Origin of the sequence: Cryobacterium flavum, from assembly GCF_900103805.1 — a bacterium.
GTDB lineage: Bacteria > Actinomycetota > Actinomycetes > Actinomycetales > Microbacteriaceae > Cryobacterium > Cryobacterium flavum.
In genome coordinates this window covers 1-57,091 of sequence record NZ_FNIB01000017.1, presented here as the reverse complement: position 1 = coordinate 57,091, position 57,091 = coordinate 1, and the positions used below count along the sequence as shown (strand labels likewise).

The following is a 57,091-nucleotide window of genomic DNA, read 5'->3' as shown; positions in this document are numbered from 1 at the left end:
GGACGAACCGCGGTTCCTGGATGAGTATTTGAGTGTTTAGGGGCCACTGAATATTGCCTGCGGGGGCCGCAGGTATTGTCTTCGAGTGCCGGGCTGTCGCGTGGTCGGGGGCCAACGGCACCCGACCACGCGAGTCTTTATGCCTTGACCTGGCCGGCGGTGTGTTCTCTCATGTTGTGGCCGCCGGTCTCGACCCAGATGGTGTTGTGGACGATGCGGTCCATGATCGCGTCGGCGTGAACCCCGGAGCCGAGGAGCTGGTGCCAATCCATTTTTTGCGTATTGGGTGCAAAAGACCGTTGATGCTTGGTCGTAGCGTCGCTCGAGGAGTTCCAGCAGCATGCTTCTGGTGCTCTCGTCGGGCTCGTCCAGGAGTCATTCATCGATCACCAGGAGCGTGAACGCGGCGTACTTGTTCAAGAACTTCGTGGTCCCGGCGGGTTTATCGCGGGCCAGCTGCCAGGCCTCTTCAAGCTCTGGCATCCGAATGTAATGCGCCCGCACCCGGTGCAGGCAGGCTGCTTTCGCCAGGGCGCACCCCAGATACGACTTCCCCGACCCGGTGAAGCCCTGAAACACGACGTTCTGCTGCCGGTCGATGAACGAGCACGTGCCAAGTCCCGCGATCATTGACCGGTCAAGTCCACGTTCCTCGACGAGGTCCAGACGGCGCAGGTCAGCGTTCGGATAGCGCAGGTTCGCCCGGCGGATCAGCCCCTCGACCTTCGTTTGGGTGAAGACGGAATGGGCGTCATCGACGGCCAGCTTGATCTTCTCCTCAAACGCCAAACCCAGCGTCAGGGTATCGTCCTGGGCGTCGAAGGCATCCAACAATGTGGTGACACCCATCTCGCGGAGTTTGCGTTTGGTCTCGATATCGATCCGACTCATCGTGCACCGCCTCCGGCGTAGTAGTCGGCGCCGCGAACATAGCCGCCAGTTTCGGGTTCGGTGGGTTCGAACTGCGGCATCCTGCGGGTGCTCTTCTTGTCTTGCCCGGTCTCCAGGATCGGCTGCAGGTGCGCATATCGGGGCGAGCGGACGCGACCGTCGAGCGCGATCTGACATGTTTTCTCCACCCTCTCGCTGGAGTATCGGCGGCTCAGCCGCAGCACGGCGAGGGCCGCGTCAAAGCCTTGTTCCTCCACGGGGACAGAGTCGAAGATCCTGTTGACGACGGTCACCATGTGCGGGCCGACCCGGTCAGCCCAGGCCCGAATTCTGACGGTGTCCCATTCCCGATATTTCTCACCCTGAGGCTGGTCGGCATCGTTCGTGCGGTATTCGTTCACAACATGCTCACCGAACAAGAGGTGGCTGGTGAGACGCTCATGATTGCGATAAACCTCCAGCACCTGGCTGGTGATGCGCAGGTCGACGCCCTGGCCGATCTGCGCGTAGGGGACGGAGTAGAAGTTCTTCTCCCAGACCACATGCCCGTTCTTTTGCACCCGACGCCCCATAATCCACCGGCTGATCTCATACGGAGCCGACGGCAACGGCCGCAACAGCGCTTTGTCCTCGGTTTCAAACACACTGAGGCGGGAGCCGGCGCGTTTCTGGAACGGTTCCCGGTTATAGGCATCCATGCGTTCCCGGATCGCGCCCCGCAGATCGGGGAGCGTTCCGAAGCTCCGGTGACGCAATCCGGCGATCACCCACGTCGCAACATGGGCGACCGTATTTTCCACGGATGCCTTGTCTGTTGGTGCCCGAGGTCTGCCCGGCAGCACTGCGGCCGAGTAGTGCGCGGCCATCTGGCGGTAGGCGTCGTTCAACACGATCTCACCCTCGCGAGGGTGCTTGTTTGAATATTGGCTTCTGTGGGCTCCACCGGTGGTGCGGGTGAGCGCCACTGTTCAGATTCGTGATGCTCGCTGTTCAGCACCACTCCCGGCATGGTCGAGCACCACCTGAAAGGCTCCTTCCACCATGTGATGGCCACGTGGTGGAAGGAGTACCGGTAATGGTACGGAAGATCAAAGCGAAGCTGGTGTTGCAGCTACGTAATCAAAGTTTGTCGCGACGAGCGATTGAGTCTGCTCACGGGATATCCCGGCACAGCATTCAAGCGGTCCTTGATGCGGAGGACCGGCTGGGTCTCGGTTGGAACGATGTCGCGGAGATGTCCGAGGCGGAGGTCTATGCGGCGTTGTTTCCTGGCCGCGGGGTCCGGGAGAGTGTCTTTGTGCAGCCGGACTGGCCGCGGGTGCACACCGAGCTGGCCCGTGTGGGAGTGACGTTGAAGCTCTTGCACCAAGAGTATGTCGACGCGTCTTCTCGTGCCGGGCAGGCCGTGATGAGTTACGACCGGTTCTGCCGGCTCTATGGCGACTACGCCGCCGTGACTGGCGCGTCGTCCCGCGTTGGCCACAAGGCCGGCCGCAGCATCGAAGTCGACTGGTCGGGGCCCACGATGCAGCTGTTGGATCCGACCACGGGCGAGATCTCGAAGGTGTATTTGTTCGTCGCGTGTCTGCCGTTCAGCCGGTATGCGTTCGTGGAAGCCACGTTGGATATGCGGCAGGAGTCGTGGCTGCGCGCCCACACGGCGATGTTCGCTTTCTTTGGCGGGAGCGTGCCGCGTCTGGTGCCGGACAACTTGAAGACCGGGGTGATTTCCCACCCGCGCGAGGGCGAGATTGTTCTCAACGACGCCTACCGCGAGATGGCAGCGCACTATTCGGCAGCGGTGTTGCCGGGCCGCGTCCGGGCGCCTAAAGACAAGGCCAGCGTCGAGAACACCGTTTCCCATGTCGCGACCTGGGTCATCGCTGGCCTCAGGCACGAGCAGTTCACGTCCCTGCCGCAGTTGCGGATTCGGATCGCTGAGCAGATCGATGCTTATAACCGGCATTCGTTTCAGAAACGCGACGGGTCTCGGCTGAGCGTGTTCACCGCGGAGGAGAAGCCGCTGATGCAGCCGCTGCCAGCGGCCTCGTTCGAGATCAGCACGTGGTCCTACAAACGCAAGGTGAATAAGAACGCTCACCTGGTCTGGGCGAAGAACTTCTACTCCGTCCCCTTCGGCCACATCGGCGGCTCCGTGGACCTTCGCGTCACGGACACGATGCTGGAGGTCTATCGGAACTACGAGCGTCTCACTAGTCATCTGCTGCTGCCGGCCATCACGACGAATCAGTATCAGACCAACGATGCTGACCTGCCCGAGGGGCGCAGTTGGCAGGCCTGGGACCGGGTCCGGATCGACGACTGGGCCGCCCGGATGGGCCCGGCCACGGTGACGGTGATCGGCAAGATCTTCGAAGCCGCCTCGATCGAGGAGGCCGGCTACGACCCAGCGTTGGCGGTGCTGCGCCTGTCGCGCCGGTTCTCCCCGACCCGAGTGGAGGCGGCCTGCGAGCTGGCGTTGCGGGGGCCGATCCGCTCCCCGCGGTATGCGCACCTGCGGCCGATCCTCGACACCGGGCAAGACAAAACGGGGAACGTCCCCGATCGGTCTGAGGCTGACGACGGCGGATATGTCCGCGGCAGCGCCTATTACGCCGGCGGCACCGGATGAGTCGGCTGGACGGGGAGACCAAACGCAAGTTGCGCGAGATGAACGCCGGCGAGCTCCTGGAAGCGATCGACAGCCAGGACGAAACCCTCAGCATCGGCATGCCGTTCGAAGAGCGAGTGCGGCTGGTCGTCGACGACGCCTATTCCACCTTCACGCACTCCAAAGTCGAGGGTCTGATCCGGCGGGCGGGGCTGCGTTACCCGAACGCTGACCTGCGCCGCATCGATCTGCTCGACGAACGCAGCCTCAACCGCCAGCTACTGACCCAGCTCGGCACATGCTCCTTCGTGGCCCGACAGCAGAACGTCGTCTTCCAAGGATTCACCGGGTCGGGAAAGTCGTATCTGGGCTGCGCAATCGCTAAACGCGCCTGCGAGCATCGCATCCGCGCCCACTATGTCCGCATGCCCGACCTCGAAGAAGCCTGGGTCGCCGCGCAAGACAGCCCCGGCGGGTCCGGCAAGTTCCTCCGCAAATACGCCGCGTTCACGTTGCTCGTTGTTGACGAGTGGTTGCTGGACCGGCCGACGGAATCAATGCGCGGCATGTGGAATCAATGCGGTGTTCTGCACGCAGTATTCGCAGAAGGACTGGCACCAGCGCCTCGGCTCCGGCGTTCACGCGGACGCGATCATGGACCGGATCATCCACAACACGGTCTGGGTCGAGACCGGAACCTACAACATGAGGGAACACACCGCGCTGACCAGCGTCTAATCCAGTACGGAGGGCGTCAGTGGTTCCCAACCACACCACCACTGGCGCTCTCCCGCACGATCGGTGGTGCTGAACCGCACGATTGGGTGGTGCTCAAAGCCTCAAATACTCAGTTTGATCACTCCGGTCTTCAAATTGTCGGGCACGATCCGGGGAACCGTTCCGTCGAACCACTCGAACTTCGCGACGTTGGCCAGCAGCCAGGTGTCTTGCCGCATATCCAACGCCGGCTCGACGAACGCATACCGGGAAAACGGCAGGCACGCGACGAACAAATACACCCGCGACGTCTCTCCCGTGACCGGGTCGGTGAGATGCATCGTCGGTCCTGACCAGTCGACCTCGACCGTCCGCCCGGCCTTATGACCCACCCGGGACGCCGCCCCCGTGATCAGCGTATGCGTCGCATACGCCTTGCAGAATCGGTCGTAACCCATCGCCGGCTGCTCTTTCACCGCGCACCCGTCGACGTACTCGCTATGGAGCAATTTCAGCGTCACTCCGACCTTGGCGAGCTCCTTATGCACCGCGTCCCAATCCGGCTGCACGAACACACTTTCGTGCTCGCCGCGCCCCGGGAACAGCAACGAATACACCTCCGCATCGCTGCGATTCACGTGAACGTCACGGTCGATGCCCGCTTTGTCGGCGGCGTCGAACACCGCCAGCACACTCTTGCGCGACATGCCCTGCGACAAGGCGATCGCGCGCCCCGTCATGCCGTCAGCGCGGAGTTCCAGCACCCGCTTGGCTTGAATCCTTCGTACCATTATTGATTACTCCTTCTGCCGCGTGCCTATAAACGCGGCAGAAGGAGCTAAACAGATGGCCCCGAACGGAAATATTCGGTGGCCCCGAAACGCGCTACTCGCCACATCACCCCGTGGCCCCGAACGTCAATAACACTGGCCCCCACGAGCGCAAATACTCAGCCGAACTCTGCTCGCACTGCTCGTTGATTGAAACGTACCGGATCAACGCCGTAGCGAATCTTCCTGGTTGTCGGCGCGCGGCGCGCAACTCTCCTCATGGTATTCGTCCTTATGCAAAGCGAGTCGCATTATTCCTCCGAGATGGCGCGCGCTGCTGGATCGAAACAAGGGAAGGCGTGCCTTCTTGGTCGCACTCGCCTCGTTTTGATCCTCAACAGTGAGCCCTTGTTGTTCCGCAGCTAACACAAGTTCATGGATCCATAACTGGCCCGCTTCCCTCGATAAGCCAGCGAACGAGCGGCACCAGTCACCGTCAACCAAGAGCGTACGATGCCTGCCTGCGCCGCGAGATTTCACTAGCGCCTCGAACATGAACGTGGAAACACGAGATTGAGGGGAAACTTGCCGACTCGCGGGGGTAGGCGGATCCGTGTTGGCGCCGGCATTCAAAATGAAAACGGTGCTCTTAAGGTCAAAGTCTTCGTATGCGTCGGGGAGTTCTATCGGGAGAGCATTACCGACGAGCAACATCCTGCGGCCAGAGCTCAGCAGCACCCCGGTTCGAAGTGCGTTTCCCAACCCCGGTCGTGATTTCACGAGCACTATTCTGCAGGAGCGCGGCCAATCCTGCGACAACTGTTGCAGCTGTTCCGGAGTTGAATCGGCCGAGCTGGTATCGACAACTATGATTTGGTCCTGCGACGCCAGCTGGTCGCCAAGGCTTCGAACGGTGGCGACGACCGAATTTGTATCATCCACTAGGGGCACGATGGCGCTTGTCTCAACGTCCGCTATGGCGAGGCTCATTACTGTGGACTTCCTGTCTTGCAACCTTCGCCGTTCCTTGGCACGCACTCGGGATGGCAGCGTAGTCAGCGACCAGACAAGAACTCCGAGGGAGACGGCGGCCAATAGTCCCAGGACGGCGGACAATTCCGAGTAGTAGTACAGCATGGGCATCACCATGATCGGAGGCACCAGACCGAGAGCAAGAGTCGGCGCGCTGATTGCGGCGACGATACCGAGCGGTTGTCTCAGTCGTCCGATTCGAACAAATCCAATTGCGAATCCCGCAACGATGAAGGCGACCATGGCTCCAAAATGCTCAAGGAGATAAATTGCCTTGAGGACGTAGAGCTTGAGCGCCCCCACCGGGTCTGATGAGATCTTCTCGAGGTACAAGCCCTGCAAGACTTCGTCGTATTCAACACTTGCAACCAGCACCTCTGGATCAACTTCGCGGGCCTGTGCCCAGCCAAATTCATCGGACCAGATGACGCCAAATCGGGACTCCCCACCCGTTATCGGTTGCGGGTACGATAGCCCCAAATATAGGGAGTGCCACGCGGTGTGGGCGTCGGGGATCTCTTCGATCGATTGGCCCGTCGTCTCGACTCTGTCCGTGTTGACCATGGACATTACGCCACTTTGAATTGTCATCGCGAGAACAATGGCTGCGAAGCTTGCCAGGGCTGCGGCGGCCCAACGCCACCTTCCACGCACGTGCAGCCACCAGAGGATGCCGACCGTTGCAGCGACGCCCATCCCGGACAGGGATCGCGAAAGGTTTCCGAATCCTGCGATTACACCAATGATCAGCGTCGCGGTAATCAGCACGCTGGTCCGGAGCCTGTAGGTGCTTAAAAGAAGAATAAGCGAGATAGAGAAGAAGGCTAGCGAGGCGGCGATGCCATATAAAGCGTAGACCCGAAGCGTGCTCACTGAATCAGCCAAACCGTATTCGGTTCCCACGAGTACAGTGCCGTAATTCAACAGCCACACCACGGCCGGAAGGAGGATAAGGGCATAACCTGCCCGAGCACTCCTGAGCGTACGTGCGACGGCCAAGGGGAGCCACAGTAAGGGAATCGCGACCAAGAAGGCCTGTGCCAAAGCTAGCCCTGGGTATGGGGAATCGGAATTGGTGACCTGGCTCATCAGGCTCGCGATGAGATAGGAGCCCGGGTCATCATCCCAGGTCGCTGACGTAAGTGGGCCGGTTGCGGGAGCCTGGACACCATAGGAGCCGGAGCCAGTGGGTTTGATCAGCAGGGTGCCTGTGTCTTGATAGGCCTCATAGGTTGCCCTCAGCTCAGCATCCCGCGCTGGGTGCCAGGCGAGTTCGCCCATGTTTACAACGGCAGCAAACGATATCGCGCTCAATACGAAGCCCACAATAAGCAGGAGTAGGCTGGTGGATCGGGGCCAAAGTCGGTTTGAAGACTGTAGCGACTCTGGTTTAGTCATTGGTCCATTCGTTCTCTGTGGAAATAGGCACCGAGGGTCACGCGAAATATCGACAGAGGACGCGCCCGCGCTACTCCGGTTGGTTGCTTTCGGACGAGCGAAGTGTGCGTATCTCGAGTTCCATGATGGCAACGCGCTCGGCGAGCGTGCGTGTCTTGCTTTCGAGCTGAGTCAGCTCAGAACTGTACTGCAGGCTGACGAAAAACAGTACGGCAATGCTGGCAAAGAAAACTAAATTGATAGGGATTTCAACGCCGATCAAGGACGCAGACCATCTGAGGGTTTCAGGAAATATGCCGGCGATCAAGGCGAACAGTCCCGCGATGAGCCACCAAATTGCGTGACGTTCTCGCAAATGTCGTCGTCTCAACAACTCAATGACGACAAAGATCACGAGAAGCGCCGAGACTATTCCAAATATATATGTCGATAAGCTCATGGTCGGTTTCTCAATTGGTACATAGATGAGGGACGAACTAGTGCGAAAACCAGGGCGAGTGTGGCACGTCCAAGATAGCTGGCAGCCCGGAGGGGGTTGTGGGACGGGATACCGCCGGCGCGTGGGCGCATGGCCACTGGTACCTGACGTATCGTAAGGCCAGCCCTTGCCGCGATGACCAGTGTCTCAATAGTGTCTCCGAGATACTCTGCGGGATAGTGCTCCGCGAACAATCCGACCGCTCTGGGACCAGAGGCTCGGAATCCTGAAGTTGTGTCAGTCAGGGGTGTACCTGAGACCCGACTCAATATCGCCGCCAACACGACCATCGCCCATTGGCGTGGACCTCGCACAGAATAGTCACCCTCGCCCGCGAAGCGTGCGCCCAGCACGAGGTCGGCGCCTTGGAGAGCCGCCAGAAGGCTTCTGATACCGTCGGGGTCGTGCTGGCCATCAGAGTCGATCTGCACGACATTGAGAAAGCCATTTTCGAGTGCGTATCGAAATCCAACCCGCATAGCACCGCCGACACCCAGGTTAAACGGAAGCGTGGCGACACGAGCACCCGCGGTGCGTGCGGCGTTACTAGTTCCGTCGAGTGAACCGTCATCGACGACGAGCACGGTGACCCCGGGTGCCTTGGCGAACACTTCAAGTACGACATCTGCTACCGAGGCTTCTTCGTTAAAGGCAGGCATGACTATGAGAGTCTGCGCGAAGGCGAATTGCATTCGTTCATTCTAGCAAGGCAGCTATGGGTGATCGGGGCCGCGAAAGGTTCGGTCCGGTCGCTGTCGTCACCGTATTGGTGGGTTTTTTTCCAGTGCCCGCGCAACGGCAGCGCTCTCAGCCGACCTGGCCGTGAGGATGTGAATCGTAAACAACACCGCCAACGTCGCTGTGCCGACCAACCCGTTGAAGAACATCATCGCGAACACATCGGGAAGGAGTACCGATGCCCCGATCCACTGGGTGGCCGCTACGAGGAGGAGCACGACCAAACCGGATTTCGATGCGGCGGCGGTAATGCGCATAAGCAGAGCAAGGCTCATTGCCCATGGCAGCCACATGAGTGCCATTCCTGGAAGGTAAGTGACGGAAAGGTCGTACTCGGCGCCGAAAAGAACCGAGACCAGAAAATCACCCGCAAGGAGTACGAGAATGAACATCGTGACTCCGCTGAGGAAGGTGATACCTAGCGTGGCGTTTACGCCAAATTTGGTCATCTTGGCGTCATCGCGCCGGTTGACGAATTTGGGAAGGAGGTACAAGGATAGCGTCGCCGGCAAGATCAGCGTGGTTTTTACGAGAACGGCCGCTGCCGCGAACGACCCTGCTACCAATTCTGACGTCCCCGACCTCACGAGGATGACGTCAACGTTGGTGAGCCAGGCGAAGGTGATGGTGAGCATCAGCACAATAGAACTGTTCACGGAAAAGGGCTTGCGAGTTTTCGGAATGAAGAGGCTTTTAGCCTGGAAGGTCGAGCCGACTGTTCCGAGAACAACTGTCACTAAGTAGACGACCAAAATACCGGTAGCGCCGTAGCCGAGAGCTAGAGCTCCGGCGGCGAGGAGGAGCTGCGTCATTTGAGCGCTGGTGGACCACCACACCACTGATCGTGAATCCCCCTTACCCTGCAATAGTCCCTGTGCGCGGGCAAAAAGAAAATATGGCACGACAATCGCTGCCGTGAGGATGAGGGTGGTGAGGTTGGTCTCCAGAGATGACGCAAGAACGGGGGACACCAGCAGGATCCCGATGGTGCAGATTCCACCGAGCACTAAGGCCTCGATCATGGAAGTATCGATGAGCCTCCGTTGAGAAGCAAAGGTCGGCGGGGAAAGCAACGTTTCAGCCATGATTACTGCGACCGAATTGCGGAGTGCAGCGCTACCGACGGCGACTACATTTATTATGGCCAAGAAGGACGCAAGCAAACCGAATCCTTGGGGACCCAAACCGCGGCTGGCGACGATTTGAATTCCTGCTGAGGCGAGGATCCCGAGGACGCTAACGACCGCAATCACCAGGAATGGTCGGCCATGCTGGGACAGTAGCGCGCTAGATCGCTTCACGGTCGATGCTCTTCGAGAGGGGAGATACGAACGTGACTACGCGCCACGAGCGATTCCTTGAGCAAGAAGGTCGCCCACGATGATGTCTGACGGAGAGAACTCCGGACGGGAGGATGAACGGCGATATTCTTCGAAATTGAGCAGAAATGCCGAGAGAGCCCCGATGTCCCATTTCGACAGGGAAATATTCTCGCCCAGTCCCTCTCTTTGCTCCGTAGCCATTCTGTGAATCAGGGTCGGGGTTCCTAATAGGGCGGCCTCGGCTTGGATGCCTCCGGAATCGGTAACAATGAATTGAGAATTCTTGAGTAAGGAAATGAAATCCTCGTGCTTGAGTTTTTCTTGGATCCGAATCATGTCAGAATTGGCCGCTGGGAGGGTGTCGGAGAGAGTCTCTTTGGCGTACTCGTCCACAAAAAAGTGCAGTGGAAATGGCGTCTCGGCTGCGAGGGTTTCTAACGTCGACGCGACGAGTTCCTTATTTGCTAAGAACTCATAGCGATGGAGGAGTACGACTCCATACTTCTCAAATGCGGTCTCGTGCGATTCAGTCTGGTCTAGAACCGCGTCGATAGCCGTGTTGCCATGTGTCCAGATGACGTTTGGCCGAGAACGGAGATTGTTTGTCGCCTCCTCCGAAGGTGTGTAGTGGATTGCTGCCAGTTTTCCGACTATTCTGCGGTCGAGCTCCTCCGGGAATGGATGCCGCCAGTTTCCTGAGCGAAGTCCGGCCTCGACGTGCGCACACCGAAGTCCCAGCCTCTTGGCGATCAAGGCGCCGACGACGCTTGTCATTGTGTCGCCGTGCACAACCACGATGGAATTCTTGGGAAGTTCTTTGCGCAGACTCCTGGAACGCTTAAGGCTCCACATAACGATGGAAACAAGCCAGAAGGCGGCGTCCAGCGCGCTGCGCAGCGGCTCGCCATTCTTGCCGTTGGCAATTATTTCGTCTGGCTCATGGAAGCCCAGGCTGGGGAGAATTTTTCGCAGAGCAACAGTGTGCTGAAGAGTCAACCATATTTGATACGGAATGTTTTGCGCATCGAGGCGGCGGACTATCGGCGCGATCTTGATCGCTTCTGCAGTCGTACCGAGAATAAAGACAATCATTATTGGGCCGTTTCTATGTGACGCGTGCTATTTCGGAACGAGCGGCGATGGACGAAGAGACCTCGAGTTAGGCCCGCCCAGAAGGTCACACCAAACGGTAAAACGAAAGTGAGGTAGGACAGCTGAGCTCTTATGGGACACCCTCGCCGCGCCGCGATGAGAAGGGGAACCAGCAGGCCCAGAACGCCACCGCCTAGTAGGCCCCATACTGCTGGCCAAGCGCTCATCGCAATGGTTGTTGCCAGCAGAGCCAAGAGCACTGGGGGCAGGATCGATAGCGCCACGAGCACGAGATTGCGTACGCGGCTGGTTCCGGCATAACTATCTACGAAGAGTGTGCCTCGAGACCAGCTGTGGGCAAGAAATTGCTTGACGGTGGTACGAGGCCGGTAGATTGCGGAAAAGTCTGGATCCAGTCGAATTGGAGTCTGCGCTGCAATAAAACGGAGCAACTTCGTGTCATCTGAGGTCAGATGTGCGTTCTCTACTGGCCAGGCTTCGAGACAGGCGCGAGCAAAAAGTTCCTTCTCAAGAAAAAGAAAGCCGGTGCCCTTCGGGACGTGGTCGAAGTTCTCCAAGGTGATCATGGTGACGCGTGGTCGTTTGAGATAGCTGCCCCAGAACGTATAAGTCGGAACTTCCCAGAATCGTCCGACCAACGGGGCCGATGGGTCTGTCGCAACATGACCGTTCCATACCCGATCGGTCGCACCGGCCTTAAATGCAGCGTCCAGGTGGAGAAGAGAATTCACGTCGACGAGCAGGCGGGAGTCCATGATCAGCACTAATTCGTGGCGCGCGGCCTGGATCCCCTCCCACCGTGCAAAAAACCGGCCCTGATTGTCTTGCGTCACGATTCGAAGAGAATAAGGAACCAGAGAAGATTCGAGTCCAGACAATGTCGCGGTCGTTTCATCCGTGGAACCGTCATCGACAACGATTATTTCTGCGATCCAGCTTGTCTTGGATAGAGCGTTAACGAGTGACTTCAGCGTAGAAGGTAACCACACCGCCGAATTGTATGACGGAATAACGATGGAAACGCGTAGTTGACTCTCCGCGCTTTGTCCAGAAATCAAGAACTGCTCCTACTTCGCAATGGCATGTCTGTCGATAAGGGCGCTCAGCTGAGCAAGGTGCATCCGCTTCTCACGACCGCTGCGCCCATGCCTAGCGCCACAATGTCACTTTGACTCGCGACCACCTGGCGAACGCAGAAGGTAAGTCTAGCCGTCACGGGCTTGGCTCCACCATGAGCTCGCTACGTGGTCACCGGCCGTTTTGCGATTACCTCGGCGATGACTCGGTGTGACGGAAGGATGGAGGCTCGCTCAGCTGCGGAGTCCGCTTTGCCGTCGAGGAGGTCGACGAAGTGATCAAACTGCGCCGTGAGCGGTTCTTGGCTGGTCAGGAGCTCCGGAATCTCAATAACTGTCTGCTGTTTGTAACCACGGCCTTCGCCATCAGCCGAATTCTCCGAAATGTGGTGGTAAATAGTGACGTCCCTGCGCAGCAGGTCCAACTCGATCAATCGATCATTTTCGTAGACCGACAGCTGACGGATCTTGCGTTGGCCCACTCTGCTGGCTGAAACTTGCGCAATGGCACCCCCTTGGAATTCCAGAAGCGTTTCCACGACGTCTTCGGCACCGGCAACGGAACTGGGATGAAAGAACCCGAGCCGGGCATCCACTTGTGTCGGCGCCGAGCCCATGAGTGTGACAGCAAGGTCAATATCGTGCACGAGCAAGTCCCACGCCACACCGGTTTTGATGCGGTCCGCGTACGGGGAGTGACGCGCTGCGGTGATGTGGAAAGGCGATTCGATGAGCGGGCGCACCGTGACGATCGCCGGATTGAAGCGTTCCAGTAGCCCGCACATAAACGGTAGATCAAGCGCATCCGCAGCGGCCAGAATTTCTTCTGTACGCAGCAGGCTATCCGCAACGGGCTTCTCAACCAGAAGTGGCGTCTGCTCGGAGAGTATCCGCATCGCCAAGGGATAATGTGCTTCCGTCGCTGCTGCAACGACGACGGCATCGACGTTCGCGAGAGAAGGAAGTTCCGGCACCCAGGTGGCGCCAAATTTCGCGGCGACTGCGCGACCGACGGACTCGCGTGGGTCCACCAAAAACGCCAGTTCTGCGCGGGCCGACTGGCTGATGACACGAGCGTGATGGCTTCCCATCACTCCCGCGCCGACCAAGGCGATTTGAGCTACAGCCATTGTTTAAGCCCTCGCTAACGTGGTGACCGTATCAATGATGCGTTGAAGATCATCGTCGGAGAGAGCGGTATGAACCGGGAGAGAAAGAACCTGCTGAGCGACACGGGCTGCCACTGGAGTGTCGCTCAAGATCACACGTGGGTGATCGCGATAAGCATCATAGTCCCCGATGAGCTTGGGGTAGTAAATGCCTGCGCCGACGCCCGCCTCCTGCAATTTGGCGACGAATTCATCCCGGCTGAGCGCGGACGCCTCCGTGACGCGAATCGTGTACTGGTGCCAGACATGCGTGCGCTCAGGCATCTGGTGCGGCACAACAATCCCTGCAACGGTGCTCAGTCCAGTCGTGAGCCGCGCCGCATTGTGCCTCCGGCGTTCCAGAGTCGCGGGGTAGCGATCGAGTTGCGGAAGCACCACGGCAGCTTGGAGGTCGGTCAGGCGGTAGTTGTGTCCGGCGATTTCATAGACATATCGCTCCCGCATACCTTGATTGCGCAACACGCGAAGTCGGTCCGCGGTCAGATCATCGTTGGTTGTAATCATCCCACCTTCGCCGGTCGTGAGATTCTTGGTGGCATAGAAAGAGAACGTTCCGATGTCGTACGAACCGGCCGCTGCGCCTTGGTAGGTCGCGAGGTGAGACTGTGCCGAATCCTCAAGGATCCGCAGACCTCGAGACGTGGCCATCGCAGAGATCGCGCCCATGTCGGCCATCTGCCCGTACAGGTGAACAGGGGCCAGGACCTTCGTTTTGGGTGTAATGCGATCGGCAATGGAGGCGGGGTCGAGGTTGAAGTCATCCTCGTTGATGTCGGCGAAGGTGGCTGTAGCACCAGACTCCAAAATTGCGTTGACCGTCGCCACAAAAGTGAAGGGTGTGGTCATAACTTCGTCCCCGGCACGCAGGTCCATGACCTCAAGACCCGCCACCAAGGCCGTCGTTCCATTATTGACGGCTATTGCGTGCTTGACCCCGCACATCTGGGCGAACCGATCTTCAAACTTCTTGACCATCGGGCCTTGGGCGATTGAACCCGATCGAAGGACTTGTAGGACAAGTTCTTCCTCTTCGCTACCAAAACGTACCGATGTGATGGGAATCATGAAACCTCGCGGAGCGTATATATAGGGGTGGGGGCGCACAGAAGATGCTCTTGTAACCTACCGTAGATACGGGGGCCGTTCTGGGGTGCACCCCGCCAAACGAGCATCAGAGGTCCGCATGACGAATTCGATTCATCCCACTGCCATAATCTCCGGCGACGTGAAGCTCGGAGTGGGAAATACTGTTGGTGCATTTGTTGTCATCAGTGGTCCTGTATCGATTGGCGATAATAATTGGATAGGCACCGGGACCATGATCGGCCCGCCTCCCGAGGTTCGTTCATTTGCCCACCCGATCGCTTTGGCAGATGCGACGGGAAACGGGGTTGCCATTGGAAGCAGAAACGTTATTCGTGAAGGCGTCCAGATCCACCAGGGTTGGAAGGCACAGACGAGACTCGGTGACGATTCATTCGTCATGAACCAGGCCTACATCGCCCATGACTGCGTACTCGGTGATGGCGTGACTCTTGCCTCTAGTGTGCTTTTGGCTGGGCACGTCAAACTTGGCTCGGGGGCAAATCTCGGGCTCGGTACCGTTGTGCACCAGCGCGTGCAGATTGGTGCAGGTTCAATGGTGGGCATGGGATCTGTTGTTACCCATGATGTGCCGCCTTTCGCAAAGGCCTACGGGAGTCCGGCTCGTGTTCATGGGGCAAATATCGTGGCGATGGAACGTCAGGGGGTGTCCCGCGGGTCTATCGACCAGGTTGAAGGAGTCTATTCGGGCCAATCAGAACCCTGGGACTTCGCAGGGGTCGAACTCAACACTGAACTGTCCGTGATCTTTAGTACGTGGCAAGACCGGTAATCCTGGTTCACTGCCTTATATGAAGGACATGAACAACCGATGACTCTGAACATTTCCGTCGCGTTGTGCACCTACAACGGTGCCGCCTATATCGAAGAGCAGCTGCTCAGCATTTTGGGGCAGTGTCTGCGTCCGGACGAGATCGTGGTGTCCGACGACGGGTCGACGGACGGAACGCTGACCTTTCTGGAGCGAGTTTTGGCGGCCTGGCGGGCAGAGGATGCGGCACATGTTGTCGAACTTGTGGTCCTACGGAACGCTACCGCTCTCGGTGTGACCGCGAACTTCGAGCAGGCGGTCGCGGCCTGTACGGGCGACCTCATCGCGCTCTGCGATCAGGACGACGTTTGGTGGCCTGAGCGTCTAGAACGTATGGTGGCCGAGTTCACGCGTCGACCTGCGCTGCTGATGATGCACGCCGACGCGCGGCTGGTCGATGCTGCCGGCGCCCCCCTCGGCTTCACTCTGTTGCAAACTTTGGGCGTGTCCACTGCCGACCGGGCAGCCGTGCACGCGGGGCATGCCATCGACGCGTATCTGCGCCGCAACATCGTGACCGGCGCAACGATGATGGTTCGGCGCGAGCTCGTCGAACAGGCACTACCGTTTCCTGCGGCGTGGGTACATGACGAATGGATGGCCATGGTCGCCGCCGCGACCGGCCTCGTCGACCTCCTCGAAGATCAGCTCACCGACTATCGGCAGCACGGCGGCAATCAAATCGGTGTGACGAGCCTCGATGCCTCCGGCAAGCTCGGTCGGCTGCGGGCACCGCGCACAGCACGGAACGCGCGGCTATTGGCGCGAGCCGCAGCGCTGCAGGAACGGGCCTCGGGGTTTGAGCCGGCGGCATCGGCTTCGGTGTTGGCGCTGATCGATGCGAAGCTGGCGCACGAAGCGCGGCGGAGCGCGCTGCCGGCGGCGCGCCTATTACGTGTCGGGCCGATTGTGCGCGGCTGGCGCGCGGGGGACTACTGCCGGTTCGGGCTGGGTCTGCAGGACGTGCTACGCGACTTGGTGCAGCCGGTCTGACCTGAGCACCGTCAGCATGCACCTCGCTCGCTGAGAAGCTAGGCCCGTCCCGGGGTGCGTACGAGCAGCCCGACGGCCTCGGCTGCCTCCTGTTGGCGAGCATCGTACGTGATGAACTCGTTGGCTCCTGCATGGAGCGCTGCGGTGATGTGGAGAGCGTCCAGGCTGCGCAAGCTGGCGCTACTCAGGAGTCCGGCTTCCCGGAAGACGCTGCGGTCCATGTCCATCACGGCCAATCGTGAGAGCACGTCGGTGACGGCGGTCTGTGGTATTCCTGTTCGCGTAGCCATGCGCCGCAATTCGGTTTCCAGGAGAAAAGCCGAGACCAGATCGGCATCGCCGCCGGCGACCCTGGCGTCGAGGTACGCCCGGAGCGCGGAAGTCTCCGCTTCGTCAGCGAGGAGCTTTGCGACGGCTGAGGTGTCCAGGTAGGTGATCAACGCTCAGCGCGCAGCTCGTCTAAGGCGGACTCGGTGCTCACGCTAGCAGGGAAGAGCGGCAGTTTGGAGAACCCTCCGCGGAGCAGGGGCGGTCGGTGTTGAATGCTGCCGAGCGGTGCTGCGGGCGGCGGGGACAGCACGGCGACGACCTCGCCGTGATTGGTGACTTGGAGCGTCTCGCCATCTCGCACGGCGCGGAGCACCTCGGCACTGTTGTTGCGCAGATCGCGATGAGCGATTGTTCTCATGCCGCTAATGTAGCAGCCGTAGCAGTTGGGCGCCTAGGGGCGGTACGTGCCATTGGGAACCGCTCCTCCACAGATTCCAGTTCGATTTGTTATCCACAGATATTGAGGATAATTCGCGGTTTAGGTATGTTGCTGGGAGAATTGAGGTATGCACAACCTCGCTGATGAGCTTCGCCGGGCGGCCGATCGGGTCGCTTCTCTGGGCGATTGCAGCGCGGCATTCGACGCCCTGCCAGAGGTTGAGGTGCTGGCCGGCCAGCACTCGTTAGCCGAGGCTCGGCACCTGCTCGATGTATTCGCGGTATGGATGGCCGGCACCGTCGCCCGCCGGTCGCGGCCGGAGCTGGGCCGGGCGGGTTTGGCGGCACGGCAGGGGTTCGCCACACCGGAGGCGATGATTCAGCACGTGAACGGTTCCAGCCGCGGGGAGGCGGTGAAGCTGGTCACGTCGGGCATCTTGATAGGCGAAACGGATGCTGCAGAAAAGCTGGCGGCCGACCAAGCGGAGAAGCGAGCAGCGGAGTTACTGCTGAACCCTCCGAACAACTTTGACCTCGCCTAAGGGGAATCTGAGATGGTGGAGGTGCCGTGGCAGGCGCCGATCGTGCACGCCGTCGGAAATCTCACGGTCGACCAGGCTGACGCCCTGCGACGCGGCCTCGGCGAGATCGACCTGGCCGTGTCGGCCCAGATTCTTCGCGACGCGCTCACGGCACTGGTGCTGGAGGTCACTGGGCTTAATGTCGAGCTGGTGTACCGCCGGGCTCGCCGCTTACGGGACCAGCTGGACGAAGCCGGCATTCGCGCCAGAGAAAAGCAGGCCCGCGACGACACCAAGTTCAAACTCTTTCGCCGCCAAGACGGCATGGTCGTGCTCAGCGGGCTGCTCGCACCGGAGCAGGGCGAGTACTGGCTCAGCGCTTACGACTGCCTCACCAGCCCTCGCCGCCGCGGTGGCGTGCGCTTCGTCGACCCCGAGCAGGAAGCCTGGGCCGAACGGGTACGCAATGACCCGCGCACCGTGGATCAGATCGCCGCCGACTGCTTCACCGCGCTACTCAAGACCGGCACCGATGCAGATCCCACCAGAATGTATGGCGGACGCCAGCCGGCCGTGCGGATCGTCGTTACCCAGGCCGATCTTCAGCGAGCCGGACTCGTGCCAGCAGACACCGCTGAAACCCGGAACGAGGTCACCGGCAAGCCTCAGGCCGCGCAGAGTGGGTCTCAGCACGCTGAGGCCGCAGCCGGCCCGACGAGTGGCAACGGCGCGCAATCGCCTCCACCCGTTTCGACGCCGCCTGCGTCAGCGCCATTCGGCAAGGCAGGAGCCGGGAAGGAGCCGACTGCCCAGGTCGGCCATGGGTTTCTCGAGGGCAACCCCGCCCCGATCTCCCTCGAAACAGTGCAGCAGATTATCTGCAACACCGGCCAGTTGCGGCTGCTGATAGACGAGGCGGGGCATCCGCTGAAATTGGGCCGGACCGCACGCACCTTCAGTGAGGCGCAACGCGTGGCCATGGGCGTGCGCGACGGCGGCTGCATGTTTCCGGAGTGCGACATGCCACCCTCCCGAACGGAGGCGCACCACGCCGACCAATGGGCGCGTGACAAGGGCGCGACCGACATTGAACGTGGACTGTTGTTCTGCGGTCCCTGCCACCGCCGACTTCACCAGGAAGGCTGGCGAGTGATTGGCGAGCCTGGCCAGTTCTGGCTGCAACCACCCGCGACGATCGACCCGACGCAAACGCTCATTCCGCTCGCCAGCAAAAGCCCGCTCGTGCTCGAACTCAAACGGCAACGGGATGCCGAAGCCAGCTGACGCTCTCTTGGGCAGGCACAGGATAGGATCACACCGTTTGCGGTTTGGCGGTCACGGTGGGCTCGACCATCGGCATGGGGAGTTTCGAATCGGCCAGAGTCGTGCCGTGGGCAACCGCTACGGCGCGTCGGGGTGCTGCTTGTGAGGCAGTGCGCTGCGCCAGCTCAGGCCCTGCGCGGCCTTGACCGCACAGATCACGAGCAGCAGCCAGCCGAACTCGAACAGAATGGTGCTCTCGGCCGCGCTCGTCACGAGCAGGGTCACCAGAATGAGCGGAGCCCAGACATACGCCAGCGAGCGCTTGTTCGAAGCGAGCAGCCAGGAGCGCACGAAAGCCAGCAGCACCAGGGCGAGAAACGCCAGAAAGCCGATCAGTCCCACCTGAAAGTACACGTCGAGGTAGGCGTTCAGGCCGGTCACGTGCACGCGCCCGGTGGTGAATTCCAGCCAGCCATACGGCGTCACGTCTTGCGGCCAGAATCCGCCCCAGCCCCAGCCCTCGAGCGGATGCAGCTCCACCAGCCGCCACATCTCGGTCCAGAGTGAGTAGCGGGCTTCGAACTCGCTGCCGGCGTTGAGGGCGCTGATGATGGCGGCGCGGCCGAGCCAGGCCGCGCCGGCGGCCACGAGAGCCGCGCTCAGGAGGCCGAGCTGCAGCATCCACCTGCCGTCAACGGCAGTGCGGCGCAGCCGGTAGAGGGCGAGCGCGGCGACGGTCACGCAGAGTGCGACGACCACGATGACGGGGGAGCGGGTGAGCACGAGGCAGATGCCGGCCAGCCACATGGAGCCGATGCCGAGCCCGCGCGGAATGGAGCGGGCGCGCAGCTCCACGTAGAAGGTGACCGCGGCGATGAGGGCGATGAGGCCGAAGACGTTGCGGCTTCCGAAGATGCCCTGGATGGGGCCGAGCCGGTCGATGTCGCCGACGACGCCGAGAAAGGCGATCGGCAGGTCGAGCAGCAGGCCTGAGAGCACCTCGAGCACGATGGAGAGCCCGAGCAGCACGCGCAGCACATCGCCGGTGGCGCGCACGACTTGGAAGGTGTCGCGCACGAGGGCCACGTAGATCGCGAGGAACCCCACGGTGACCTGGTAGCTGACGCCGATGATGGTGTCGGAGACGTAGCCGCTCCACAGGCCGGAGAGCGCGCACCAGGCCACGAACACGATGATCGAGATGGGGAGCAGGCCGTGCCACTCCACGATGGGGCGGCGGGCTACGAGCGAGAAGATGGCGAGCACGACGAGGCCGCCGAGAATGCCGATGAGGCCGGCCCAGCCCATGACGCTGCGCAGCAGGTGGGTGCTGAACGCGGTGGCCAGAATGATGAGCGTGAGCGAAGCCGCGAATTTCGGCGACGCGAGTACGCGACGCAGGGCTTCGGGCAGGGTGGGCATCCTCTAATTTACCGCGCCGAGGTCAGGGCATTGGTCGTGGCGCGTGCTGCTGTCGTTTGGTGACGACGGCGAGCACGATGAGTATCACCCAGCCGCTCTCGATCAGCATCCGGCTTTCGGCGATGCTCTGCGCGATCAGCGCGGCGAGCAGCAGCAGCGGAAGCAGGGCGCTGGCGGCGAACGGTTCGGTGTCTTTCACGCCGAGCCGAGGCCGGTCGACGGCCAGAAACCAGGCCCGCCACAGGGTGGAGAAGACCAGGGCGGCGAACAGAATCACGCCGATGATGCCGAGCTGCAGCCATACGTCGAGCCAGGCGTTGTGCGCCTGCAGGTAGGTGACGCCCTTGCGCACGGCGAGGTCGTTGAACGGTTCCACCCACGGCACCCAGTAGCTCACCCAGCCCCAGCCGAACACCGGACGTTCCAGGGCGAGGTGAGTGACGCTGCCCCAGATGTCGAAGCGGCCGGTGAGGTCGTCGCTGCGGCCGAGCACGCCGAACAGCTGCCCGGAGAACAGCGCGAGCGCCGCTGCCACCGCCAGAACGGATGCCGCCGCCACGACATACAGCGGCCGGCGGTGCTGGTCGTGCACTCTGCGCGCCCAGAGGGCGAAGAGCAGGGCGGCGACGACCGCGACGAGCGACACGGTGACCGTGGCGGAGCGGGTGAGCAGCAGCATCCCGATGGCCAGCGCCAGCCAGACCAGGCCGGCGTTGCGCTTGACGGTGTGGGCTCGTAGCTGAACGGCGAAGACGATAATGGCGGTGAGTGCGATAAATCCGAGCAGGTTGCGGTTGGCGACGATGCCCTCGATGGGGCCGCCGGCTAGCAGCAGGCCGCGGCTCCAGTAAAAGGCGTTCGGTACGTCATTCGTGCCGTAGTCGACGAAGAACGGCAGCACTTCATGTTGTACGACGACGGCCACGAACAGCTCGAACACGAGGCTGAGTGCGAGCACCCAGCGCAGGGCGCCCCCCAGGGTGCGCAGCAGCTCCGGCCAGGTGAGGGTGACGGCCAGGAACAGCGCGGCGAGGGTGGTGATGAGCTGCAGGGCCACACCCAGAGCGGATGCCCCCGGGTAATACGACCACGCGATGGACAGGGTCGCCAGTAGCAGGAACGCGGTGATGGTCTTGGGAAACTTGCGCCAGTTCAGGGCGGGGGCGAGGGCGGCCTGGTAGGTGTTTCCGCGGGCGATGTCGCGGTCGGTGGGGGTGTCGTTTGCGGCGTTGCCTGCGTTGACGAGTTTTCGGGCGGCGGCGCGGTTGCGGGCGTTGGTGCGCTGGGTGCTGAGGCCGATCACGCTGCCGACCACCACGATGAGGGCGATGGCGCCGAAGCCCCACCAGCCGCCGAGGTTGCGCCAGAACTGGCCGGCCAGAACGGTGAACCAGACGAAGGTCGCGAAGAGTCGAATGACGAGGCGACTCTGCACGGCGGACATGGCTTCAGATTACCGGTGTTGTTGTATCGGCAGGCGCGACACCGATGCGCCAGGTCACGCGAGAGCGCAGAAAGTGCCCGATTGAGCCCTCCAATCGGGCACTTTTTGCGCTCTCGCAGAACGAGGAGGGACGAGGCGGGACGAGGGGACGCGGCTACTCGGCGTGGCCCTCGGATAGGTAGGCGAGGCGGCGCAGGGTCTCGGTGTTGCGGTAACCGATGGCCAGATTGCTCAGCGAGGTGGGAACCAGGCGGGCCGGGCCAGCGACGACGTCTTCGGTGATGCGCACGCGGCATCCGCTGTCGTGATTTTGGATGTCGATCGACACGTGCGCCTCACCCATTGGCCAGCCGCGGGCCTTGAGCATGACATGGCGGGGCGCGTTCCACTCGAGCACGGAGGTGGTGTCGTCGATGAGGGCGGGCCAGACTCCGACCGAGTGGTGGATGCGACTGCCGACCGCGGGCCAGCTCGCGTCGACGTCGCGCATGCGGCTCGCGCCGACGACCCAGGTGGGGTAGAGCCATCCGTTTTCGAGCACCGCGAAGACCTGCTCGGGGGTGCAGCTGAATTTTCGGTAGTTCACGGCCATCGGGGCTCCTTCGGGTGGTTGCGGCGAGCGGATGCTGCCAAGCGATTCGCGAGAGCGGGTGAAGTGTTGCTTCGGAGCGGCCGAAGTAACACTTCACCCGCTCTCGCGGACCTATTGGGCGGGGGGAGCGAGGTCGGGGGGCGTGAGGATGTTGTATTCGTGGGCCAGGGCGCTCAGAGCAGCTCGGTAGCCGCACATTCCGTGCACGCCGGGGCCGGGCGCGGTCGACGATGAGCACAGGTAGACGCCGTCGAGCGGGGTGCGCCACGGGTCGGGCGAGAGCACGGGACGGCGCACGAGTTGGGCCAGGCTGATGGCTCCGGCCGCGATGTCGCCGCCGATGTGATTGGGATTGTGGTTCTGCATCTGCGCGGCGGTTTGGCTGGCCGTGGTGAGAATGGTGTCGCGAAAGCCCGGGGCGAAGCGTTCGATCTGGCGGGTGATCTGCTCGGTCTGGTCGCGGGTGGAGCCCGCCGGCACGTGCGTGTAGGCCCAGAGCACGTGCTTGCCCTCCGGGGCGCGGCTGGGGTCGATGATGCTCGGCTGGCTCGCGAGCACGTAGGGGGAGTCGGAGTGCTGCCCGCGGGCGACGGCGTTTTCGGCGCGGGCCTGGTCGGCGCGGGTTCCGCCCACGTGTAGTGTCGGCGCTCGCCGCAGGTCGTCGGCGCTCCACGGCACCGGTTCATTCAGGGCGAAATCCACCTTGGCGACGGCGTTGCCATAACGAAACCGGCTGAGGGTCGTGGTGTACCGGTCGGGCAGGGCCCCGGCGGCCAGCTCGACGAGCGCCCGGGGCGTCACGTCGAGCAGCACGATTCGGGCCGGTGGCAGGTCTGTGAGCTTGTGGATGTCAGCATCCGTTATTATTTCGCCGCCGTGCGCGAGCAGGTCGTCGGCGAGGGCCTGAACGATGGCGCCGCTTCCGCCGGTGGGGATGGGCCAGCCCCCGGCGTGCGCGTGTGCGGCGAGAACGAGGCCGGCGCCGGCGGTTGACGGGCTCGGCAGCCGCCCGATCGAGTGGGCGAACGTTCCGGTGAGCAGCGCCGGGGCGGTGTCGCCGGTGAAGCGCCAGTTCCAGGCAGGGCCGCCCTGCTCAAGGGTGCGCAGCCCGAACCGGGCCAGCGTGAGCGGATGCCGCGGCACCCGCAGCAGCGAGTCCCCGGTGAGTTCGGCGACTTCTGAGATGTTATCGACGAGGGGATTCAGCAGCTGAAGCCAGGCCGGGCCGTCGCGGCCGAGGCCGGCCGCGGTGCGCTCGATGTCATGCCAGGCCACGCCGGCGCGGCCGCCGGGCAGCGGATGCCCGTAGGAGATCTCGGGCACAGTGAGTTCGATGCGGTCTTTGAGACCGAACTTCTGAAAGAACTCGGAGGCCAGCGCGAGTGGGTGCACGGCGCTGCCCACGTCGTGGTGGAACCCGGGCAGGGTGAGCTCGGCGGTTGCCGCCCCGCCGCCGATCTGCGCGTTGCGCTCGTAGACGCGCACCCTGAGGCCGGCGCGGGCGAGGGTGACGGCGGCGGCGAGGCCGTTCGGGCCGGATCCGACGACGATCGCGTCAAGCCCCTGGTCGGTCGTCACGCGCGGCCGTGCTCGTCAAGTCTCATTCCGACACCGTAGCCCGGGGGTGTGGTTGTCGCACAGTACACGGCCGGTTTTGGGGGCGGGTGCCTAAGAATCTGCAGCCCTACTCGAGGCGGTGTTCACAACTGCGGAGATGTTCCCGCGAATGCGTGAAATCCGGCTATGACGACCCGGTTCGTGCGAAATCTCCGCAGTTATGAACGGCACTCCGGGTAGAGATCGCGGGAGCGGGGTCGCAGGCCATCCGTTTGGGTACGTAACGCCGGGAATCTGCGACACGCCGCGCCAAACGGATCGCGGCAGAGCGTGCGGCCGGGGTCGTTCTTTCTGGGGGCACCCCGTCTGGGGCTGCCGTTACAGCACATGCCGCCGGTACATTTACACATCGACGTGTGGCCCGCCCCCGGGCCACACGTCACCCGCGCCGAAAGCTCAGACGAAGGCGGCCTGGCCGGTGATGGTGCGGCCCACGATGAGGGTGTTCATCTCTTGGGTGCCCTCGTAGGAGTAGATGGCCTCGGCGTCGGCGAAGTGCCGGGCCACGTTGTACTCGAGGGTGACGCCGTTGCCGCCGAACAGCTCGCGGCACCAGGCCACACTTTCGCGCATGCGGCTGGTCGTGTAGGCCTTGGTGAGTGCGGAGTGCTCGTCGCGCTGCACGCCCTCGTCTTGCAGCTGCGACACCCGCACGACCATGCCGAGGCTCGCGGTGATGTTGCCGAGGCTTTTGACCAGCAGGTCCTGCACGAGCTGGTGCCCGCCGATCGGCTTGCCGAACTGTTCGCGCTCGTGCGCGTAGGCGACGGCGGCGTCGTAAGCACCGATGGCGTTGCCGACGGCCGCCCAGGAGACCTCGGCGCGCGTGGCCCGCAACACCTTGGCGGTGTCCTTGAACGAGTTGGCATTCTGCAGGCGCAGGCGCTCGGGAACCACCACGTCGGTCAGGGTGATGTCCGCGTTCTGCACCGCGCGCAGGCTGATCTTGCCCTCGATCTTGGTGGCCGCATAGCCGGCGGTATCGGTGGGAACGATGAACCCCAACACCTGGTTGTCGGCGGTGTCCTTGGCCCAGATGATTGTTATGTCGCTGAACGTGGCGTTGCCGATCCAGCGCTTGGCGCCGTTCAGGGTCCAGTTGTCGCCGCTGCGAGTGGCCGTGGTGCGCAGGCCCCGTGCGCTGTCCGAACCGCTGAGCGGCTCGGTCAGCCCGAACGCTCCAACGATGTCGCCCGAGGCCAGCTGCGGAATCCACTCGGCCCGCTGCTCGTCCGACCCGCAGGCTTCGAGCGACCCGGCCGCCAGGCCGTTCTGCACGCCGACAAAGGTGGCGACGGATGCATCCACTCGCGCCAGTTCCAGCGCCACGAATCCCCGAAACACCGCCGAATTCGCAAACGGCTTCGTTGACTCCCAGCCGAAGGAGTACATGCCGAGCTCAGCGAGCGGCTTGATGATCTGGGTGGGGAATTCGGCGCGGTCCCAGCATCCGTTTGCGATCGGCCGTACCTCTTTTTCGAGGTAGGCGCGCAGTTTGACGATGGCCGTCTGTTCGGGCTCGGTGAGAAGGTTTTCGTAGCCGAAGAAGTCGCTGCCGAGTAGCTCAAAGGTCATGGATGCTCCGTTGCAAGATGGGCGGTCGACGCGCGACCGGTGCGGTTTGGTCAGCCTAGGGTCGTTGGCTGAATGCTCGAAGTCGGTTGGTAGTTTGGTCTAAACACTTTGAGAAGGAGCCGAACATGTTTGTGGGCATCACCAACGCGCCGCGCAATTACGCCTGGGGGTCCACGCATGCGATCGCCGATCTGCTGGGTCGCACGCCGTCGGGTTTGCCTGAGGCCGAGCTCTGGTTGGGGGCCCACGCCGGGTCACCGTCGGTAATCGAGGATCCGTCGCAGGTCGGCGGGTCTTCGAACCTCGCCGAGTGGATCGCTTCTGCGCCCGAGGTGGCACTCGGCGCTGGCTGGGCGACGCGGCAAGCGGATGCCCCGCGCCTCCCCTTTCTGCTGAAGATTCTGGCCGCCGGACGCCCGCTATCGCTGCAGGCGCACCCCACGACAGAGCAAGCCCGCGCCGGATTCGAGCTCGAAAACGAGGCCGGAATCGCCGTCGACGCCGGCAACCGCAACTACCGCGACCCGTTCCACAAGCCCGAACTCATTTTTGCCCTGAGCGACAGTTTCGAAGCGCTCTGCGGATTCCGCCCGCTGCCCGAGGTGCGCGGCATCATCGCCGAGCTGCGCCTGCTCGACCTCGCCACCGAGAACCCGCAGGCCGCGGCCATCGACTCGCTGGAGAATCACCTGGCCGGGGGGCTGCGCGACACCGTCGACTGGCTGCTGCGCGACGGTCGCGGCGGCGACTCCGGCGAGGTGGAATGGCTGGTCGAGCGGGTGGTCGCGCTCGCCGCGCACGCCGAGTTCCTGGCCGCGGGCGGAGCGGCCATCGGCTACGCGCGCGAGCTCGCGACGGTGCGCGCGCTCGCCGCCGAGTACCCGGGCGACCCCGGAATCGTGCTGGCCCTGCTCCTCAACCGGGTGTCTTTGAAACGCGGCGAGGTGTTATATTTGCCGGCCGGCAACATCCACGCGTATCTGTCGGGACTCGGCGTGGAGCTGATGGCCGCCTCCGACAACGTGCTGCGCGGCGGGCTGACGCCGAAGCACATCGATATCGAGGAGCTGCTCGCGGTGCTCGACTTCGAGGCGGTGACGGCGCCGTACCTCGCGCCGGTCGCGCTCGCGGAGGGCGTCTCGGTGTATCGCCCCGGGGTGCTTGATTTCGAGCTCGTGCACATTGAAGCGGATGCTGCCGCCGCATCGGCGACACCCGTCACCATGCGACAGATCACCCTCACCGGCCCGGCCATTGCGATCTGCACGGCCGGCGGGTTTCTGGTCGCGGGTTCCGGGTCGTCGCGGGCTCTGAAGCGCGGCCAGGCTGTGTACGTCACACCCGACGAGGGCACGCTGACCTTCGCGGGCACCGGCGAGGTCTTTCTGGCGATGTCCGGCGCCTAGCCGACCTTGCGGGGGCCGAAGGCCCGGCGGTAGGCGGTCGGGGTGGTCTGCAGAACCTGCAAAAAATGGTGGCGCATCACGGCGGCCGCGCCGAAGCCGGTGTCGGCGGCGATCTCTTCGAGGCTGCGGGAGCTGTCTTCGAGCAGTTCCTGTGCGCGCAACAGTCGCTGCCGGTTGAGCCAGCGAGTCGGCGTGGTGCCGAGCTCAGCGCGAAACCGGCGGGCGAAGGTGCGCGGTGACATGAGCGACTTGCGGGCGAGCAGGTCGACCGGTAGTTCCTGGTCGAGGTGGCGCAGCATCCACTCGGTGACGGCGGCGAAGGATTCGTCCTGGCAGTCCACGACCGGGGCTTCGATGTACTGCGACTGGCCGCCGTCGCGTTGCGGCGGCACGACCATGCGGCGGGCGATGATATTGGCGGCCGTGGCGCCGAGCTCGGTGCGCACGATGTGCAGTGCGGCGTCGATGCCGGCGGCGGTGCCGGCGCCGGTGACGACGTGGTTGTCGTCAACGAAGAGCACGTCGGGGTCGACGGTGGTCTGGGGGAACGATCGGGCGAGGGCGTCGGTGTACATCCAGTGGGTGGTGCTGCGGCGTCCGTCGAGGATGCCGGCGTGGGCGAGCACGAAGGCGCCGCTGCAGACGCTGAGTACCCAGGCGCCGCGGGCTTCGGCGTCGCGCACGACCTGGAGCACGCGGGGGTCGATGGGTGCGCCGGACTCGTAGCCGGGAATGGCGATCAGGTCGGCATCGGCGGCGGCTGACAGGTCGTCATGCACGACGATGTCGAAGCCGATCTTGGTGCGGATCGGTCCGGGTTCGGCGGCCACAACGTGGAAGTCGAAGGCTGGCCCGCCCTGGGCGCTGCGGTTGATGCCGAACACCTCGCAGATCACGCCAAATTCGAACGGCGCCAGACCCGGGAGGGTGACGCAGACGATTTTCTGGAGCATGGGCATCCTCTCGTCAAGGTTGGCAGAAATGTGTCGAACGGTGTCAATGCTGCCACTCGCGGCAGAAAAGCACAATACATAGAGTTTCTGCCATGTTCATCTTTATGTTCCTCCTCATCGTCCTTGCGGTCGCGGGTATTGCTGCCACGATCCGCTCCCTGTACCTCGACGGCTACGGCCAGAAAACTCCCCACGTGACCGACGAATATGACGCTCTGATTCGCTGGCGCTAGCCTGTAGCGGTGGCGCATCGAGTGCCACGCGAACGAGCGGAGCCTCATGGCGTGGTTGGTAACCGGCGGGGCGGGCTATATCGGCTCGCATGTGGTGCGTGCTTTCCAGGCTGAAGGCCTTGACGTGGTCGTGCTCGATGATCTCTCGAGTGGACACGAGTCGTTCGTGCCGGCCGACGTGCCGTTCATTCGGGCCAACGTGCTCGATGGCGAAACCGTGTTGCATGCCTTCCACGAGCATCACGTGCACGGAGTCGTTCATGTGGCCGGCTTCAAGTACGCCGGTGTCTCGGTGCAGCGCCCGTTGCACACCTACGAGCAGAACGTGACGGCAACCGCCACGCTGCTCGCCGCCATGAGCTCGGCCGAGATCGATCGCATTGTGTTCTCCTCGAGCGCCGCTGTCTATGGCACGCCGCACACCGACCTGGTCACCGAGGAGACGCCGAAGAGCCCGGAGTCGCCGTACGGCGAATCCAAGCTGATCGGCGAGTGGCTGCTGCGCGACCAGGCCGTGGCGACCGGCCTGCGCCACACCTCGCTGCGCTACTTCAACGTGGTCGGCTCCGGTGACGTGTCACTGCGTGACACCAGCCCGCACAACCTCTTTCCCCTGGTCTTTGCGGCCCTGCTCGACGGCCGCACGCCGCGCATCAACGGCGATGACTATGCCACGCCCGACGGCACCTGCGTGCGCGACTACATTCACGTGGCCGACCTCGCGCTCTCCCATGTGGCTGCGGCCCGCCGCCTCGACGCCGGCGACGCAATCGAACCGGTCTACAACCTGGGCAGCGGCGACGGCGTCTCGGTCGGCGAGATCATGGCCACGGTGCGCCGGGTCACCGGCATCGACTTCACGCCCGAGATCGGCCCACGCCGCGCCGGCGACCCGGATCGCATCGTGGCCTCCGGCGCGCTCGCGGCTCGCGACCTGCGCTGGAACATGCGTCACACCCTGGAGCAGATGGTGCAGAGCGCCTGGGATTCCTCGCGCACCGCCGCGCACTGAGCTCAGCGACACGCCGGTCGGGCCAACGATCGTGCTACGTTCGCGACGTTGTTTTGAGCCCGCGTACCCCCGAATGCCAGATTTTGCCATCATCGGCGCGTCGCAACCCTCCAGCCCGTATTGAGGGTTTACGATCTGCGACTTGACGTTAGCGAATTACACCGGTGTAATTAGGTGCAGCACCAAACGGTGCGTAGCGAGCGCTGGGAGACGATATGGCTATACCTGACTATCGTTCCGGAGTACCAGAGGACTGGTTCGTTGACCCCGTCACCCTCGGTGTCCCGGGCGTACGACAAGATCTCGGCGACGAGAACCTTCTGGCCTGGCAGGCCGACTCGCTCTGCGCCCAGACCGACCCCGAGGCGTTCTTCCCCGAAAAAGGCGGCTCCACCCGCGACGCCAAGAAGATCTGCTCCGGCTGCGAGGTGCGCAACCAGTGCCTCGAATACGCGCTCAGCAACGACGAGCGGTTCGGCATCTGGGGCGGACTCTCCGAGCGCGAACGCCGCAAACTGCGAAAGCGCGCCTAACTCCTTCGGCGCTCGCAAGCAAATGCCGGCAGGCGAGCCGCTCCACAGACCGACGCGACCCGGTCTCTGAGCGGATGGCGCCGCATCCGCTTCGCTAATGCCTCGCCAATATTTGAGGCGCGCCCTCTCGGTTCAGGGCCGCGGGCCGATCCCGACCTAGGCTGGTTCTGTTATGCAACCCAGAGTCACCGCCATCCTTGTCGCCCGAAACGGCGCGAAACACCTTGAGCGAACTCTCAAGGCGCTGTCGCTGCAGACCCGTAAACCCGACATCGTCATCACCGTGGACTGCGGTTCGAGCGATGCGACCGCAAAGATGCTCGCCGGATTCGGGCCGACGCAGTTCATTGCCGCCGACTCCGATCTGAACTTTGGTCAGGCGATCGCCGCCGCAGTGCGCGTGAGCGCGCCGCCCACGCACGACCGCGAGCTGCTCTGGCTGCTCGCCCAGGACAGCGCGCCCGACCCGACCGCCCTCGAGGTGCTCGTCGACGCGCTCGAGATCGCCCCTTCGGTAGCAGTCGCCGGACCGAAGGTCATGGAATGGATCGCCGGCGAATATATCCACAATTTCGGCGAGTCGATGACGCCGACCGGCGCCACCGTCACCCTGGTCGAGAGTGAACTCGACCAGGGCCAGCACGACGGCCTGAGCGACGTGCTCGCCGTCAGCGCCGGCGGCCTGCTCGTGCGCCACACGGTGTGGGAGCAGCTCGGCGGGTTCGACCCGGCCCTGCCGACAGTGGATGATTCCCTCGACTTCTGCGTGCGGGTGCGGCTCGCCGGGTACCGCGTGTCGGTCGTTCCGGCGGCCCGCGTCGCCTCGGCCGGTGACGGCGTCGCCGGGCCCAACCAGTCCTCGCGGGGGAGCCTCCGCCGTCGCCGCGTGCGCGCGGAACGTTCAGCGCAGCTGCACCGCCGGCTGGTCTACGCGCCCGCCGGAGCCCTGGTTTTTCACTGGCTGTCGCTGCTGCCGCTGGCTTTTGTGCGCTCGCTCGGGCAACTGCTGCGCAAGGAACCCGGCGCGATCGTGGGCGAATTCGCGGCCGCGTTCGGCGCCGCGTTCAACGGCATGCGCGTCGGCAACGCCCGCCGCTCCTTTGCGAAAACGCGCACGCTCGGTTGGGATGCCATCTCCACGCTGCGGGTTCCCTCGAATGAGGTGCGCCGGCGACACTCGCTCAAGCGCGAGGCGAGCCTGTTCGGCCTGCACGGCGAACGCCCCGAGATTCGATTCTTCTCCGGCGGCGGCGCCTGGACCATGCTCGCCGCTGCGGTCGTGGGCATCATCATGATGGTGCCGCTGCTCGGCGCCGACACCCTCACCGGCGGCGGGCTGCTGCCGCTGTCTCCGACCCTGCCCGAACTGTGGGCGAGTGTCGGCTTCGGCTGGCGCGACCTGGGGCTCGGCTTCGTCGGCGCCGCCGATCCGTTCGCCGCGGTTGTGGCCGTGCTCGGCTCGATTGCGTTCTGGTCGCCGTCGTTTGCTTTCGTATTGGTCTACGCGCTCGCCTTTCCCCTCGCCGCCGTTGGCGCCTGGATGGCCGCGACCCGGCTGACCGACCGCGGCAGCCTGCGCGCCCTGGCCGCCGCGCTCTGGGTGCTGGCCCCGACCTTTCTGATCGCCCTCGCCGACGCACGTCCGGCCGCGATTCTGGTGCACCTGCTGCTGCCGTGGCTGTTCTTCGCCTGGTTCGCCGCCGCGCGCACCTGGTCGGCATCGGCATCCGCTGCCCTGCTGTTCGCGGCCGTCGTCGCCTGCGCGCCCTCGCTCGCCCCGGCCCTGCTCGTGGTTTGGGCGCTCAGCGTGGCCCTGGCCGGCCGCCGAGTGATGCGCTTCATCGGTATTCCGCTGCCGTCGCTCGCGCTGGCCCTGCCCCTGCTGGTCAACCAGGGACTGCGCGGTGACTGGCTGAACCTCGTCGCCGACCCGGGCCTGCCCGTGCCGAGCGGCCAGGCTCCTACCCTGCAACTTCTGCTCGGACTGCCCGGAACCGACGGCTGGGCCGGCGTGCTCGACCGCTTCGGCGTCGAGGGCCTGGACCCGCAGCTGTTCGTACCGATTCTGCTCGCGCCCCTCGCCGTGCTCGCCCTGCTCGCGCTGCTGCTGCCCGGCGCGCGCCTCGCCGGCGGCGCCTGGCTCGTTGCGCTGCTCGGCTTCGGCACCGCCCTCGCCGTCAACCAGCTCGTTCTCGCCGCGATCGGCGCCGAACCGGTGCGCGTCTGGACCGGCAGCGGCCTCAGTCTGTACTGGCTCGGACTAGTCAGCGCCCTGGTGATCGGCCTGCGCTCCCTGCACCGCTTCGCATCGACGCCCGGTGTGGTCGCCGCGCTCGCCCTGGCCGTGGTCGTGCTGCCGCTGGTCGCCTCGCTGCACCTCGGCACCGCCGCCGTGCGCGAGGGAACCGGGCAGACCCAGCCGGCCTTCGTCGCCGCCGAGGCCCAGATCGACAACCGGGTCGGCACGCTCAAGCTCACCCCGCAGGCTGACGGCGGGCTGCTCGCCACGATCGAGCGCGGTATCGGCGCCACACTGAACCAGCAATCCACCCTGGACAGCACCGATGCGACTCTCAGTACCCGCGAGAAAGCGCTCGCGGAGCTCGCCGGCAACCTGGCCTCGCACAGCGGACTCGACACCAACGCTGACCTGGCCGAGTTCGGCATCCGCTTTATTGTGCTGCAGCCCGGCGATACCGGCGTCGACGCGGCCGACACCGCGCTGCGCACCGAAACCGCCCTCGACGGCAACTCGAGCCTGGCCCCGGTCGGCGATACCGAGTTCGGCCGCCTTTGGCAGTTCGGCGAAACGGATGCTGCCGCCTCGACCCCGATACCGGCTCGCGCCGGCGGCGTTTTCGGCCTGGTGACCCTGCTCATTGCCTTCGCCGTGGTGGGCAGCGCCGTTCTGCTGTCGCTGCCGATCGGCGCCGGGCGCGAAGCCGTGCGCCAGGCCAACCGCGACGCGATTCGTCGGGCCGCCCGTGCCGACGCCAAACAGAAGCCCAAGCGCGTGCGGCGGTCGAAGGGTGCTGTGTCATCCGATCGTGACGAGGAGTTGGAGGTGCCGCTCGGCACCGATCTCGAAGCCGACCTCGCGATCGACCGGGAGACCGGCGTCGGAACCGGGTTGGAATCGGACGACGGGTTCGCCGACGACGATGCTGCGGCCGAACCAGCTGTTGCCGACCCGGCCGTTGCCTCAGGGGCTGGCACGCCTGGCGTCTCTGGCGTCGGCCCGGCTGCCAACGACCGACCGAAGGACGACAATGCCAGATAAAAGCCAACTCGCCCGCATCGGCGGCCGGGCCGGACGCGGTGTGCTCGGCCTCGTCGGCATCGCTGTCGTCGTCGCGACGCTCGGCGCGGCCACCCTCGTGACGCTGCCGACCGTTGAACGCAACCCGCAGTCCAGCGAGATCGCGCCGCTGCCCAGTGAGCAGCAGCGGGTCTGCCCCGGACCACTGCTGACCCTGGCCGAGGACTCGACGAAGGCGCAGTCCGCGTCGAGTGTGGGAGCGGCATCCGCTGTGTATGGAGCGGTTGAGGCTTCATCGCTGGAACAGATTCGGCCGCAGGTGACCGAGATAAGCGCGGTCGACGACTCGAACAGCCGGCAGCCGCCGTTGCTGCTGACCGTTCCCGTGCAGGATGGCGCGACCGTTCCGCCTCTCGTGGCCGGAAGTCAGTCGCAGGTCGCCGCCACCGACACCATTGGCGGGCTCGCCGTCGCCGCCTGCGCCGAAGCGGTCAGCGACAGCTGGATCGTGGGCGGCTCGACCGATATCGGGCGTACCAGCCTGCTGCTGCTCGGCAACCCGACCTCCGTACTTGCGACCGTCAACGTGACGGTCTACGGCGAGACCGGACTCGTGGACGCACCCGGCGCGAGCGGCATCCTGGTGCAGCCGGGCGAGCAGCGGGTCATCTCGCTAGCCGGACTCGCGCCGAACGTGAAATCGCCGGTTCTGCACGTCTCCTCGCGCGGCGGGCAGGTTGCCGCGTCGCTGGAGCAGAGCAGTATTCGCGGCATCGAACCGGGCGGAGTCGAGATCATCGGCACCACCGCGACCCCCGCCACCAACCAGATCATTGCCGGCGTACGCGTCACGGCGGCCGTCAGCGAGGAGACGGTGACGACGGGCGAGGGGTTCAACGCCGACACCGCGTCGATTCGGGTGTTCGTGCCGGGTGATGCGGCGGCGACCGTGCAGATCGGCGTGACGAGCGCCGACGGGTCAGGTTCCGGCACGTCGACCCAGGTGGATGTCGAGCCCGGCATCGCCACCGAAATTCCGCTCGCGCCGCTGGCCGTTGGCAGCTTCTCGGTGCAGTTGCGCTCCGACGAGCCGATCGTCGCGGCCGCCCGCACCGCCACTGACAGCACCGGCGGTAAGGACTTCGGCTGGTTCTCGGCGTCGGCGCCGCTCAAGGGCCCCTTCGTGGTGGCCGTGGCCGACGGCCCGTCGCCGACGCTGCACCTCGTCAACAGTGGGGCAGCGGATGCCTCGCTCACCCTCACCCCCGCCGCTGGCACCCCGGTAGACCTCACGGTGGGCGCCGGGGCCAGCGCCACGGTGCCGCTTCAAAGCGGAGAGCGCTACGTGGTGAGTGGCGGGTCTGAACTCTGGGCGCTCGTGGATTACTCCGGCGACGGGGTGCTGTCGTCGTTCGCGCTGAACCCGCCCGGGCCGCTCGCGTCGTCGATTCGCGTCTACACGCACTAGCTGTCTGTGCAACCGGGACCGGTCCCGGAAACCGGGCCCATGTTCTAGCGTGGTCCCAGCGACCGGTCCCGGTCCCGGAAACAGGCTCGGACCTTGGGCCGAGTTCGAAGTCCGTGTCGGGCGCCCATTTTCTGGTCGGGGCCCGGGCCCCGTCCCTGGGCCCAGCTTATAAACTGGGCCCGTGGACGGGGCCTGGGCCCCGACCGGGTAGGCGGGCTTGCGCGGGCACGCAGGTTTCGATGGCACACTGAACACTCGACTTTTAAACGCTGGGAGCCGCTTGTGACGTTTGACCCGACTGCCGACCAATTGGCTGCGCCCTCGGCCGAATCGCTGCCCGAACCTCTGGTCGACCCGACGGCGCGTGCCGAGTTTGCCGTCATCGGCGGATCCGGACTCTACGAACTCATCGACCCGGCCGGCGCCGTAACGCACCAGGTACAGACGCCCTACGGAACCACGCCCGTCACGATCGGCCTGCGAGCCGGTCGCCGGGTCGCGTTTCTGCCCCGGCACGGCAGCGGTCACAGCGTCGCCCCGCACCTGATCAACTACCGCGCGAATATCTGGGCGCTGGCCTCGATCGGCGTGCGGGCGATCATTTCGTCTTCGGCGGTCGGGGGAGTCACGCCGGAGTATGCGCCCGGGCTGCTCGTGGTCACCGACCAGTTCATCGACCGCACGACTGGACGTCCCGACACGTTCTACGACCGGGAATCGGTGCAGCATCTCTCCGCCGCCGACCCGTTCGATCCGCTGCTGCGCGGGTACGCCGTGAACGCCCTCGAAGAGCTGGGCGAGAACTTCGCCCCCACCGGAACGGTCGTCGTCATTCAGGGCCCGCGGTTTTCGACCCGGGCGGAGTCAGTCTGGTTCCGCTCGGTCGGCGCCCACATCGTCAATATGACCGCCTACCCCGAAATCGTGCTGGCCGGGGAGCTCAACCTGGGCACTGTGAACCTTTCCTTCGTGACGGATGCCGACGCCGGGCTCGCGCCGGTGCTCGCAGCGGATGCCGGGGACGCCGAGACCGCCGCCCGTGGTGTAACCTCCCTCGAAACGGATGCCGTGACCGCCTCGGTCGTGTTCCGGCGCCTGCGCGACGCCCAGCCGCGTATTCTGGCCGCGATCGACGGCATCCTGCGAGCTCTGCCGACTGACTTCGCTCCGCGTGAGCTCATCGACCCGGCCCAGGTCGCCGCCGTACTCGCTCGTGCCGTGGTGTCTGACCCGGATGCGCTGGCGTGAACATGGATCGCTCGGCGCGCGGTGCGTTTCAGCGGGTCGCCGGCGGATCGACGGGGAACGCGGAGCGCCACCCTGGTGCCGGCTGCGTCAGCACCGTCAAGCGGGACCAGCCATGACCGGCGAACACCTGCTGATCACTGGCGGAGCGGGCTTCATCGGATCCGCGATCGTCGACGCCGCCCTCGCCCGCGGCTATCAGGTGCGCGTACTGGACTCACTGCGCGCCGACGTGCACGGGCCTGCGCCGGCACTCGTGTCCGAGCCCGAGCGAGCGTCCGCGGCCGACCGCGAGCCAAGGTCCGAGGTTGAGTCCACGCCTGAATCCGCGTCCCCTATCTTTCCGGGCCCGGGCCCGGAAAGCGGGCCCATGAGAGAACCTGGGCCCAGCTTCCGGGCCGGGAACGCACGCCCGGCGGGCCTGGACCCACGGGTGGAGTTCCTGCTCGGCGACGTGACCAACCCGGACACCGTCGCCCGCGCCCTCGAAGACATCGACGTGGTCTGCCATCAGGCGGCCAAAGTGGGACTCGGCGTCGACTTTGCCGACGCCCCCGACTACGTGCACAGCAACGAGGTGGGAACGGCGGTATTGCTGGCCGCGATGGCCGAGCGGGGCATCCGCCGTCTGGTTCTGGCGTCATCCATGGTGGTCTACGGGGAGGGCAGCTATCGCGGCCCGAACGGTTTCACCCGGCCAGGCCCGCGCCTCGCGAGCGACCTCGACGCCGGGCGCTTCGACCCGCGCGACCCGGAGACGGGCCAGGCGCTCGAGCCCGTTCTGGTGAGCGAAACCGACCCGCTCGACCCGCGCAACGTCTACGCGAGCAGCAAACTCGGTCAGGAATATCTCGCCACGGCCTGGGCTCGCTCGACCGGCGGGCAGGTCGCCGCCCTGCGCTACCACAACGTCTACGGACCGGGCATGCCGCAGAACACGCCCTACGCGGGGGTCGCCTCCCTGTTTCGTTCGGCGATCGAGCGCGGTGAGGCTCCGCGGGTGTACGAAGACGGCCGGCAGCGCCGCGACTTCGTGCACGTGCGTGATGTGGCCGCCGCCAACATTTCCGCGCTGGAATTCACGGCCCATTCCGATTCCGGAATATTCCGCCCGTTCAACGTTGGCAGCGGAATCGTGCACACCATTGGCGATATGGCGACCGCCCTTGCCGCGGCGGCCGGTGGCCTCACCCCGATCGTGACCGGGCAGTACCGGCTCGGCGACGTGCGACACATTACGGCGTCCTCCGAGCGATTGCGCACGGAACTCGGTTGGTCCGCCCAGGTCTCCTTCGAAGACGGCATGCGCGAGTTCGCCACGGCCCCTCTGCGTGCTGCCGTGTGTCCCTGACCCAGCCCACGGGGCTATTCCGGTCGCCACAGACACCTGTGGGAGTGGCGAAAACGGCGTAACTCCTGCAAATTCTCGGTGACCCCGCGCGCAAGCGCGGAATTCCAGCCAACTTTCCGGGCACCTTCTGCAAATTGCAGGAGTCATGCCCTGGGAAGTGATTGAACCCTGAAGAGAGACCGGGAGATGCTTTGGCCTGCCGACCGATCAGGCCAGCGGATGCTGCGGCAACAGCATCTCAAACCGGCATCCGTTCCCCACATTGGTCACCGTCACCTGCCCAGCATGAGCCCGCACGATGCCCTCGACGATCGCGAGCCCCAACCCGGCGCCGCCGCTCTGACCGGCGCCGGTTCCCCAGGCGGACACGGTCCGCGGTTCACTCGCTCGCCAGCCAGCCTCGAACACCCGACCGAGATCCTGCTCCGGAATCCCGCCGGCCGCATCCACAACCGAAATCACAGCCCTGCCGTCGACGTGCCGGGTGACCGAGACGACGATGGCGCTGTCGGCCGGAGAATACTGAATGGCGTTCATGACCAGGTTGCCGACCGCGCGGGCGAGCTCCCGGGCATCCGCTTGGAGGGTGACACCGCGTTCACCCTCGAAGCGCAGGTCGAGCGATTTGCCGAGGGCGACCGGCGCGAGATCTGCGACGGTGTCGCTGATCAGGTCATACAGGGCCACCCGTTCAAAGTTGAGCTGCAGCGCCCCGGCGTGGATCTTGGACAGCTCGAACAGGTCGTCGACCATGCCGCTGAGCCGGTCGACCTGCCCGCGAATCTGCGCGTAATACCGCTGTGGGTCGGGAGCCATGCCGTCTTCGAGGGCCTCGGCCATGGCGCGGATGCCAGCGAGGGGCGTGCGCAGGTCGTGCGAGATCCACGCCACGATTTCGCGACGCGACGACTCGATGCGCTCCTCCCGCTGGCGGGATTCGGTCAGCCGATCGGCCGTCGCGGCCAACTCCCCGGCGAGCGAGGCGAACTCCGTCGATGTATGCCGATCCGGAGATATAACAGATTCGCCCCGACCGATGCTTGCCGCAGCAGCCCGAAAGTACTGGTTGTCGCGAACCAGCGACCGCCCCAAAACAGAGGCCATGACGAGCGACACGATTCCGGCGACGGCGGCTACCGAGTAGAACACGTTCAGGTCGTGCTCCGACAGGTACATGAGCGACGCCACCGCGGAGGTTCCGCTGACCACCGACACGACGGTCGCGAACGCGACGACGACCACCTGCATCACGAGCGACCCCCGCGACAGCAGCCGCAGGGTGAGCAGGGCGAGTGCTCCCACAACCAGCGCGCAACCGAGCGCGATGCCGGCCACGGTCGCAAAGACGCCAGCGGTCACGGTGTGCCACCCGCTAAACGGATGCCGCGGGCCGGCCAAGCCCCGGTGCCTCCCGCGAGCCTCGAATACCAGACCACCGTGGTGACGACCTCGCCCGGCGCGCTCATCCCGCGCTCCTCGATGCGTCGTTAGCGGGCGTCGAACCGGCCCCAAGCGGCACCGGATCGAACCGGTATCCGACCCCCCACACGGTATTCACGAGCAGCGGATGCGCCGGGTCGGCTTCGACCTTCTCCCGCAACCGCCGCACGTGCACGGTCACGGTGGACAGGTCCCCGAATTCCCAGCCCCAGACCGAACGCAGCAACTCCTCGCGGGTCAGCACCCGCGACGGCCGCCAGATCAGATAGGCGAGCAGGTCGAATTCCCGGCTCGTGAGCACGAGCGGCTTGTCGCGCAACCGAATCTCGTGTGCGGCGAGGTTGAGCGAGAATTCGCCGGCGTCGAGGATCCCCTCCGGAATGGATTCGGTGCCGCTCCGCCGCAATACTGACTGCACCCGCAGCACCAGCTCGCGCGGAGAGAACGGCTTCACCAGGTAGTCGTCCGCGCCCGCTTCGAGCCCTTCGATGCGGTGTTCCTCCTCGCCGAGCGCCGTCAGCATGATCACCGGAAGCGCGCCCCAGCTCACGCGGATGCGGCGACACACTTCGATGCCATCGAGCAGCGGAAGCATGCGGTCGAGCACAATAAGGTCGGGCTGCGCGAGTTCGGCCTGGCGCAGGCCGGCAAGCCCGTCCACGGTTTCATCCACGACGAATCCGGCGGCGCGCAGGTATCGCCCGACCACCTCGGATACCGTCGGGTCGTCCTCGATCAGGAGCACGCGACGGCCGGCGAGGGCATCCGCTCGGGGCGGCGCAAAATATTGGGAGGGAGACACCCCCTCAGACTAGGCGCGCGCACCCCATACCGCGCGGGGCGCGCGCACCCACCTGTCGGTCGGTCCAGCGGATGCCCCGCCTCACGCCGTCCGCCCAACCGGACGGGGCCCGGGCCCCGTCCACGGGCCCAGCTTCTAAACTGGGCCCAGGGCCACAACATGGGCCCGGACAACCAACCCGCCACCGGCATCCGCCAATTGTGCGTTGAGCCACTTCACATCAAACGCCCAGAAACATTCAGCGGTTCGTAACCTGTTTCGCCCCGAAGCCCCAGACCTCCCCTTTAGGGTCGAAGAATGATGAATATTCGGGTCGATGTGGTGTTGCCCTGCCTCAACGAGGCGCAGGCACTGCCGTGGATCCTCGAACGCCTGCCCGCCGGCTACCGCGCGATCGTCGTCGACAACGGGTCGACCGACGGGTCCGCCGACCTCGCCCGCATCCTCGGCGCGTACGTCGTGCACGAACGCCGCCGTGGATTCGGCGCCGCCGCCCACGCCGGGCTCCTCGCCGCGACCGCCCCGATCGTGGCCTTCTGCGACGCCGACGCCTCGATGGACCCCCGCGACCTGCCTCTCGTGGTCGATCCGATCAGCGCCGACGAGGCTGATCTCGTGCTTGGTCGCCGTCGCCCCACGACCCGAAACGCCTGGCCTCCGCATGCCCGTCTAGCAAATACCTATCTTTCCTGGCGACTGCGCCGAATAACAGGTGTGAACATTCATGACCTGGGCCCCATGCGAGCGGCCCGCCGCGACCACCTCCTCGCCCTCGACCTGCACGACCGCCGCAGCGGATATCCGCTCGAGATGTTTCTCGGCGCGGCCGCAGCGAATTGGCGCATCCGCGAGGTGGACACGGGCTACGCGCCGCGCGTCGGCCGCAGCAAGGTAACCGGAACCGTGCGCGGAACCCTGACTGCCATTCAGGACATGTCCGCGCTGCTCAGCGCCAACAACGCCCAAAGTGCCAACAACGCCCAAAGTGCCAACAACGCCCAAAGTGCCAACAACGCCCGAAGCGCCAACAGCGCGAGCAGCACCGGGAACCCAAACACCAACGAGGCCCGCTCATGACCGCTATCGTCGTCATCGCCAAGGAATGCCTTCCCGGCAAGGTCAAGACCCGCCTGCACCCGCCGCTCTCCCTCGAGCAGGCCGCCCAGCTTGCGGCCGCCAGCCTCGCCGACACCCTCGCCGTCGCCGGCGCGCTGCCCGCCACCCGTCACATCCTCGCGTTCGACGGTGTGACCCCGCCGCCGGAGGCATCCGATTGGGAGATTCTGCCGCAGACCTCCGGCAGTCTCGACGAGCGACTCGCCGCCATCTTCGACCACCTCGACGAGCCGACGCTCCTGCTCGGCATGGACACCCCCCAGATCAACGCCGCCGCGCTCGCGCCCGTCTTCACCGGCTGGGGCGACGAAACGGATGCCTGGTTCGGTCCCGCAGACGATGGCGGTTTCTGGGCGCTCGCGCTCAAAAACCCGACCGGCGCGCTGCTCCGCGGCATCCCGATGAGCCGCGCCGACACCGGCGCCCACCAGCTGCAACGCCTCGACGAGGCCGGCCTCACCGTCGGCCTGCTGCCCTCACTCACCGACATCGACACCATAACGGATGCCCACACCGTCGCCTCCAGCGCCCCCCACACCCGGTTCGCGCGTGCTTTCGCGGGGGTGACGGCATCCGCTCTGTTGCGGAATGCCGAATTGCCCACCGTGAACGGGGCACGCTCATGACCCTCGTGTCGCCGCGCCTGTGGGAGCAGTCGGCCGACTGGGAACTCGACGACGCTGCCAGAGACCGCGCCACGGCCGAGCGTTTTCGCCGCCCGACCACGTTCGGGTCCGGCGGATCCGAACCGTATGCCCAGGCGCTGCAATCCGATGACAACGTGCTGTACCTGCACGGCAATCGAGCCGATGCCGATCCGGGAACGCCGACGCGCGTGTCGACCATGCACGCCGGGCGCTGGAGCGCCGGAGCCGATGCAATCGACCGTTCCCTGCTCTGCGGCGTCGCGGGACCGGTGCTGGACATCGGCTGTGGACCGGGCCGCATGATCCAGGCCGCGATCGACGAGGGACTCGATGCCCTCGGCGTCGACGTCTCGCCGACCGCCGTGCGCATCGCCCTCGCAGCCGGTCTCGCCGTGCTGCAGCGCTCCGTCTTCGACTACATTCCGCTCGCGGGAACCTGGGCGACCCTGCTCCTCGTTGACGGCAATATCGGTATCGGCGGCGACCCCGACGCTCTGCTCGACCGCTGTGTGTCGCTGCTCTGCGCCGACGGCGTGCTCGTCGTCGAGGTGCACCGCGACCCCGAGCATGACCTCGCCTACGAGGGCACCTTGCACGACGCGGCCGGACACACGAGCGATGCGTTCCCCTGGGCCGAGATCGGCGTCAGCGCCCTGCGCCGCCGCGCGGCCCGCGTTGGACTCGTGCAGGTCGCCGAATGGACCCGCGGAGGCCGTTCCTTCGCCCGCCTAGCCCGCGCCTGACCGTACCTTCTTTCCGGGCCCGGGCCCGGGCCCGGTAACTGGGCCCATGCTAGATCATGGTCCCAGTTCTCAAAGCTGGGCCCGGCCGCTCCTCAATAGCGGGCCGCCGACAACAGCCACCCACCTCAGCGCCCGGAGTCGTCCGGAAAAGCCACGTCCGGTCGTCGCCCGCGCAGAAACGCCCACACCGACAGCCCCACGGTTACCACCGCGAGCACGAGCCAGAAAATCCCTAGGTTGAGCCCGTAATTCAGCGGCAGCACCGTTGGGTTGGCCGGGGCGAAGTTTTTTGCCACGATCAGTGGCACCGCCACGAGCGAGACCAGAGACCCGACGACAATGCCGCCCTGCACGATCGCAATGATCGTCCCGGTCGCCCGTCGTCCGACCCGCCGCAGCGCAATCCCGAACGCAAACACGATCGGCGCCAGAATCGCATCGTGCAGCACGATCGCCGCCGCAATCCACAGCGCCACCCCGGGAATGCGGGTCAGCCGCACCGAGTCGAACATCACGAACGCGCCCCAGGCCAGCATCAGCACGCCGACACCCAGCAGCACCAAGCGGATGCTGCGCATCCGTTGACCGGTCGACGCCTCGATTCCGGCCGGCGGTGGTGTCAGACCGCCTTGAAGAGAAGTCATCAGATCGCCTCGATTCGGCTCAGCCACTTGGTCTGCAACACACCGGGCCGGCCGGGCGCGATCATGCGGGCCGGATACCCGTGCTCAAGGTCGAGCGTCTCTCCGTTGAGCTCGAGCGCAACGAGCGTGAGCGGGTCGCGCACATACTCGCGCCCCATCTGCGTTTTGCTGAAACTGCCGCGTTCTTCGAGGCTGATCAGACGAAACGACGTGTCAGGGTCGGCGTTCATCAGATCGGCGAGGTCGCGCAGTCGCACACCCCGCCACGAAGCCATCTGGCTCCAGCCCTCGACACAGGCGATCGGCAGTTGCACGGACGTCTGCGGCAGTGCGAGCAGCTCGTCCCGAGTGAACGAGCGTTCGGTGCCGGAGACAGCGAGGGTGAGGCTCCACGCGGGGGCCATGGCGGCATCCGCTACCTTGGCCTGTTCGCTCGTGCGGTTCACCGGAACTCCCTGCTGGCCGACGCCCTTCTTGCGCGGCGCGAACAGGTTGACCGCGTTCAGCGGTGTGAAGGTCTGCCCGGCGGTGAGACCGACGACGGCGGTCGTAGCCACACCGACCGTGGTGAGAAACCCGCGCCGACTGACCCGCGACGCAGTGCGCGGCGTCGCGTCAATGTAGTCGAGCACCCGCCCGGTCACGCCATTGGGGCGGGTCGTGCCCCAGAGGCGCACGGCCTCGGCATCGGAACCGCGGTCCCCCGACACCGCATCGGAGAGATGCTCGTCGTCGGAGGACGGAGATTTGTTCCAGTACCGCGTGATCACCGGAAGCTTGACCGCGATGTGGATGACCAGCAGCCCGATCAGCACCCAGCCGAGCGCAAAGTGCACCTGCCGAAACGGAAACGGCCACGGGTACCACTGGTAGGTGTTGAGCAGCCCGATCGTGATCTGAACGAGCGAGGCACCGACAAACAGGGCGATCGACGCGCGCTCCAGAAAATGCACGATGCCGCGAACCGGGGGATACGCAAACAGGTTTGGAAAGACGATGTACAGCTTGGCCAACAGCAGCGGAAAACAGGCGATGCCCGTGATGATGTGCGTGCCCTGGGTCACCTGGTAGAGAAACTCGGGCCGGGTCGCGAAGCGCATCCAGTCGAGCGGTTCCTGCAGAAAGTGGCTGTACAGGCCGGTGCCGAAGCAGATCAGAAAAGCGGCGCCAAGCAGCCGCCCGATCACGGTGGCCATGCGCGGATTGCGCACCGGCGACGCCAGCGCTCGCTGGGCCTCGTACATCAATCGCCGCATACCTTCATTGCACCACCGCGCCGCGCTCAAAAAGGGTAAGAATTCCTTACGATGTGCGGGTGAATGGGTGAACGGTCCCGGAAAAGTCACGACCCATGAGACAGACTGAACCGTGCGCATAACGATCATCGCTGCCCTGCTGGTGGCCAGCGCTGCCCTCACCGCGTTCGGCGTGCTCACGTTCGACCTGTTCAACCCCGACCGCGACGAGGTGCAGCTCGTGCTGGTCACGAGCGCGCTCTGGCTGCTCTTCGGCCTGGCCTGGTGGCTGTTGCGCCGTGTCCGGGGCAAAACGGTCGTTGCGCTGATCCTCGCCGGTTCCGCTCTGATCGGCGGCGCCGCCATGGTCGGCCCACCCAACACGAGCACCGACTCGGCCCGTTACGCCTGGGACGGCATCGTACAAACCAACGGCATCAGCCCCTACGCTTTCACGCCAGCGGATGCCCGCCTCGATTCCCTGAGACCAGATTGGCTCTTCCCCGCACCCCAGACCAACGCCGTCGGCACAGAAGTCTGCGTCGGTGAACGCATCGTGCGCGCCCGCACGACCGATGGCGACCTGCTCTGCTCGGCCCTGAACCGTACGGCCGTACCCACGATCTATCCGCCGGCCAGCGAGATTTTTTTCGCCGGTGTGCGCTTTCTCACCGGACCAGGGCCGGAATATTGGCCGCTGCAGCTCACCGGGTTGCTGCTGAGCCTCGGAACGACCGTCCTGCTCCTGAACGGCATGCGCCGCCGCGGCCTGAACGAGAGAAACGCGGCCCTTTGGGCCTGGTGTCCGCTCGTGGCGACCGAAGCCATCACCAACTCGCACGTAGACATGCTCGGCGTCATTTTCGTGGTCGCGGCCGTGTTCCTGGTCTCGAGCAAAAAAGTCTGGCGCGGCGGCATCATGCTCGGAATCGCAATCGGCACCAAACTCATTCCCGTGCTGGCGGCACCGGCGCTGCTGAAAAGGGGCGGGTGGCGCATGGTGGCGGCATCTGTTCTGAGTTTCGCTCTGCTGTACGTGCCCTATGTGCTCGCCACCGGAATCGGGGTGCTCGGCTACCTGCCCGGCTACCTCACCGAAGAGGGCTACCAGGACGGCTCGCGGTTCGCGCTGGTGTCTCTGGTCGCGCCGGGGGCATCCGCTGTGATCGTGGCGGGCATTATTCTGGCGATCGTGGCCGTTCTCGTCATCATCAAAACCGACCAGACCCAGCCCTGGGTCGGTCAGCTCGTGATGATCGGCGCGACCCTGCTCGTGCTCAGCCCCCGCTACCCCTGGTATGCGCTGCTGCTGCTGCCGTTCGTGGCGCTCAGCGGCCGCTGGGAATGGCTGCTCGTGCCGATGGCGCTCACCCTGCGGTTGCTCCTGCCGAACCCGCAGCTCACCCAGGTGTCGATCGCGGTCGCGGTGATCGTGATCGTGGCCGTCTCGCTGCGCCGCGCCGGCCCCGGTGCGCTCAAGCAGATGCTGCCGCCCCGCCTGACCGCCCGTCGCGCGTAACGCAGTCAACGTGTTAACACAGAGTTCATGCGCCTGACCGCTGCGAAGCGGATGCCGGCCACCTCGCCTCCTTAACGTGGGCAGATGCACGCCTCTCGGCGTGCTTCGATCCACGAAAGAGTGCCGCATGCGCAAGATTGTGATCATCGCGGCGGCTGCCGCCCTCAGCACGGTCCTGGTCGGCGGTGCCGTGGTGGCCGCGCAGGGGGAGCCGGCGCCCGCCGCGCAGACACCCCGCGCGACACAACTCGCCGAGTTCGACCTGCAATCCCACCGCGGCGGCCGCGGCGAACATTCCGAAGAGAGCCTCGCCGCCTTTGCCGCCTCGCTGGAGCTGGGCGTCAGCACCCTCGAACTCGACACCCATCTCACCCGCGACGACGCCGTCGTGGTCTGGCACGACGATGTGCTCACCGCGACCAAGTGCCGCGACACGGATGCCGCCTTCCGCGGCGACCCGCAATTTCCCTACGCCGGCAGCCGGGTGCGCGAGCTGACCCTGGAACAGATCCAGACGCTCGATTGCGGCTACCAGCAGCTTCCGGGCTATCCGGAGCAGCAGAATGTGCCGGGAAACACCATTGCCGAACTCGCCGACGTGTTCGCGCTCGTCGACGTTCACCAGGCCGACACCGTGCAACTCAACATCGAGACCAAGATCGAGACCCCCGGCCCGGCGGGCGCAGACGAAATGAAGGCGCTCACTCGCGCCGTCGTCGCATCGATCGAAGCGTCGGGCCGCGCCGATCGTGTGACGGTGCAGAGTTTTGACTGGGCGTCCCTCAACCTCGTGCGTGAAATCGCCCCTAAGCTGCGACTCGTCGCTCTCGCCCAGGACGAGGACTGGCTCGGAGTCGGCCGGCCCGGCGCGAGCGTGCACCTGGGCGGCATCGACATCGACGACTACGACGGATCCGTCGCCCGCGCCGCTGCCGCGCAGGGGTATGACGCGCTCTCGCCGATCTTCGAGACGGTCACGCCCGAGCTCGTCGCCGCGGCGCACGCGGCCGGACTGCCTGTGATCCCGTGGACGGTCAGCGAGACCGCGCTCATGCACACCCTCATCGACCTGGGCGTCGACGGCATCATCACCGACTATCCGACCCGGCTGCGCGCCGTGCTCACCGAGCGCGGCCTTGCCCTCCCGACCGCCTACCCAAAGCTGTGAGCATGATCGCTCGGCTGCTCGCCACCGTGTTCACGGAGCCGCGTCGCCGCCTCGCGCAGGCGGCCGGTCGCATCCGTCGTGCTCTGCGCTATGAGGCCCATGCCTACTGGCGCTCCCGCCCGATCAACCCGCACGCGGTGCTGTATGAGGCGTTCAATGGGTCCGGCCTGCTCTGCAAACCCGAAGCCCTGTTCCGACAGCTCCGTATTACCCCCGATCAGGCTCATTTGCGGCACAATTAGGCGCTGAAGAACCCGCGCGCGGCGCGCAAAGAGTTTCGCCGCGATCGAACGGTGCGCTTCGTGAAAAGCGGCTCGCCCGCCTATTATCGGGCGCTCGCCACGAGTCGCTACCTGGCAAGCCGATGCCGCCCCGGCAGACGCAAAAGCGGGCCCGCCAACCGGCGAGCCCGCTCTCCTGCACCCGGAGTTACAGGTACGCGCTCACGTTCTCGTCGAACGAGGTCGCGATCGCCGTGCTCGCAACGGCGAAGGCCTCGGCCGGGGCGGCCTGCTGCAGCATGATCTTCTCGAGCGCGGTGGTGAGCTCCTTGTCGCCGTTCGGCACGAAGACGCGGCCCCAGTCCTGCGAGCGAGTCGTCTCGAGCTGGTCGACGGCGGTACGAAACTGCGGGAACTCGGCGTAGACCTTGGTCATGGTCTCGCCATCGCGGGCCGAGGTGCGCACCGGCATGTAGCCCGTGTTCGAGGAGAAGTACGCCGTGTTCTCGGAGTTCGTCAGAAACTTCAGGAACATGCCGGCGGCCAGCTGCTGTTCCGGCGTGCGGTCGGAGGCGATCGCGACGCCGGTTCCGCCGGTCGGGCAGGCCTGCCCTTTCGGGCCTTCCGGCAGAAAACCGGTGCCGACGTCAAACGTTGCGGCCTTCAGAATGCCGGTCAGCGAGCCGGTCGAGCCCATGATGCAGCCGGTCAGGCCAGCACCGAAGTCGGCGACCTGGTCGACCGCGGCCACGGTAGCGATCTTGCGGTCGTAGATCAGGGACTGCAGGTAGTCCGCCGCTGCGATCGCTTCGGGAGTGTCGAGAGTCATCGTCCACTCGTCGGAGTAGGCGCCGCCCTGGCCCCACAGCATGTTGCAGAACCACCAGGCCGCCCAGGATGCGCCCTTGCCGAGTCCGAGCGGCATCACGCCGCCGTCGGCCGCAATCTTCGGTGCCCACTCATCAAATTCGGCCCAGGTCTTCGGTGCCCGGTCGGGCAGCCCGGCCTTCGCCCAGACTGCCTTGTTGTAGTAGAACAGCGGGGTGGAGCGGGCGTAGGGGATAGCCCAGTGGTTGCCGGTGAAGGTGTAGTCGTCGTACAGCGTCGTGTTGAAGTCGGCGGTGTCGAACTCGAGGTGCTTGGCGAGGTCGTCCAGCGGCAGAATCTGGCCGTTGATCATGTACCGGAACCACCACACGTCGCTCGCCAGCACGAGGTCGGGCACGCTGTTGGTGCCCGATGCCGCCTGGAACTTCTGCGCGATCTCGTCATAGTTGGCGCCGGCCGTGACCAGGTTCACCGTGATCTCGGGGTTCTCGGCCTGGAAGCGCTTGATGATCTCTTCCTCGATCAGCTTCGAGGTTCCCGGGTGGTTGCTCCACCAGGTGATCTCCTTGGCCGGAATGACTCCCGTCCAGTCCGTGACCGGTGCGTCAGCGGCGCCGGCACCCGCTCCGAGCGAGGGCCCGCTGCACGCGGCGAGAGTGGCGGTGGCTCCGAATACCGCGGCGAGCTTCAGAATCTGCCGGCGGTTGATGGTGAACGTGGGTGTCGCGGTCATAGAACTCTCCTTGTAGGGGTAGGCACAAGCGGAAAAGAGGGGGGCATCCGCTTCAATAAAACGGATGCCCGCAGATCAGCCGGTCACGCCACCGGCGGTCAGTCCGGCGATGATGCGTTTCTGCAGCGCAAAGAACGCGATCAGCACGGGCACGGTGACCAGCACGGTGCCGGCCATCAGCACGCCCCAGTTGGTGACGCCGTCGTTGTTCTGCAGCAGGGTCAGGCCCACCGGCAGCGTCATCATGTCGGAGCGGTCGACGACGAGCAGCGGCCAGAGGTATTCGTTCCACTCGGAGACGATCGAGACCAGGGCGACCGCGGCGATGGTCGGCGCGCTGATCGGCACGATGAACCGCCAGAGGCGCATCCAGTGGCTCGCACCGTCGAGGGCTGCGGCTTCGAGAATACTGATCGGCAGGGTCAGAAAATGCTGACGAAACAGAAAGGTGCCAAACGCGCTGGCCAACCCCGGAACGATGATGCCCTGGTAGGTGTTGATCCAGCCGAGCGAGGCTACGAGGGTGAAGTTCGGGATCATAACGATCTGCTGCGGAACCAGCAGGGCAAAGATGACCAGCCCGAAGACGAATTTCTTGAACGGAAACTCCAGAAAGACGACCGCGTAGGCGGTGGTCAGGCCGAGCAGCATCTTGAGGCCGGCGCCGATGACGGTGGTGATGGTGCTGTTGAGAAAGAAATTTCCAAACGGCACGGCGGCCAGGGCTGCCGCATAGTTGGACAGGTCATAGGCTTCAGGCAGCCACTGGATCGGCACGGTGTAGATCTCGTCGCGTTCCTTGAACCCGGCCAGGAACATCCAGGCCAGCGGCAGGATCATGATCGCGATGGCCAACACGAGGCCGAGGTAGCCGCCGAGCTGCAGCGGCTTGCGGCGGCGCGGTGCGGCCGCGGTCGTTGAACGGCTAGGCGTGGCCATTAGTAGTGCACTCGTTTCTCGACGTACTTCATTTGAATCAGCGTGACCACGAGCAGCACGGCGAACAGAATCGTCGCGACGGCGGAAGAATACCCCGCCCGACCGGCCTGAAAGCCCTCCTGGTAAATCTGGTACATCATCGTGGTGGTGCCCTCGAGCGGTCCGCCCTTGGTCATCGCCTGAATGATGTCGAACGACTGCAGAGAGCTCAGCAGGGTGGTGATCGACAGAAAGAAGGTCGTCGGGCCGAGCAGCGGCAGCACGATGTTGCGAAACGCGCGCACCGGCGACGCGCCGTCGAGCGAGGCAGCCTCGAGCAGGTCGCGCGGCACCGACTGCAACGCCGCCAGGTAGATGAGAGCTACGTAGCCGACGTTCTTCCACAGGTAGACGATGATGACCATGACCAGCGCCCAGTGCGGATCGTTGTACCAGGGCGGTGAGGCCACGCCGATCGCGTCGAGCAGCGCCGCGGTGATACCGAAGTTCGGGTCGAACACGAACAGCCAGAGCAGGCCCACCGCCACTCCGGAGAGTACGTACGGTGCGACCACAATGGTGCGGGCCGCGCCGCGACCGTGCAGCTTGCGATTCAGAAGCACAGCGAACAACAGCCCGATCACCATGCCGCCGCCGACGGTCGCGATCGTGAAGATCAGGGTGACCGTGACGACGCGAACGGTGCCGGGATCGTCGAACCAGGTCACATAGTTACCGAGGCCCACCGGAATCGCCGATGCCGAGCCGAGGTTCCACTGCAGTGTGGAGTAGTAGAGCGACTGCAGCAGCGGCTTGTAGGTGAAGACGATGAGCAGCGCCACGTTCGGCCCGGCGAACAGCAGAAACAGCAGCCACGATTTCCACGGCTTTTTCTTCTTACGCGGCGTGAAAGTACGGGGCATCACGGGCGACACAACGCCGGTCGAAACCGATACCGCCACCGCTGAATCGGTGCTGCGGTGCAGGTCCTCGATGGTGGGCATACGCTGAAATCTCCCTGAAAAATACCGTCGGCCAAGCAGCGGACTCTGTCAGGTTAGGGAGCGCCCGTGGCGCTGATCGGCCAATTTGATTGTTTGCGCGCACTCTTCGCGAGTCGTTCGCCTGCACCGCGTCGAAACTTCAGCGGGTGTTCACCTGAGCGGCTATCGACGTCACCCGGCACCGTTACGGTGTGCAGATGCCCCCTCTTGTCATCGGTCACCGCGGAGCCAGCGGCTACCGCCCCGAACACACTCGTTCCGCCTACGACCTCGCGTTCGAGCTCGGCGCCGACGCCGTCGAGCCCGACATTGTCGCCACCCGCGACGGCATATTGGTGCTGCGCCACGAGAACGACATCTCCGCCACAACGGATGTCGCCTCCCGCACCGAATTCGCCGGCCGCCGCACGACCAAGGAATTCGCCGACCACACCCTCACCGGCTGGTTCACCGAGGACTTCACCTGGGCCGAACTCGCCACGCTGCGCGCCCGGGAACGCCTCGCCCACCTGCGGCCGACGAGCGCCGTGCACGACGACCAGTATCCGATCCTTCGGCTGAGCGACCTGTTTCACCTCATCGACGAGGCCTCGAACACCTATCGGCGCACCCTCGGCATGGTCGCGGAAATCAAGAACGCCGCCTATTTCGAATCGATCGGCCTGCCGCTCGACGAATTGTTCGCCGCCGAGGTGCGCGCGGCCGGCTGGAGCAACGACGACGAGCGCCTCATCATCGAGAGCTTCGAACCGACCGTGCTCGAGCAGCTCGCTGCCCGGGGCATCAGCGCTCAAAGCGTGTTTCTCATCGCCCCGACCGGACAGCCGCTCGACAAAATCATCGAGCTCGGCGCCGCAGCCCCGTACTACTCGGACTATCTCACCGACAGCGGCCTCGCCGCTCTCAGCGTTGACGGTATTAGCGTTGACAAATCCCTGATCATCCAGGCGGATGCCGCCGGCGAGTTGGTCGTCTCGTCTCTCGTCGCGAACGCCCACGCGGCCGGGTTGGACATCCTCTGCTGGACGCTGCGCCCCGAGAACGCCTTCCTCACTGAGCCGCATCGCCGCGGTGAACAGGCCGCCGAATTTGGCCACTGGCGCGGCGAGTTCGCAGCGGTCATGGGCAGCGGCATCGACGGGGTCTTCGTCGACCACCCCGACCTCGCCGTGACCGTGCGCGACGACCTGCGCAGCCGGGCGGCGGCATCCGTTTGACGCGCCGCGCGGATGCCGCCGCGCAGTCCCGCCGCCTAATCCTGCCGTGGCACGCGTTTGAGAAGTTGGCACTGGTTTGAACACGTGCCAACTTCTCCAAGACGTGCCACGAGCCCGCCGCGCGCGCACGTCACGTGCGACACACCGCCCGGGCACGCAAAAATCGAGGCCCGCCGTGTGGCGAGCCCCGATTCGTGCTGTGACGCTGACTCTCTTGTGAAGAGCTACTTGGTGGCGGCGGTGATCGTCGCGATACCAACGAGCAGCTGGTCAGCGACGGCGTCGGTCTTGAACGTGTCGTTCAGCAGGCCGGCGGCGACGGAGGAGATGTGCACCGTGGTGCCGGTGAGGATGGCGTTGTCGCCGTCCATCTTGAGGGGCTCCAGGGTTCCGCCGTAGAGGTTGAAGAGGAGAACCTGGGTCGCGGCGGATGCGCCGTTGACCGAGACGTCACCGAAGAGCTCCGAGGTGCCCGGGTCGATGGTGAAGTTGGTCAACTCGACGACGGTGTCGCCGGCGGCCAGCGAGAAGCCGGAACCCTCGTGCTGAATGGAGCCCTGAACGAACGGGCGGTAGCTTTCGGCCGGGTCGTAGTAGTCCACGTTGCCGCCGGTGATCGGGAAGTGCAGGCTGCCGTCTTCGAGGGTGGCCGTTCCGACGGTTCCGGCGGTGAGGCCGAGGCTCGTCAGGGCAGCGGCGAAGTTGGCGTCGAGTAGCACCGCGGTGTCAACACCGGAGAGGCTGGGGATCGAGGCGAGCGGCGTCGGGGTGGCTTCGGCCGAGCTGGACGAGCTGGCGGCAGGCGCCGGGGTGGTCGTGGTGCCGGTCGCCGAGCAGCCGGCGAGGCCGGCGATGAGAATTCCAGCAGATGCGAAACCGATGGTGGCCTTGGTGAATGTACGCATGGGATAAATCCTTTTCTGTAGTTCGAGCAGGTGGTGTTGGGGTCTGCATGGTGTTCGGTTCCACCCCCGAAATGGTTTGGAATTACCCCAATCCGTTACCGTTCTGTTACTCAATTCAGCAAACGTTCAGACAAGCGCGCGCGCTAATAGCGCCGCGATCCCAGTCGCAGAAAGGGATCGCGGGGTTGCCGCCCTGCGAATGCCCGCCCCGCCCGCATTCTGCGCGTGGCACATATTGGGGAAGTTGGCACTGGTTTGAACACGTGCCAACTTCTCAGACACATGCCGCGACGCCCAGTGGCCGACGCTTCTCTGTGGCGGTGCTCGCCGGAAGCGCGCCCGGCGGTCTAGAAGTGGCGGAAGCGATCCGGCGCGAGATCCCAGGGGTCTTTGCCGAGGAGTTCGGCGACGCCGCGAAACACGCAGGTCTCGATCATCATGCGCTGGTGCATCTCGTCGTTCTCGTGCAGGCGCGACAGCCGCTGAATCGGCAGGCGGTAGAACACCACGCGATTCGTCTCCGGCGTGACCATCCAGCGCTCGACCCCGACACCGGGGATGACCGAGGGCGGTCCGGCGGCCACCTCAAAAACCGACTTGCCCAATTCTTCGGGCCAGACGCCGCGCAAATACTCGATCGTCGAGGCGATCGTCATGTCGAACAGGTCGATGCGGGTGCGCAGCGGCGGCAGAAACGGGCCGGTCGCCGAACTACGGATGCCGCGGCCGTGCCGGTCACGCCCGCGGCCGCGCACGGTCGGTTCGGGCGAAGCGGATCGACGGGATCGGGACATGCTGCCATCCTACGGCGGGCTGGGAGCGGCTACCCTTATAGGCAATGACATTCCGCCCGTGTTCTCGCGTTGCCTGCCTCGAACCCTCGGTGGCCACGCTCACCTTTGACTATGGGGAGTCCCTGGCTGTGCTCGGCCCGCTGTCCGGCCGCAAAGAACCGCACAGTTTTGACCTGTGCTCGCGTCACGCCGAGCGCACGAGCGCTCCCCAGGGCTGGCAGCTCATGAAGCACCGCTTCGTGGCCGACGACCCCGACTCTCCCCGCTAGCATCGGTGGCAGGGCCCGGCCTCCGACCGACGCGCTGACGCGGCCCGGGGGAACGCTGCTGAACCGTTCGGACCGGGCTAGCCGGCGATAGCTTTGACGAGACCGGCCAGTGCCGGTGCCAGCCGAGCGGATGGCAGTGCTCGCTTGAGCGCGGCATAGTGCGACGTGCCGAGCCGTTCGGACCGGGCTAGCCGGCGATCGCGTCGACGAGACCGGCCAGTTCCGGCGCCAGCCGAGCGGATGCCAGCGCCCGCTCGAGTGCCGCATCGTGCACCGGGCGGGCCCGATCGTGCAGGGCGTGCCCGGCCGCGGTGAGTTCGGTGTAGATGCCGCGCCGGTCGTCGGCGCAGAGAACGCGGGTGAGCAGCATCCGCTCTTCGAGGCGGTTGACCAGGCGGGTGGTCGCGCTGCTCGACAGGGCGGTCGCGCCGGCGAGTTGCTGCATGCGCATGTGCCAGCCGTGTTGGCGGCCGAGCGCGTCGAGCACGGTGTACTCCACGACCGACAGTTCGACCGCGCCCTGGAGTGCTCGCTCGAGTTCGGTGTCAATGGCCGCGTGCAGGGATGCCAGGGTACGCCAGCCCTGGGCGCGCACCTCGACGGCGTCGTCTGCAATACCCATGGATCCTCCGGTGTTCACGATGGTTGCTTGCGCGGATAGCTAGCGTGTGCAAGTATTTGTAGCGCGCCTGCAACAAGTGTTGGCTGCAACTACCAGCGCGTTCAATTACCAGCGTAGGTGGTCAATCTGTGTCCCGCCAGAGTTGGCGCTCATCCGTCCCGTTCAAGGAGTTTCGCCATGCCCATCAGCCTGATCGCCCTCGCCCTCGGTGGCTTCGGAATCGGCCTCACCGAATTCGTCATCATGGGCCTGCTGCCCGAAGTTGCCGCCGACTTCGCGGTGACCCCGGCCGTGGCGGGCTGGCTCATCTCCGGCTACGCGCTCAGCGTGGTCGTCGGCGCGCTCGGTCTCACCGCCGCCGTCAATCGGTTCTCCCGCAAACGCGTTCTCGTGGCGCTCATGGTGCTCTTCATCGTCGGCAACCTGCTCTCGGCCATCGCCCCCACCTACGGAATCATGCTCAGCGGCCGCATCATCGCCGCCCTCTGCCACGGTGCCTTCTTCGGAATCGGCGCCGTCGTCGCGGCCAGCCTCGTTCCCGAGAACAAGAAGGCCGGCGCGATCGCGATCATGTTCACCGGGCTCACCGCCGCCAATGTGCTCGGTGTGCCGTTCGGTACCCTGTTCGGCCAGGCCTTCGGCTGGCGCTCCACCTTCTGGGCGATCACCGCGATCGGCGTCGTCGCCCTGCTTGGTCTGGTCTTTCTGCTGCCGGCCATGGCGCCGCCGCGCGCCGGCACCGCGAGCCTGCGCCAAGAGCTGCGCGCCTTCCGGTCGCCGCAGGTGTGGCTGTCGATCGCGGTCACCGTGCTCGGCTTCGGCGGTATGTTCGGAGCCTTCACCTATATCGCGTTCACCCTCACCGAGGTGGCCGGCTTCGCGGCGAGCATGGTGCCGTGGCTGCTCGTGGTGTTCGGCGTCGGACTCTTCGCTGGCAACGTGCTCGGCGGCAAACTCGCCGACCGCAACCTCGACGCGAGCCTGCTCGCCTTCCTCGGCGCCCTGACCCTCGTGCTCGTTTTCTTTGCGCTCACCGCTGCCAACCCGATCGCGACCGTGGTCTCGCTCATTTTGATGGGCGGATTCGGCTTCGGCGTCGTTCCCGGCCTACAAATGCGGGTGATGCGCTACGCAAACGGCGCCACCACGCTGGCTTCCGGCGCCAACATCGCGGCGTTCAACCTCGGTAACGCGCTCGGTGCCGGAGCGGGCGGCAGCCTCATCGCCTCCGGCCTCGGCTACACGGCGCCGATCTGGGCCGGAGCGGCCGCCGCGCTCGTGGCGTTCCTCGTGATGGCGCTGGCCGCAGCGGGCGCGCGGCGCCGGGCCGCGGCATCCGCTCTGCCAACGGACCGCGGCCAGCACGAGGAAAGCCGCAGCGAAGTGGCAGCGCGAGCGTAGCGGCGAGCGTAGCGGCCAGCGCGAGCGATTACGCGCACAACGAGCGTAAGAATGTCGAGTTCATTCAGGCTGAAATGGCAAGATAGTGCCATGACTGTCGCCGCACCCACCGTGCCCTCCACCTTCACCTACAAAATCGCCGATCTGTCGCTCGCGGAGGCTGGGCGCCACCAGCTGCGCCTGGCCGAGAACGAGATGCCCGGCCTCATGGCCCTCCGCACCGAATTCGGTGAGACCAAGCCGCTTCTTGGCGCCCGCATCGCCGGATCCCTGCACATGACCGTGCAAACCGCCGTGCTGATCGAGACCCTCGTGGCCCTCGGCGCCCAGGTGCGCTGGGCCAGCTGCAACATCTTCTCCACGCAAGACGATGCCGCCGCCGCGATCGCGGTTGGCCCCACCGGCACAACGGATGCCCCGGCCGGCGTTCCCGTGTTCGCCTGGAAGGGCGAAACCCTCGAGGACTACTGGTGGTGCACCGCGCAGATCTTCGACTGGAGCGCCGAGGCGGCTAGCGCCGGAGCCAGCTGGACCGGCCCGAACATGATCCTCGACGACGGTGGCGATGCCACCATGCTCGTGCACAAGGGCCGCGAATTCGAGTTGGCAGGTGCCGTACCAGCGGATGCTGCCGGTGACAGCCACGAATACGGCGTCATTCTCGCCGCCCTCCGTAAGTCCCTGGCGGAGTCGAGCGACCGCTGGACCCTGGTCGCCGCCGACCTCATGGGCGTCACTGAAGAAACGACCACCGGTGTGCACCGCCTCTACGAGCTCGCCGCGAGCAATGAACTGCTCTTTCCGGCCATCAACGTGAACGACTCGGTCACCAAGAGCAAGTTCGACAACAAGTACGGCATTCGTCACTCACTGCCCGACGGCCTCAACCGCGCCACCGACGTGCTGATCGGCGGCAAGGTCGTCTTCGTCGCCGGATATGGTGATGTCGGCAAGGGCGCCGCCGAAGCTCTGCGCGGCCAGGGCGCCCGCGTAATCGTGAGCGAGATCGATCCGATCAATGCGCTGCAGGCCGCGATGGACGGTTTTCAGGTGGCCCGCCTCGAGTCCGTTGTCGAGCAGGTCGACATCTTCGTCAGTGGCACCGGAAACTTCAACGTCATCGGCGTCGACCACATGCTGCGCATGAAGCACCTCTCCATCGTCGCCAACGTTGGACACTTCGACAACGAGATCGACATGGCCACGCTCGAGTCGCTGCCGGGTGCCGTCAAGGTGCAGATCAAGCCGCAGGTCGACGAATGGCGCCTCCCGAGCGGACGCAGTGTGCTCATTCTGTCGGAGGGGCGCCTGATGAACCTCGGCAACGCCACCGGCCACCCCTCGTTTGTGATGAGTAACTCCTTCACCAACCAGGTGCTCGCGCAGATCGAGCTCTACGTCTCGCCGGAGAAGTACCCGGTGGGCGTGTACGTGCTGCCCAAGCTGCTGGACGAGAAGGTGGCACGCCTGCACCTCGACGCCCTCGGCGTGGAGCTGACCGTGCTGACTCCCGAGCAGTCCGCCTATATCGGCGTTCCCGCCGAGGGTCCCTACAAGGTGGACCACTACCGCTACTAGCCCCTGCCCGTATTGCGGACGGGGCCCAGGCCCCGTCCGTGGGCCCAGTTTATAAACTGGGCCCGTGTTCATAGGGTGGGCCCGGTAGGTGCGACACGCCCGGGTGGGGTGCGTTTTGACGGGTGGGTGTGGTGGCCGTAGTGTATCTATACGTACCCCAAAGGTGCGAAAAGCCGCAGTGCTTTTCGGCCTCATGTGGGACCAGATCGTAGCCAGATCAGCTGAGAGTGCTTGTTTCAAGTGCGTTGAAGTTGGGCTAGGATAGTAAGCCTCCCATCGAGTGTGTGTTGCTGGTTGAGTCGGGTTTTCTGAGCGTTTTGGTGTGCTTTGCATGCCGAAAACTGCCCGGTTTGGCCGATTTGACAGCGACTGGCTGGGTGGGTAAGTTAGACAAGTTGCCCCGGAGCGACAGCCCAGAACAGGGCCTGAAGTCGGGTGTGTCCGATCCTTGAGAACTCAACA

The 57,091-nt window shown here is 64.8% G+C and carries 49 protein-coding genes and 4 pseudogenes; 24 read left to right on the top strand and 29 right to left on the bottom strand.

All coding sequences use genetic code 11. The features are described from left to right. Nucleotides 1-137 precede the first annotated feature (137 nt). A pseudogene (locus BLS91_RS17490) lies at nt 138-891 on the bottom strand (ATP-binding protein). Beyond that, a pseudogene (locus tag BLS91_RS17485) lies at nt 888-1,805 on the bottom strand (Mu transposase domain-containing protein); the annotation flags it as partial. The pseudogenes BLS91_RS17485 and BLS91_RS17490, both read right to left, overlap by 4 nt. 161 nt (nt 1,806-1,966) lie before the next feature. Here BLS91_RS17485 and istA point away from each other — a divergent pair. Together istA and BLS91_RS21320 are read left to right on the top strand one after the other, a co-directional pair. Continuing rightward, the gene (gene istA / locus BLS91_RS17480) at nt 1,967-3,523 is read left to right on the top strand and encodes an IS21 family transposase (RefSeq protein WP_092342057.1); all 1,557 of its coding nucleotides are present in this window, start codon (nt 1,967-1,969) and stop codon (nt 3,521-3,523) included. Beyond that, nucleotides 3,520-4,240: pseudogene (locus tag BLS91_RS21320) on the top strand (ATP-binding protein). The gene istA and the pseudogene BLS91_RS21320 overlap by 4 nt, the downstream one beginning before the upstream one ends. A 113-nt stretch (nt 4,241-4,353) precedes the next feature. Here BLS91_RS21320 and BLS91_RS17470 read toward each other — a convergent pair. The 9 genes and pseudogenes from BLS91_RS17470 to BLS91_RS17430 all read right to left on the bottom strand — a co-directional run. Further along, a pseudogene (locus BLS91_RS17470) lies at nt 4,354-5,010 on the bottom strand (transposase); the annotation flags it as partial. A 204-nt stretch (nt 5,011-5,214) separates the two neighbouring features. Continuing rightward, on the bottom strand, nt 5,215-7,419 hold the full coding sequence (locus BLS91_RS17465; protein ID WP_092342055.1) for a glycosyltransferase: 2,205 nt from the start codon (nt 7,417-7,419) through the stop codon (nt 5,215-5,217). Between the two features lie 70 nt (nt 7,420-7,489). Continuing rightward, nucleotides 7,490-7,858, bottom strand: coding sequence for a DUF2304 domain-containing protein (locus BLS91_RS17460; protein WP_092342053.1), 369 nt, complete (start codon nt 7,856-7,858; stop codon nt 7,490-7,492). Next, nucleotides 7,855-8,589 (bottom strand): glycosyltransferase family 2 protein, encoded by a 735-nt coding sequence (locus BLS91_RS17455; RefSeq protein ID WP_092342051.1) that lies wholly within the window; start codon nt 8,587-8,589, stop codon nt 7,855-7,857. Before BLS91_RS17455 ends, BLS91_RS17460 begins: the two co-directional genes overlap by 4 nt. Before the next feature lie 66 nt (nt 8,590-8,655). Continuing rightward, on the bottom strand, nt 8,656-9,720 hold the full coding sequence (locus BLS91_RS17450; RefSeq protein WP_134505157.1) for an MATE family efflux transporter: 1,065 nt from the start codon (nt 9,718-9,720) through the stop codon (nt 8,656-8,658). A 252-nt stretch (nt 9,721-9,972) separates the two neighbouring features. Beyond that, the gene (locus BLS91_RS17445) at nt 9,973-11,049 is read right to left on the bottom strand and encodes a UDP-N-acetylglucosamine 2-epimerase (protein WP_092342047.1); all 1,077 of its coding nucleotides are present in this window, start codon (nt 11,047-11,049) and stop codon (nt 9,973-9,975) included. Next, nucleotides 11,049-12,128, bottom strand: a complete 1,080-nt coding sequence (locus BLS91_RS17440; protein WP_241983009.1) for a glycosyltransferase family 2 protein — start codon at nt 12,126-12,128, stop codon at nt 11,049-11,051. Before BLS91_RS17440 ends, BLS91_RS17445 begins: the two co-directional genes overlap by 1 nt. 182 nt (nt 12,129-12,310) lie before the next feature. Beyond that, entirely contained in the window at nt 12,311-13,276 is a 966-nt protein-coding gene (locus BLS91_RS17435) for a Gfo/Idh/MocA family protein (protein ID WP_092342045.1), read from the bottom strand. Between the two features lie 3 nt (nt 13,277-13,279). Next, entirely contained in the window at nt 13,280-14,380 is a 1,101-nt protein-coding gene (locus BLS91_RS17430) for a DegT/DnrJ/EryC1/StrS family aminotransferase (protein ID WP_092342043.1), read from the bottom strand. Between the two features lie 118 nt (nt 14,381-14,498). On the opposite strand from BLS91_RS17430, the gene BLS91_RS17425 reads away from it, so the two are divergent. Further along, nucleotides 14,499-15,191, top strand: a complete 693-nt coding sequence (locus BLS91_RS17425; RefSeq protein WP_092342041.1) for an acyl-ACP--UDP-N-acetylglucosamine O-acyltransferase family protein — start codon at nt 14,499-14,501, stop codon at nt 15,189-15,191. 39 nt (nt 15,192-15,230) lie between these two features. After that, nucleotides 15,231-16,223 carry a glycosyltransferase family 2 protein gene (locus BLS91_RS17420; protein ID WP_092342039.1) on the top strand — a complete coding sequence of 331 codons (993 nt, stop codon included), beginning with the start codon at nt 15,231-15,233 and terminating at the stop codon, nt 16,221-16,223. Nucleotides 16,224-16,261: 38 nt separating this feature from the next. On the opposite strand, the gene BLS91_RS17415 is transcribed toward BLS91_RS17420, so the two are convergent. Both BLS91_RS17415 and BLS91_RS17410 read right to left on the bottom strand, forming a co-directional pair. Further along, entirely contained in the window at nt 16,262-16,663 is a 402-nt protein-coding gene (locus tag BLS91_RS17415; protein WP_092342037.1) for a type II toxin-antitoxin system VapC family toxin, read from the bottom strand. Beyond that, nucleotides 16,660-16,911 carry a type II toxin-antitoxin system Phd/YefM family antitoxin gene (locus tag BLS91_RS17410; RefSeq protein WP_092342035.1) on the bottom strand — a complete coding sequence of 84 codons (252 nt, stop codon included), beginning with the start codon at nt 16,909-16,911 and terminating at the stop codon, nt 16,660-16,662. The genes BLS91_RS17415 and BLS91_RS17410 overlap by 4 nt, the downstream gene beginning before the upstream one ends. A gap of 148 nt (nt 16,912-17,059) precedes the next feature. On the opposite strand from BLS91_RS17410, the gene BLS91_RS17405 reads away from it, so the two are divergent. Both BLS91_RS17405 and BLS91_RS17400 read left to right on the top strand, forming a co-directional pair. Then, nucleotides 17,060-17,473, top strand: a complete 414-nt coding sequence (locus BLS91_RS17405) for a hypothetical protein (RefSeq protein WP_092342021.1) — start codon at nt 17,060-17,062, stop codon at nt 17,471-17,473. Between the two features lie 12 nt (nt 17,474-17,485). After that, on the top strand, nt 17,486-18,736 hold the full coding sequence (locus BLS91_RS17400) for a DUF222 domain-containing protein (RefSeq protein WP_092342020.1): 1,251 nt from the start codon (nt 17,486-17,488) through the stop codon (nt 18,734-18,736). 117 nt (nt 18,737-18,853) lie between these two features. Here the strand turns inward: BLS91_RS17400 and BLS91_RS17395 are convergent, their stop codons facing one another. From BLS91_RS17395 to BLS91_RS17375, 5 genes are all read right to left on the bottom strand, one after another. Then, entirely contained in the window at nt 18,854-20,137 is a 1,284-nt protein-coding gene (locus tag BLS91_RS17395) for an O-antigen ligase family protein (protein WP_092342019.1), read from the bottom strand. Nucleotides 20,138-20,159: 22 nt separating this feature from the next. Next, nucleotides 20,160-21,581, bottom strand: a complete 1,422-nt coding sequence (locus BLS91_RS17390) for an O-antigen ligase family protein (RefSeq protein WP_092342018.1) — start codon at nt 21,579-21,581, stop codon at nt 20,160-20,162. Between the two features lie 154 nt (nt 21,582-21,735). Next, a complete protein-coding gene (locus BLS91_RS17385) occupies nt 21,736-22,173 on the bottom strand; it encodes an SRPBCC family protein (protein ID WP_092342017.1) in 438 nt (145 codons plus the stop codon). Nucleotides 22,174-22,284: 111 nt separating this feature from the next. Beyond that, the gene (locus BLS91_RS17380; protein ID WP_092342016.1) at nt 22,285-23,751 is read right to left on the bottom strand and encodes a phytoene desaturase family protein; all 1,467 of its coding nucleotides are present in this window, start codon (nt 23,749-23,751) and stop codon (nt 22,285-22,287) included. A 435-nt stretch (nt 23,752-24,186) separates the two neighbouring features. After that, the gene (locus BLS91_RS17375; RefSeq protein WP_092342015.1) at nt 24,187-25,365 is read right to left on the bottom strand and encodes an acyl-CoA dehydrogenase family protein; all 1,179 of its coding nucleotides are present in this window, start codon (nt 25,363-25,365) and stop codon (nt 24,187-24,189) included. Between the two features lie 125 nt (nt 25,366-25,490). On the opposite strand from BLS91_RS17375, the gene manA reads away from it, so the two are divergent. Further along, nucleotides 25,491-26,771: a mannose-6-phosphate isomerase, class I gene (manA, locus tag BLS91_RS17370; protein WP_092342014.1), complete on the top strand. Its 1,281-nt coding sequence runs from the start codon at nt 25,491-25,493 to the stop codon at nt 26,769-26,771. Here the strand turns inward: manA and BLS91_RS17365 are convergent. After that, complete coding sequence (locus BLS91_RS17365) at nt 26,768-27,724, bottom strand: GlxA family transcriptional regulator (protein WP_092342013.1); 957 nt, start codon at nt 27,722-27,724, stop codon at nt 26,768-26,770. The two genes, manA and BLS91_RS17365, sit on opposite strands and share 4 nt — an antisense overlap. A gap of 92 nt (nt 27,725-27,816) precedes the next feature. Between BLS91_RS17365 and BLS91_RS20065 the strand changes: the two genes are divergently transcribed. The 7 genes from BLS91_RS20065 (at nt 27,817) to BLS91_RS17335 (ending at nt 36,825) form a co-directional block, all read left to right on the top strand. Further along, a complete protein-coding gene (locus tag BLS91_RS20065) occupies nt 27,817-27,957 on the top strand; it encodes a hypothetical protein (RefSeq protein ID WP_159433895.1) in 141 nt (46 codons plus the stop codon). A 46-nt stretch (nt 27,958-28,003) separates the two neighbouring features. Then, complete coding sequence (gene galE / locus BLS91_RS17360; RefSeq protein WP_092342012.1) at nt 28,004-28,969, top strand: UDP-glucose 4-epimerase GalE; 966 nt, start codon at nt 28,004-28,006, stop codon at nt 28,967-28,969. A gap of 215 nt (nt 28,970-29,184) precedes the next feature. After that, on the top strand, nt 29,185-29,502 hold the full coding sequence (locus BLS91_RS17355) for a WhiB family transcriptional regulator (protein ID WP_092342011.1): 318 nt from the start codon (nt 29,185-29,187) through the stop codon (nt 29,500-29,502). 172 nt (nt 29,503-29,674) lie between these two features. Further along, nucleotides 29,675-32,782: a glycosyltransferase family 2 protein gene (locus tag BLS91_RS17350; RefSeq protein ID WP_092342010.1), complete on the top strand. Its 3,108-nt coding sequence runs from the start codon at nt 29,675-29,677 to the stop codon at nt 32,780-32,782. Further along, nucleotides 32,772-34,229 carry a DUF5719 family protein gene (locus tag BLS91_RS17345; RefSeq protein WP_092342009.1) on the top strand — a complete coding sequence of 486 codons (1,458 nt, stop codon included), beginning with the start codon at nt 32,772-32,774 and terminating at the stop codon, nt 34,227-34,229. Before BLS91_RS17350 ends, BLS91_RS17345 begins: the two co-directional genes overlap by 11 nt. Before the next feature lie 282 nt (nt 34,230-34,511). Then, nucleotides 34,512-35,477 carry an MTAP family purine nucleoside phosphorylase gene (locus BLS91_RS17340; RefSeq protein ID WP_241983010.1) on the top strand — a complete coding sequence of 322 codons (966 nt, stop codon included), beginning with the start codon at nt 34,512-34,514 and terminating at the stop codon, nt 35,475-35,477. A gap of 112 nt (nt 35,478-35,589) precedes the next feature. Further along, nucleotides 35,590-36,825: an NAD-dependent epimerase/dehydratase family protein gene (locus BLS91_RS17335; protein ID WP_104088463.1), complete on the top strand. Its 1,236-nt coding sequence runs from the start codon at nt 35,590-35,592 to the stop codon at nt 36,823-36,825. 207 nt (nt 36,826-37,032) lie between these two features. Here the strand turns inward: BLS91_RS17335 and BLS91_RS17330 are convergent, their stop codons facing one another. Then, complete coding sequence (locus BLS91_RS17330) at nt 37,033-38,184, bottom strand: sensor histidine kinase (protein ID WP_233197431.1); 1,152 nt, start codon at nt 38,182-38,184, stop codon at nt 37,033-37,035. A gap of 103 nt (nt 38,185-38,287) precedes the next feature. Next, nucleotides 38,288-39,067, bottom strand: coding sequence for a response regulator transcription factor (locus BLS91_RS17325; RefSeq protein ID WP_092342007.1), 780 nt, complete (start codon nt 39,065-39,067; stop codon nt 38,288-38,290). A 297-nt stretch (nt 39,068-39,364) separates the two neighbouring features. Here BLS91_RS17325 and BLS91_RS17320 point away from each other — a divergent pair, with 297 nt between their 5' ends. From BLS91_RS17320 to BLS91_RS17310, 3 genes are read left to right on the top strand one after another with little or no spacing between them, the layout of a single operon-like run. Beyond that, nucleotides 39,365-40,144: a glycosyltransferase family 2 protein gene (locus BLS91_RS17320; RefSeq protein WP_092342006.1), complete on the top strand. Its 780-nt coding sequence runs from the start codon at nt 39,365-39,367 to the stop codon at nt 40,142-40,144. Beyond that, nucleotides 40,141-40,809, top strand: a complete 669-nt coding sequence (locus tag BLS91_RS17315; RefSeq protein WP_092342005.1) for a TIGR04282 family arsenosugar biosynthesis glycosyltransferase — start codon at nt 40,141-40,143, stop codon at nt 40,807-40,809. Before BLS91_RS17320 ends, BLS91_RS17315 begins: the two co-directional genes overlap by 4 nt. Further along, nucleotides 40,806-41,573: a methyltransferase domain-containing protein gene (locus BLS91_RS17310; protein WP_233197430.1), complete on the top strand. Its 768-nt coding sequence runs from the start codon at nt 40,806-40,808 to the stop codon at nt 41,571-41,573. The genes BLS91_RS17315 and BLS91_RS17310 overlap by 4 nt, the downstream gene beginning before the upstream one ends. 125 nt (nt 41,574-41,698) lie before the next feature. Here BLS91_RS17310 and BLS91_RS17305 read toward each other — a convergent pair whose 3' ends face one another. Continuing rightward, nucleotides 41,699-42,217: a hypothetical protein gene (locus BLS91_RS17305; RefSeq protein WP_134505159.1), complete on the bottom strand. Its 519-nt coding sequence runs from the start codon at nt 42,215-42,217 to the stop codon at nt 41,699-41,701. Next, nucleotides 42,217-43,473: a molybdopterin-dependent oxidoreductase gene (locus BLS91_RS17300; RefSeq protein ID WP_092342003.1), complete on the bottom strand. Its 1,257-nt coding sequence runs from the start codon at nt 43,471-43,473 to the stop codon at nt 42,217-42,219. The genes BLS91_RS17305 and BLS91_RS17300 overlap by 1 nt, the downstream gene beginning before the upstream one ends. Before the next feature lie 112 nt (nt 43,474-43,585). On the opposite strand from BLS91_RS17300, the gene BLS91_RS17295 reads away from it, so the two are divergent. From BLS91_RS17295 to BLS91_RS17285, 3 genes are all read left to right on the top strand, one after another. Next, nucleotides 43,586-44,971, top strand: coding sequence for a glycosyltransferase family 87 protein (locus BLS91_RS17295; protein WP_241983011.1), 1,386 nt, complete (start codon nt 43,586-43,588; stop codon nt 44,969-44,971). Nucleotides 44,972-45,098: 127 nt separating this feature from the next. After that, nucleotides 45,099-46,139 (top strand): glycerophosphodiester phosphodiesterase family protein, encoded by a 1,041-nt coding sequence (locus BLS91_RS17290; protein WP_092342002.1) that lies wholly within the window; start codon nt 45,099-45,101, stop codon nt 46,137-46,139. Nucleotides 46,140-46,141: 2 nt separating this feature from the next. Further along, nucleotides 46,142-46,381, top strand: coding sequence for a hypothetical protein (locus BLS91_RS17285; protein WP_092342001.1), 240 nt, complete (start codon nt 46,142-46,144; stop codon nt 46,379-46,381). Nucleotides 46,382-46,568: 187 nt separating this feature from the next. Here the strand turns inward: BLS91_RS17285 and BLS91_RS17280 are convergent, their stop codons facing one another. The 3 genes from BLS91_RS17280 to BLS91_RS17270 form a co-directional block, all read right to left on the bottom strand. Next, nucleotides 46,569-47,921: an ABC transporter substrate-binding protein gene (locus BLS91_RS17280; protein ID WP_092342000.1), complete on the bottom strand. Its 1,353-nt coding sequence runs from the start codon at nt 47,919-47,921 to the stop codon at nt 46,569-46,571. A 75-nt stretch (nt 47,922-47,996) separates the two neighbouring features. Continuing rightward, a complete protein-coding gene (locus tag BLS91_RS17275) occupies nt 47,997-48,860 on the bottom strand; it encodes a carbohydrate ABC transporter permease (RefSeq protein WP_092341999.1) in 864 nt (287 codons plus the stop codon). Next, complete coding sequence (locus BLS91_RS17270; protein ID WP_092341998.1) at nt 48,860-49,843, bottom strand: carbohydrate ABC transporter permease; 984 nt, start codon at nt 49,841-49,843, stop codon at nt 48,860-48,862. The genes BLS91_RS17275 and BLS91_RS17270 overlap by 1 nt, the downstream gene beginning before the upstream one ends. Nucleotides 49,844-50,040: 197 nt before the next feature. On the opposite strand from BLS91_RS17270, the gene BLS91_RS17265 reads away from it, so the two are divergent. Next, nucleotides 50,041-51,060 carry a glycerophosphodiester phosphodiesterase family protein gene (locus tag BLS91_RS17265; protein ID WP_092341997.1) on the top strand — a complete coding sequence of 340 codons (1,020 nt, stop codon included), beginning with the start codon at nt 50,041-50,043 and terminating at the stop codon, nt 51,058-51,060. Nucleotides 51,061-51,284: 224 nt separating this feature from the next. Here the strand turns inward: BLS91_RS17265 and BLS91_RS17260 are convergent, their stop codons facing one another. Beyond that, the gene (locus BLS91_RS17260) at nt 51,285-51,965 is read right to left on the bottom strand and encodes a hypothetical protein (protein WP_092341996.1); all 681 of its coding nucleotides are present in this window, start codon (nt 51,963-51,965) and stop codon (nt 51,285-51,287) included. A gap of 347 nt (nt 51,966-52,312) precedes the next feature. Then, a complete protein-coding gene (locus tag BLS91_RS17255; RefSeq protein WP_092341995.1) occupies nt 52,313-52,759 on the bottom strand; it encodes a metallopeptidase family protein in 447 nt (148 codons plus the stop codon). 44 nt (nt 52,760-52,803) lie between these two features. Here BLS91_RS17255 and BLS91_RS17250 point away from each other — a divergent pair, with 44 nt between their 5' ends. Next, nucleotides 52,804-53,028 (top strand): DUF3499 family protein, encoded by a 225-nt coding sequence (locus BLS91_RS17250; protein WP_092341994.1) that lies wholly within the window; start codon nt 52,804-52,806, stop codon nt 53,026-53,028. Nucleotides 53,029-53,215: 187 nt separating this feature from the next. On the opposite strand, the gene BLS91_RS17245 is transcribed toward BLS91_RS17250, so the two are convergent. Next, the gene (locus tag BLS91_RS17245) at nt 53,216-53,650 is read right to left on the bottom strand and encodes a MarR family winged helix-turn-helix transcriptional regulator (protein WP_092341993.1); all 435 of its coding nucleotides are present in this window, start codon (nt 53,648-53,650) and stop codon (nt 53,216-53,218) included. Between the two features lie 177 nt (nt 53,651-53,827). Between BLS91_RS17245 and BLS91_RS17240 the strand changes: the two genes are divergently transcribed. Together BLS91_RS17240 and ahcY are read left to right on the top strand one after the other, a co-directional pair. Further along, the gene (locus BLS91_RS17240; protein ID WP_092341992.1) at nt 53,828-55,051 is read left to right on the top strand and encodes an MFS transporter; all 1,224 of its coding nucleotides are present in this window, start codon (nt 53,828-53,830) and stop codon (nt 55,049-55,051) included. 90 nt (nt 55,052-55,141) lie between these two features. Beyond that, the gene (gene ahcY, locus BLS91_RS17235) at nt 55,142-56,629 is read left to right on the top strand and encodes an adenosylhomocysteinase (protein WP_092341991.1); all 1,488 of its coding nucleotides are present in this window, start codon (nt 55,142-55,144) and stop codon (nt 56,627-56,629) included. Nucleotides 56,630-57,091: the final 462 nt, after the last annotated feature.

Coding starts and splice junctions, on each gene's coding strand:
- istA (WP_092342057.1), top strand. CDS start 1,967: ATGGTACGGAAGATCAAAGCGAAGCTGGTGTTGCAGCTACGTAATCAA.
- BLS91_RS17465 (WP_092342055.1), bottom strand. CDS start 7,419: ATGACTAAACCAGAGTCGCTACAGTCTTCAAACCGACTTTGGCCCCGA.
- BLS91_RS17460 (WP_092342053.1), bottom strand. CDS start 7,858: ATGAGCTTATCGACATATATATTTGGAATAGTCTCGGCGCTTCTCGTG.
- BLS91_RS17455 (WP_092342051.1), bottom strand. CDS start 8,589: ATGCAATTCGCCTTCGCGCAGACTCTCATAGTCATGCCTGCCTTTAAC.
- BLS91_RS17450 (WP_134505157.1), bottom strand. CDS start 9,720: ATGGCTGAAACGTTGCTTTCCCCGCCGACCTTTGCTTCTCAACGGAGG.
- BLS91_RS17445 (WP_092342047.1), bottom strand. CDS start 11,049: ATGATTGTCTTTATTCTCGGTACGACTGCAGAAGCGATCAAGATCGCG.
- BLS91_RS17435 (WP_092342045.1), bottom strand. CDS start 13,276: ATGGCTGTAGCTCAAATCGCCTTGGTCGGCGCGGGAGTGATGGGAAGC.
- BLS91_RS17430 (WP_092342043.1), bottom strand. CDS start 14,380: ATGATTCCCATCACATCGGTACGTTTTGGTAGCGAAGAGGAAGAACTT.
- BLS91_RS17425 (WP_092342041.1), top strand. CDS start 14,499: ATGACGAATTCGATTCATCCCACTGCCATAATCTCCGGCGACGTGAAG.
- BLS91_RS17420 (WP_092342039.1), top strand. CDS start 15,231: ATGACTCTGAACATTTCCGTCGCGTTGTGCACCTACAACGGTGCCGCC.
- BLS91_RS17410 (WP_092342035.1), bottom strand. CDS start 16,911: ATGAGAACAATCGCTCATCGCGATCTGCGCAACAACAGTGCCGAGGTG.
- BLS91_RS17405 (WP_092342021.1), top strand. CDS start 17,060: ATGCACAACCTCGCTGATGAGCTTCGCCGGGCGGCCGATCGGGTCGCT.
- BLS91_RS17400 (WP_092342020.1), top strand. CDS start 17,486: ATGGTGGAGGTGCCGTGGCAGGCGCCGATCGTGCACGCCGTCGGAAAT.
- BLS91_RS17395 (WP_092342019.1), bottom strand. CDS start 20,137: ATGCCCACCCTGCCCGAAGCCCTGCGTCGCGTACTCGCGTCGCCGAAA.
- BLS91_RS17390 (WP_092342018.1), bottom strand. CDS start 21,581: ATGTCCGCCGTGCAGAGTCGCCTCGTCATTCGACTCTTCGCGACCTTC.
- BLS91_RS17385 (WP_092342017.1), bottom strand. CDS start 22,173: ATGGCCGTGAACTACCGAAAATTCAGCTGCACCCCCGAGCAGGTCTTC.
- BLS91_RS17375 (WP_092342015.1), bottom strand. CDS start 25,365: ATGACCTTTGAGCTACTCGGCAGCGACTTCTTCGGCTACGAAAACCTT.
- manA (WP_092342014.1), top strand. CDS start 25,491: ATGTTTGTGGGCATCACCAACGCGCCGCGCAATTACGCCTGGGGGTCC.
- BLS91_RS17365 (WP_092342013.1), bottom strand. CDS start 27,724: ATGCTCCAGAAAATCGTCTGCGTCACCCTCCCGGGTCTGGCGCCGTTC.
- BLS91_RS20065 (WP_159433895.1), top strand. CDS start 27,817: ATGTTCATCTTTATGTTCCTCCTCATCGTCCTTGCGGTCGCGGGTATT.
- galE (WP_092342012.1), top strand. CDS start 28,004: ATGGCGTGGTTGGTAACCGGCGGGGCGGGCTATATCGGCTCGCATGTG.
- BLS91_RS17355 (WP_092342011.1), top strand. CDS start 29,185: ATGGCTATACCTGACTATCGTTCCGGAGTACCAGAGGACTGGTTCGTT.
- BLS91_RS17350 (WP_092342010.1), top strand. CDS start 29,675: ATGCAACCCAGAGTCACCGCCATCCTTGTCGCCCGAAACGGCGCGAAA.
- BLS91_RS17345 (WP_092342009.1), top strand. CDS start 32,772: ATGCCAGATAAAAGCCAACTCGCCCGCATCGGCGGCCGGGCCGGACGC.
- BLS91_RS17335 (WP_104088463.1), top strand. CDS start 35,590: ATGACCGGCGAACACCTGCTGATCACTGGCGGAGCGGGCTTCATCGGA.
- BLS91_RS17320 (WP_092342006.1), top strand. CDS start 39,365: ATGATGAATATTCGGGTCGATGTGGTGTTGCCCTGCCTCAACGAGGCG.
- BLS91_RS17315 (WP_092342005.1), top strand. CDS start 40,141: ATGACCGCTATCGTCGTCATCGCCAAGGAATGCCTTCCCGGCAAGGTC.
- BLS91_RS17310 (WP_233197430.1), top strand. CDS start 40,806: ATGACCCTCGTGTCGCCGCGCCTGTGGGAGCAGTCGGCCGACTGGGAA.
- BLS91_RS17305 (WP_134505159.1), bottom strand. CDS start 42,217: ATGACTTCTCTTCAAGGCGGTCTGACACCACCGCCGGCCGGAATCGAG.
- BLS91_RS17300 (WP_092342003.1), bottom strand. CDS start 43,473: ATGCGGCGATTGATGTACGAGGCCCAGCGAGCGCTGGCGTCGCCGGTG.
- BLS91_RS17290 (WP_092342002.1), top strand. CDS start 45,099: ATGCGCAAGATTGTGATCATCGCGGCGGCTGCCGCCCTCAGCACGGTC.
- BLS91_RS17285 (WP_092342001.1), top strand. CDS start 46,142: ATGATCGCTCGGCTGCTCGCCACCGTGTTCACGGAGCCGCGTCGCCGC.
- BLS91_RS17280 (WP_092342000.1), bottom strand. CDS start 47,921: ATGACCGCGACACCCACGTTCACCATCAACCGCCGGCAGATTCTGAAG.
- BLS91_RS17275 (WP_092341999.1), bottom strand. CDS start 48,860: ATGGCCACGCCTAGCCGTTCAACGACCGCGGCCGCACCGCGCCGCCGC.
- BLS91_RS17270 (WP_092341998.1), bottom strand. CDS start 49,843: ATGCCCACCATCGAGGACCTGCACCGCAGCACCGATTCAGCGGTGGCG.
- BLS91_RS17265 (WP_092341997.1), top strand. CDS start 50,041: ATGCCCCCTCTTGTCATCGGTCACCGCGGAGCCAGCGGCTACCGCCCC.
- BLS91_RS17260 (WP_092341996.1), bottom strand. CDS start 51,965: ATGCGTACATTCACCAAGGCCACCATCGGTTTCGCATCTGCTGGAATT.
- BLS91_RS17255 (WP_092341995.1), bottom strand. CDS start 52,759: ATGTCCCGATCCCGTCGATCCGCTTCGCCCGAACCGACCGTGCGCGGC.
- BLS91_RS17250 (WP_092341994.1), top strand. CDS start 52,804: ATGACATTCCGCCCGTGTTCTCGCGTTGCCTGCCTCGAACCCTCGGTG.
- BLS91_RS17245 (WP_092341993.1), bottom strand. CDS start 53,650: ATGGGTATTGCAGACGACGCCGTCGAGGTGCGCGCCCAGGGCTGGCGT.
- BLS91_RS17240 (WP_092341992.1), top strand. CDS start 53,828: ATGCCCATCAGCCTGATCGCCCTCGCCCTCGGTGGCTTCGGAATCGGC.
- ahcY (WP_092341991.1), top strand. CDS start 55,142: ATGACTGTCGCCGCACCCACCGTGCCCTCCACCTTCACCTACAAAATC.